Here is a 54062-nt window from a genome sequence, read left to right as displayed (position 1 = left end):
TCAATGAGGGAGAACCACTGTGACGATCTTGTCTCCGGGGAATGCGATCGGCCGTCTGCGTGCCGATCGGGACATCCTCCTCGCCCGCGTCACCGGCCTGACCGAGGAGCAGCTCGACGCCGACTACCTGGTGGATTCGGGCCCGCTCGGCGACTTCTGCCGCTCCCTGCATGACCTCATCGCCCATGTCCTGATGTGGGATGAGATCAACCTGGCGGTGCTGACGGAAGCCGCCGCCGGCCGGCAACACTGGAGCCTCGACCCCCGCTGGGAGGACCCCGCCGTCGGGCGGGCGCTGAACATCGGCGGCGTCGAAGCGGGCCGGCACCTTCCGGCCTCGCTGCTCCTGCACCGGTCCGCGTCGGTGCACGACGCGATCGTGGCGGACCTGAGCCGGTTCGGCGAGGAGTCCTGGGATTCACCCGGGCTCGGAGCGGTGACGCAGAGGGTGTGGACCGTGCCCGGGAATCCGGCGTACTGGCACGCCGCCATCCACCTCGGCCAGGTGCCGTCGATCCCGCCTGCCGCCGGTCGCCGGCCGTAGGCGTCCAGGTCCCAGCTGCACATCCGCCCTTACGGCGCGATCTGAGCGCCCGGTTGGGTATCGGTGCTCTTGGCTCGCTCGGAGGCGCATGACGGATGGGCGGCGGGCCGTCGAAGTGGGTGGCGGTCAGACCGCCCAGGACGCTCCCGGCTCCCTGGATGGCCATCAGCACCCGAAGAACGCGGCGTCCATCCCCGGCCCTTTGTCCACGAGAACGTTTCGATTCTCCTGTGTTGCAGGCTGACCGGGTGGGCTCAGGCGTCCCAGCGCGCCATCGATGAGTTCCCACCCGTCGATTTCGATTGTTTGGGCAGTCGCGAAGTCGTGGACGCGCTCCAGGGCTTCGTCCAGCAACGCACGGGCGACCCCTGGGCGGTGCAGGTTGAGGTAGGCGCGGGGTCGCTGGTTCGTAGCGCTCCGCCGTTGTGGAGGAACATGCCGTCGTTGACCAGACGGCCGGGCCCTCCATGGAAGATGACGACCAACTGGCCCGGAGCCCCCACCTGCCGGAGAGTCAGGACCTCCCGGCAGTCGTCGTGTCGTGGGAGATCTGCCTCGACCGGGTCGTGCTCGTGATGGTGACCTGCTCTCCAGTGGTAGGTGAGCGATCCGACGACCAGACGGCGGGGAGGACGGCTTCGACCCATGTCGGATCAACGTAGTCGGCGTTCGACTACACCTCAAAGCGTTCATGGGCGCCGAGCTGACCGCCTGCCTACGTGCGGCTGGCGAGGGTGTGGGCGACCAGGGCGTTGGCGTGGCCGTGGCCCAGACCGTGCTCGGTCTTGAGCCAGGCGACCAGTTCCATGTGCTTGGTCAGGGGCGAGGTGTTGATGAGGTCGATCCAGTCCTGGACGGGACGCCCGTACCGGGTCTCGATCGAGGGGAAGTAGCTGGCGGGGTTGCCCTTGGCGGGTGCGGTCATGTTTTGAAGCTCCGTTTCTGCTGATGAGGGTCAGGCCAGTGTCGTGCGGATGAGTTGGGTGTGGATGATGTCGGCGCTGGTGAAAGGGTCCATCGCCAGGCCCTGATGGTCTCCGGGGAACGCCAGCGGCACAGTGCCGAGCAGCTCGGCCACCGCCTCGGCCGACAGGGCGGGGACGCCGTCGCCGGAGGCGGCCCCGACGCCGACGGAGATCGGAACGGAACCGGAGCGCAGCGCGGTGACGTCCGGCTCGTAGCGCAGCACGGGCAGCAGGACGTGGCCCAGGAAGTAGTCGAGGTTGCCCTGGATACGGCCCATCATCTCCAGCGCTTCGGGCGGCATCTGGGAAGGATCGGGCATCGCGGGCGGCGGGGCGTCCGGTCCGTCGACGGTGGCGATGAACTTGCCCATCGCCGCGCCGGCGCCGTGGTCGCGGTAGGTGTCGTGAACGTCCTGGAACGCCGCCCGCCACTGGTCGCGGTCGGGCAGCAGTTCCGGGAGCGGCGGCTCGTGCACGACGAGGGCGCGTACCTGCTCGGGGTGGCGGGCCGCCAGTTCCAGGGCGGTGAGCGCGCCGCCGCTGTTGCCCAGTACGTAGGCGGGTTCGTCGGTCAGGGCGGCCAGCAGCCGGGAGGCGTCGGCGGCGAAGACCGTGACGTCGGTGTCGGAGGGTGGCCCGGTCAGGGGGCTGCGGGACAGGCCACGCTGGTCGTAGGTGACCACGGTGTAGCGGTCGGCCAGCATGGTTGCCAGTGCGGTGAGCGTCCCGGCGTCGGCGGGGGCCCCGGGGATCATCAGCAGGAGCGGTCCGGACCCCCGCACCTCGTAGTGCAGACGCGCACCGGGTACCTGGAGCGTCTTGGTCTCGGCCTTGATCTGGTCGTCGTTCATGGGGTTCCGTTCTCGGTCGGTGAGGGTGGATCAGAAGGGGATCAGGCGGGCCGGTAGGTCAGGTCGAGGACGCCGTTGGTGAAGGTGGCCGACCGGGTCAGTTCCAGCGGGACCGGCGGGGTGCCCTCAGGGAACAGGCGCATGCCGGTGCCGACGACCAGTGGGTGGACCAGGAGCCGCAGTTCGTCCAGCAGAGCGGCTGCCAGCAGGGTGCGGACCAGGCTGATGCTGCCCGAAAGCGTGATCGTGCCGCCGGGCCGGCCCTTGAGTTCCTTGACCGACGCGACCGGGTCCCCCTCGATCAGCGTGGAGTTGTTCCAGGTGACCTGGGTCAGGGTGGTGGAGGCCACGACCTTGGCGATGCCGTTGATCGCCTCGGCCAGCTCCCCGTTCTGGTGTGGCCACACCGCGGCGAACGCCTCGTAGGTGACCCGGCCCATCAGCAGCGTGTCGGCCTCGGCGTACATGCCGCCCACCGCCGCGCCCATCTCCTCGCTCAGGTACGGGAAGTGCCACCGTTCCGGTGCCTCCACCACGCCGTCCAGGGAGACGAACAGCCCAGCTACGATCTTCCGGCTCATTTCACGAACTCCTGACCAGGCAAAACAATATGTGGACGGCATCCACATCTAGATGCGAGAGGAGTATGCCATACTTTTGTGGACGCCGTCCACATGAGAGGTTCCGGTCATGCCCGAGCGCCCCGGCAAACCCACCCGCGACACCTATCGCCACGGCAACCTGCATCAGGCGCTCCTGGAGGTGGGCACCGAACTGGCCCGCGCCGGAGGCCCGGACGCGATCACCCTGCGCGAGGTCACCCGGCAGGCCGGGGTCGCCCCCAACGCCGCCTACCGGCACTTCCCCAACCGCGACGCCCTGGTGCAGGCGGTCTCACTCCATGCCATGGCCGAACTCGCCCACGCCATGGAGGAGGACCTCGCCGCCCTCGATCCGACCGACGATCCGGCCCGGACCGCCCTGGCCCGCTTCCGCGCCGTCGGCACCGGCTACCTGCGCTTCGCCCGCACCGAACCCGGCCTGTTCCGCGTCACCTTCTACGTCCCCGACGACATGACCCAGGCCCAGGTCGCCGCCTCCGCCGGACAAGGCGGCCTGACCCCGTTCCAACTGCTCGGCGCCGCCCTGGACGACCTGGTCTCCTGCGGCCTGATGTCCCCCGAACGCCGCCCAGGAGCCGAGTTCCTGGTCTGGTCATGCGTCCACGGCCTGGCGGTCCTGCTCATCGACGGCCCCCTGCGCGGACTCCCCGACGAACTCGCCGATCCAGCCGTGCACGACCTGATCGACCTCATCGAAAAGGGCCTGCGACAGTAGTGCTGTGTCAGGTCTGCCGGTGACGACTGCGGCGCAGCGCTGGTCCAGGGCTCGTCGTTGACGAGTTGCTCCCTACATGGCCAAGCCCCGGTCAGCCTTGACGCGGTGAGTGCAGCAGTAGACGTCGTGGGGAGAGGCGGTTCCTTACATGGCCGTTCGTTCCTGAGCTCGATCTCACACTCGATGGACGCCTGCGTCCAGGCAAGCAGGGCATGAGCCCATGCCTGGTGCGCTGCAAGGAGACTATGCCCGGAGAGATGTCCTTCCGAGGCCGAGTGCCGGGCCCGGGCGTAGAAGTTCTGAGCTGGACGAAGCCCCTGACGTCGAGCCTCACGATGAGCTCGAGCCTGCGCACCGCGCCACATGTTCCTGACTGATTACACAGGAGTCCGTCCAGGGGCTGAACACCTGCATAATGACGCCCAACGCCGCGTCTGCGCCATCCCGGGGAGAGCAGGTGCAGAGATCCTCCGGCCGGTCCAGCTGGAAATCGGCGTTGAGGCCACAGACCGGCTGAGCATCTGGTACGGCAGGCTTCCCGCCGCGACGTGAGCATCTCGGCTCTCCCTCCTGAGCGCGAAGCAGCACAAAGGTTCTTCGGGCGGTACGTCGTTCTGCTCAGCCCTGTCCAAGGCCGGCGAGCAAGTGACCGGCCTCGGTGCGTCGATAGACCACGCGCCGGCCGGCCCGCGTGCCGACGACGAGGTCCGCATCACGCATGACGGCCAGGTGGCCGCCGACGGTGCCAAGTGACAGGCCAAGGTGCGCGGCGAGTTCGCTGCTGGTCGCAGGGTGTTCGAGTTCGTGCAGGATGGCCGCTCGACCGACGCCGATGAGCCGCTCCAGCGACCGGGCGCGCGGGGAACGCGTCGCACCGTCGGCGGATCCGCGGGCCGGATAGACCAATGCGTACGACGTCGGCGGCGCCTCGCACAGCCACGTGCCGCTGCTCAGCACACTGACCGGGACGAACAGCATTCCCTCGTCGCCGACGACCCGGTCAGGGGAGGCCTGGTCGCTGAAGCGGATGGCGTCATCGCCGACCCAGGCGCTGCGGCGGCTCATGTGCTGCAACGCGCGCGGCCACCCGTAGGCGGCCAGCAGCCCTGCCCGGTAGGTGACGTCGCGTTCCAGCAGCGCCCGCCGGCGCGGCCAGTCGGGGGCGACATGAGCCTCCCACACGTACGTGAGCAGGTCGGCGGTACGGGCCGCCCAGCCGCGTCCGGTCAGCCAGGCCAGATCGTGCTGCTTCCAGCTGTGCGCCACCGACTCCTCCAGCTCGGCTCGCACCTCTTCGTCGGACACCTGCGCGACCGACGCGAGTTCGCTCTCCAGAGTGGTGCGCATGCCACCTGCGGGCGGGATCACCACGTGGCTCGGCAGCCACTTGGTCGAGCTCAGCAATCTGACCAGGCCCTTGGCGAAGGGATCCGCCTCCAGGGCGGCGCGGAACGCGCCGCCCTGGAGGCGATGCCAGGAGGCCAGCCACGGATCGGTGCAGGGCTTGTCGAGCACCATCAGCGATCCCAGCGTCTCGGCGAGCGGGGACAGCGCGAACCGGGACCGCGAGAGAGCCAGAGTGCTCAACCGCAGCAGTGTCATCTTTCGCCTCCTGCCGAAACGATAGTGTCCGATCCGGTACGTCTGCAGACTCCTGCCCATGCTCTCAGCCCTCCTGCGACAGACAGATTTCCGCTGGTTCCTCTCCGCGCAGGCCGTGTCGCTGCTGGGCAGTTCGATGGCGCCGGTGGCGCTGGCGTTCGGGGTTCTGGACGCCTCGGGCAACACCGGCGACCTCGGCGTCGTCCTGACCGCCTACATGGTGCCGCTGCTCGCCTTTCTCCTGGTGGGCGGGGCCGTGGCCGATCGCCTCCCGCGCCGGACGGTTCTGGTGGCAGCCCACCTGGGCTCAGCCCTCACCCAGGGCGGCGTCGCCGCCCTGCTGCTCACCGGGAGGTACGCGCTGCTGCCGGCGGCCGCGCTGGGGTTCCTCAACGGCGCTCTCGCCGCGTTCATCACGCCGGCCCTGCGCGGCATCGTGCCCCAGCTTGTCCCCAGGGACCGGATACGGCAGGCGAACGCCCTGCTGGGATCGGTGCGAAACGCCACGAAGATCCTCGGACCGAGCCTGTCCGGGATCGCGGTCGCCGTCGTCGGCGGCGGCCCCGCCATCGCCTTCGACGCACTGACCTACCTCCTCGCCGCGGGATGCCTTGCCCGCCTGTCCCTCACCGCGGCGCCGACCTCGCCGCGGCCCGCCTCCGGGATGCTGGCCGACATCCGTGACGGCTGGACCGAGTTCCGCCGCATCCGCTGGGTGTGGACGGTGTCCGTGTGCTTCTGCGTGGTCAACCTGGTTCAGGTCGGCACCTGGCAGATCCTGGGGCCCGTACTGACCAGGCAGCTCAGCGGCGAGGAGACGTGGGGGTTCGTGCTCAGCGCCCGCGGCGTCGGCATGCTGGTCATGAGCGCGCTGATCTACCGGCTGGTGGTCAGGCACCTGCTGCGGCTGGGCCAGCTGATGAGCGCGCTCGGCGCGATCCCCCTGCTCGCACTCGGCGCGCACCTGGACGCCCTCTGGCTGATCGCGATCGCCTTCGTCGCCGGACTGGGCTCCTCGCTCGCGGCCGTCAGCTGGGAGACCTCACTGCAGGAGCACGTCCCCGCACACGTGCTCTCGCGCGTCTCGTCCTACGACGACCTGCTGTCCTACATCGCGATCCCCATCGGCCAGCTGGGCGTGGGACTGCTCGCCGACAGGTTCGACGGCTACCAGGTGGCCGCGACCGCCGGCATCGTCTACGCCGCGGCGGCCGTCCTCCCGCTGGCCTCCGCCACCGTGCGCCGGCTCCCGCACGCCCAGGACGACCATGCTCGTAGCGGCCTTTAGAACACTGCTGGTGGCTCGGTGTGCTGGCAGAACAAATTCGTGCCGGACCGTGCCGGGCTGAGTATGGGAGAAGTCCGCTGCGATCCATGCTGATTTCGCCGCGCGCGAGTCGCGCGGTGTGGCGCCCACGTACGAGCGGCGGGCGTGAGCCGCTCGGACACGGTCCCGGCGCCGATGTCGGTGGATCATTCGGTCACCTGCCCCTTCTGCCAAGGCCCGACAGAGCATCGGTGGGCGGGTAGCGCCAGCAGGCGGGCGGCCTCGAGGGTGCCGACCCGCGCTGCGCTCGCCACGGAGTGCGAGGCCAGGTCCCAGCGCAGCCACCGGTCGGGAAGCGGATCGGGCAGCGGCCGACCCTTGTGACGCAAGTCGGCGGGAGTCACCTCGGCAAGCAGCAGGCGTGGGGACAGGCCCTCGCACACGGTCAGCGACAGCAGCGCGCGACGGCGATGCATCCCGGCATCGGTGATGAGCTCACCATCCAGGTCCGCCGGCACCAGCATCATGCTGAACGCTGCTACGTGCGTTGAGCCCTCGCAAGGAGTTGTCCCGGTTCCGGAACGACATCTACGCCCATCTCAAGGCGAGGGCCGAGGCACTGTTCGAGCTCATCCCAGGCAGCGCTGTTCGCGAGCAGCCACCCACGCGATGCAGATCCCGCCGCTCAGTAGCCCTTCAGGGACTTGCGCCGGTGCAGGGCCTGCCCACTCACGTAGTGGCACGGCGGGCCGTGTTCTCGCTCACCTGGCGGCTCCGGCTCCGCGTACCCGGCCTGACCTTGACGGGATCTTGGTGCTGCGGCAGGCCCGCTGCGTCCGCCGGATCAGCAATCGCCGCTCTCCCGGCACATCTCGGGCTGCTCCGCCATGGTGACGGCGGTGATCGTCCGGGCGGCGTCGCCGAGTGCGGCGAGTTGTTCGGGCGTCAGCGCGTCGACCACGAGACGACGTGCTTCTCGGACGTGACCAGGGACGATCTCCTCAAGCTTGGCGAAGCCGGCGTCGGTGAGTCGTGCCTCCGTGTGGCGGCCACCGCGGTTGGGCAGGCTACGCCGCTCGACCCAGCCGGCCCGCTCCAGCCGGGTGATCGCGTGAGAGACCCGCGAGAGCGACCCCTGCGCCAATGTGGCCAGGTTGCTGAGCACCAGGGTGCGGTGGGGCGCCTCGGAGAGGGCCGCGAGCACGTGGTACTCGAAACCGTTCAGGCCGCCATCGCGCTTGAGCTGTGCGTCCAGCGCGGGCGGCAGAGTCATGATCAGGGCGATCAGCGCTCGCCAGTCGCGCTGCTGGCCGGGCGACAGCCACGGCACGTCGTGCTCGGGGGTGGTTCCGCGGGGGGTGTCGTTGCTCACATACCAACTCTACCAGTCAATTTGAACATTCAAGTGGTGCGGCATACTCTCAACTTGAACATTCAAGTAGCACTCAATGTCAGGGAGACCCCCATGTCCGTGCTCCGTGTCGACGCCACCATCCAGGGCGACCGCTCCGCCAGCAGCGCGCTCGCCGACCTCGTCATCGACGAGTTCGGGACTGTCCGCCCCGGGGTGCCGGTGGTACGGCGTCACCTCGGCCAGAACCCACTGCCCGCGCACGTCTGGGAGACCGCGATCTCCAGCCGCCACATTCCGGAGGAAGGCCGCACCGCCGCGCAGCGCGAGGCGCTCGCCACAGCCGAGCGGGTCGCCACCGAGCTACGGCAGGCGACGAGCGCCGTGCTCGCGATGCCGCTCTACAACTTCGGCATCTCGCAGCACGCGAAGACCTGGATCGACCTTGCGATCGCCGGCGCGCCGCAGGGTGTCCGCCTGCTCGAAGGCACGCCGACCGTCCTGGTCACAACTCGCGGCGGCGCCTACGGCCCCGGGACCCCGCGCGAGGGCTGGGACCACAACATCGACTACCTGCGCCGGATCCTCGTCGACATCTGGGGAGCCGACCTCACGGTGGTCGAGCGCGAGTTCACGCTCGTCGGCGTGAACCCGGCCCTCGACGAGTTCACCGAGATGGCGGCGATCATGCACAAGACCGCCGAGGAGGCCGCGGGCGAAGCCGGAAGAGCGCTCGCCGCCCGGTACACCGCCCGGTACGCCGCCTGACCCACTTCCTCGCCCGTTCATCCTCAGTCGATCCGCCATCAGGAGTCCCCGGCGGCTCCCGCACCTGCTTGGACAGCTCAGCGTTCTGCTCCAGTCACCCTCGGATGAGGTCGGTCAGGCGGGCGCCATGAGCCGCCGGGGAGCCGTCACGGGGTGCGGTCGGATGGATGCGACGAGAACCCTTGTGCTGATGACGTCCTGTGATGATGCGCCAGAGGGAGTGAGAGCCGCCTTCATGTTCTCGATGGCTTTGGCCGCCCGGCCCGCGTGGTCCCCGATCGTCATGGCTGCGTGAGCGTACTGGGCGACATCGGACAAAGCGGCGGACCGGATCAAAGTGATGGCACCCGCGGACATGTGAACCGGTATTCCTCAAGCAGCCGCCGACGACCTACGCGGGCGAGGTCGTCGCCTGCCGTAGGGCGGTGACGGCCGCCGTTGGGACGTAGTTCTCGGGCACGCCGTCGACCAGGATGAGGTCGGTCTCGATGTGCCGTGAGCGCAGCGGTGCGATCTCCCGGTACGCGGGAGAATCCCACCACGCCTGCGCCTCGGCGATCCCTGGGAATCCGAGCATCACGACATGTCCGGGCCAGCTGCCCTCCTTCACCTCGTGCTGGGTGGCGTGGACGAGGTAACGTCCGCCGTACGGTTCGAAGGTGGCGGGGAGCCGTTCGATGTACTCGGCGATCTCCGGGTGCGGGGCTGCCTTCTGCAGGTGGGCGATGACGTAAGCCGTCATGGTGTCCTCCTGGTGTAGTCGTGTTCGGTGCGCTGCCGATCCTGACACGCCCTTCATAGGCGGGGCGATTACCTGACAGGTAGGCGATCTGACACCGTAGGCCGACTTGCGGTACTCGGTTGAGCCGGTTGTCGATGACCGCCTGATGGCGGCCAAGTCCTCCGCGAGGTACTGAACCGCGCGGGTGCGGTCGTGATCGCGCCGGGGGCGCTGCCACGCTCCTTGGCTGATCCTGGAGGTGAGCCGGCTGACCTTCGTGGACGACTTCGCGATCGAGACGCTGGTCCATCTCGCGAGATGGTGCGGGCGCAGGGCGGGGTGATGGCGGTGGCGGGTGCACCGGAACATCTGCGGCCCGCACCGGCGCAGCCGAGGCTCCTGCGACTGCTGATGCTGTTCGGCGCCGCATCGGAGATGATCGTGTATCCGAGCGACGATCCTGCTTCTGGCGAAGCGCCCGAGCAGGGAGGTCGAGGCGGCTTTGCCGCGCCCTTCGGCCGTTCGCCGATGCTCGGCGAGCCGGGCGCTCGTCACCGGATGTTCTCGACCAGGGCAGGGGGAGAGCGACCGGCGGCTGCTCAGCACCACCCGGAAGGCCGCCGCCATCGACCACTGCCCGGCATCATGCTGACCCGCAACAGCGGGAGGTGCCCCGCGCCGGCCACGGCGGTCTCGGCGTCGAGGCGTATGCGGGCGGCGTCGTGACGGCCGGGGTGCTCGCCGGCCAGTGAGAACCGGGTGACCGGCGTCGCGCCGGCTCGTACCATGCGCGGCGCAGCACGTCGATCGTCGAGGAGGTCTACCCGCTGGAGGACCTCGGCCAGGCCCACAAGCTGACCGGGATCGGACACAGGCACCCGACCATGGAATACCACGCCACATTCCACGTCGAACGGCATTACAGGCCGTAGTGACAACTACCCGGGGCTGCTTGGGGCGAATCGCGGCTTCCCGAATGGAGGGCCTGAACGACCATGATCGTTGTCGGCGCCGACGGCTGGACCGATCCCAAGGCCGATGTCGAGGTGAGTGCCGACGCGCTTGACGTTCTGGACGATCGGAGCAGTCTCGACGTGGGTGATCGCGGGCAGGGCGGCGACGCGTTCGGTGAGGTAGCGGTAGAGATCGCGGGAGCTGCGGCAGGCGACTTGGACCGCCAGGTTGGTCGGGCCGGTGGTCGCGGCGGCGAATACCACCTCGCGGTGCTCGGCCAGGGCCTGCCCGGTGGCCACCAGTTCGGCCGGCGGCACAGTGATCCACAGCCGGGCGACGCTGCGCAGGCCGACGTAGGCGATGTCGAACTCGGCGTAGTAGTGCAGGACGCCGGTCGCGCGCAGGTGCTCCAGACGCCGAGCGACGGTGGACTGCGACCAGCGGGTGGCGGCCGCGAGCTCGGCCAGGCCCGCTCTCCCGTCGCGTGCCAGGACGTCCATCCGACGCTGGTCGCCAGGGTCGAGGGAGTCGATCTCGCCGGTGTCCGGCGCGGGCGCGGGGCGCAGCCGTTCGACTTCGTCCGGGGACAGCGCGTCGAGGCCGCGGATCACATGCGGTGAGCCGTAGTAGGTGTGCAGGACCGCATGCGCGGCGATCGAGACGACTCGGGCGCCGCGCGGAAACCGGTCCAGCAGGAGCTGCTCGCTGTCGGCCTCGCTCCGGGCGCGGACGACGCAGAGGATCTCCGTACCGCCCGAGACGAGCTGCACCCAGGTGGTGTCGGGACGGCGCGCCAGCGCGGCGGCGACGTTCCGGGCGGCGCCCGGAACGCACCGCAGGCGCAGGATCCACCGACCCTCCGCGACGTAGCTGACAGGCGGGACGCCCACGACGCGCAGGATGTCGCGTGAACGCAGCCGACGGTACCGGCGGGCGATGGTCTGGTCGGAGACGCCGAGGACCTCAGCGATGCGGCTGAACGGGGCGCGGCCGTCCATCTGGAGTGCCTGGATCAGGCGGCGGTCAAGTTCGTCGGCAACGTCGGATTTCACCATGTGATCCTATCCAGTGTCGAAATTAAGGAAGATAACGGCTTCCAAGTGGCTTTCCCGCATATTTGCTCTGATCGTTGAGGCGTCTTCGCATAACGATCGGAAGGATCATCATGGGCAAGTGGGGGCCGTTGACCGCCGTCAGCCTGGGAACGTTCATGCTGCTGGTGGACGTCAACATCGTGACGGTGGCGATGCCGGACATGGCGGCGTCGCTGAAGGCGTCGTTCTCGTCTCTCCAATGGGTGATGGACATCTATGCGCTGGCGCTCGCGGCTCTGCTGCTGGGCGCGGGTGGGCTGGCCGACCTGCTCGGTCGCCGCCGTGTGTACGTGATGGGCCTGGTCACCTTCGCCGCGGCGTCGCTGGCGAGCGGACTGGCCCCGGACGTGGGCTCCCTCATCGCTGCACGGGCCATCCAGGGCGCGGGCGCCGCGATGATGTTCGCCACGACGGTGGCGCTCATCGGTGCCTCCTATGCGGGACGTGACCGGGGCGTGGCGTTCGGCGTATGGGGCGCGGTCAACGGCGCCGCGTCCGGGATCGGGCCGATCCTGGGCGGGCTGCTGACCGAGCAGCTGGGCTGGAGATCGACGTTCCTGGTCAACCTGCCCGTCAGCGTGGCCGCCGTGGCGCTGACCCTGCGCGTGGTGGACGAGTCCCGCAACCCGGACGCGCGGCGGATCGACCTGCCGGGCATCGCGCTGTTCGCCACCGCGGCGGGCGCGTTGGTCTACGCGCTGACCCGGGCCGGCGAGGACGGCTGGGGATCGCCCGTCATCGTCGGGACGTTCGCCGCCGCGGCGATCGCGCTGGCCGCCTTCGTCGCGGTCGGCTCCCGCAGCCCGTCCCCCATCCTGGACCTTCGCCTGTTCCGCAGCCCGTCCTTCACCGGAATCATGATCGCCTCCCTGGCGATGTCGGGGGCGGCGTTCGCGTACCTGATGTACGCCTCAATGTGGCTGCAGTCCGTCCAGGGACTCGGCGCGCTCCAGGCCGGGCTGGTGATCCTGCCGATCCCCGCGGTGTCGTTGGTGGTCTCTGTGCTGTCCGGCCGCTTCCTGCACGCCGTCTCGCCGCGCTGGACGATCGGCCTCGGGATGCTGCTCGTCGGCGCCGGCGTGGCAGGCCAGGCGGTGCTGACCGGGGACTCGGGCTGGGCCGCCCTCGTCCCCGGAGCCGCCGTCGTCGGGGTCGGGGTCGGGGTGGCCGTACCGAACGTGACGGCCGCGACGATGGCCTCGGTGCCGCCGGAACGCGTCGGCATGGCGGCCGGGGCGGTCAGCACCTTCCGCCAGCTCGGGTTCGCGGTCAGCGTCGCCGTCCTCGGCACCGTCTTCCGCGCGAAGCTGCAAGACGCCCTGGACCACACCGTCTCCGAGGCCGCCGCGTACGCCTCCGGCCTGAACGCCACCTTCCTGACCGTGGCGGGGCCGGTCGTGCGCTGCTGGTTCGCGCGGGGGCCGCGCAGGCCGGCCCGCCCCCTGGTCGAACGGCGCAGGCGGCGCTGGGACGACGCCCCCGCGCCTACGCAGTCGGCTGACCGTGCCCGGGATCCGTGTCCCGGCGATCGTCACGTACAACTCCTCAAAGAAGGGGGCGGCCGTCTGCTCCGGGTGACCTCGGGCAGCCTCAGCCGACGGGGCAGGCCGTCGGACAGCTCCTCGATCGTCATGTCCTCGCATTCGGCGCGGTCGCTGTCGTCGAGCCCGTCCCACTCCGGATCGCCGCGGTGGTCGGGTCAGGGCGATCAGGGATGTTCGGAGGATCAGCCTCCCGGCACGGAGCGGGGATCGGAAGAGGTGCGGATGTCGAACCTCGCCTGGAGCAGCCGGCCGCCCGCGACACCGCGGCCCTCGATGAGGTCGACGAGCATCCCGACCGCGATGTCGGCCGTCTCGACCGGCAGGAAGCTGAGCGTGCTGACGGGCGGATCCGTGAACGGCGCCGTGGGGTCCTCCGTCGCGCAGACCAGCAGCAGGTCGCCGGGCACCGACCTGCCGAGCTTGCGGATCCTTTCCAGGAGCAGGGACGGGCTGACCTCGACGAGCACGACCAGCGCGTCCGGCGGCTCGGGATCGCTCAGCAACCTCTCCACCGCGGCCAGCGTCGGCTCGAACCCGGGCCCGCCGAGCTGGGCCAGCAACGGGACGCGGCCCCTCTCCGCACTCCAGTCGAGGTAGGCCTGGACGGAATCCCGGTGGTAGCAGGCCGTGGTCGGGGCGCCGACCGCGGCGATCCGCCGGGCGCCCGCCGCGGCCAGGTGGTCGAGCACACCGCGCAGGGCCGCGCCGTAGTCGAAGTCGACCCATGGCCACGGTGTCCCCGCCACGGCTCTGCGGTCGGAGACCACGGCCACTCCCGCGGCGAGAAAGTCTCCGACCAGGGGGTCTCCCTCGACCGGATCCACCACGAACACGCCGTCGAGAGGCAGGTCCGTCCAGTAGTCGTCGGGGCCGGTGGTGGGCAGCAGCACCACGCCGTATCCGTGAGTCATGCCCGCGCGGGTCGTGGCGGCGGTCAGCCGGGCGAAGTAGGCGAGCTCGGTGTAGAACCACGGATGCTCGACGAACTCGCGAGCGGCGAGGCCGAGCAGGCGTGAGCGCCCGGCGCGCAGCCGCCGCGCCGTGGCGTTCGGCCGGTATCCGAGCCGGCGCGCCACCTGCCGGACGTGCTCGCGGGTGGCGTCGGGGAGGCGGCCCGCGCCGTTGAGCGCGTCCGAGACGGTGGTCTTGGACACCCCCGCCGCGCGGGCGACGTCGACCAGGCGCACGCGCGCGCCGACCTTACGCTCTGGCTCTTCCATGGGTCCGATCTTTGCAGGATGTCAGGCAATTCGCCACCTCGCTGACCGTTGCTGAATCGTTCCTTCAGCGTCTTGTGCAGGAACGTTCCTTCACCAATACTCGTGGCACTTTCCCGCACGAGGAAGAGGTGGTCCGATGCGTACCGCTCGTCTCGCCGCCGCGGCGCTGACCGTACTGGCGGCCGCTGCCTGCGGAGGCGGCACGGCCGCTCCGAAGGCGTCCGGAGCCGGCGCCTTCACCGTCACGGCGGACCTCCCGCCGGCCAAGGGCCCGGTGGACGCCGTGACCTGGGCGCTCTACGCGGAGCCGCAGTCGCTCGACTACGCCTACGCCTTCGATTACCCGCCCAACACCGTGCTGGCCAACGTGTGCGAGCAGCTCATGCGGATCACGCCCGACTTCCGGGTCGAGCCGGGGCTCGCGAGCAAGGCCGAATCCCCCGACCCCGGGCGCTGGGTGTACACGATCCGCGAGGGCGTGCGCTTCCACGACGGCTCGCCGCTCACCGCCGACGACGTGGTCGCCAGCATGCGCCGTCACATGGATCCGAAGGTGGGGTCGTACTGGGTCTCGTCCTACCAGAACGTCAAATCGGTGGAGAAGACGGGCCCCATGGAGGTCACCGTCCACATGAAGAAGCCCGACCAGCTGTTCAACGAGCAGATGGGCACGTCGGCCGGGACCATCGAGAGCGCCGCGTTCCTGGCCCGCGAGGGCACCGGGTACGGCACCCCGGACAAGGGCGTGAACTGCACCGGGCCGTACTCCCTCGACAAGTGGGACAAAGGCCAGGCGATCAACCTGAAGCGCTTCGACGGCTACTGGGACGCCGCGCTCAAGGCCAGGGCCGCGACCGTGCGGAACGTCTTCATCTCCGACCCGGCGGCCCGCGTCAACGCCCTGCTCTCGGGCGAGGCGGACGGCAGCTACCTGGTCCCCACCACCGGCTTCACCCGCCTGGGCGCCGCCTCCAGCGGCAAGTTGTACTTCGGCCCCAACACCGCCGCCGTCAGCCTCATCCCGCTCGACCTCAAGGGCACGCTCGGCGACCTGAGGCTGCGCAAGGCGCTGTCCATGGCGCTCGACCGCAAGGACATCCTCAAGGCCAGCGTGGCCGGGGTCGCCACACCGGCCAAGGCGCCTGCGGCGATCGGCGCGTGGGGCATCGCCCCCGAGGCCGCCAAGCAGTACTACGCCAAGCTCCCCGAGCTGAACACCGACCTCGAAGCGGCCAAGAAGCTGGTCAAGGAGGCCGGCGGCACGGGCAGGAAGATCGTGATCGCCACGAGCACGATGGCTCCCGACATCGGCGTCATCGCGAACGCCGTCCAGGCCGCGGGCCAGGCCATCGGACTCCAGGTCGAGCAGAAGGCGGTGGCCCCCGACGCCTACTCCGCGCTGTTCTCCGACCCCAAGGCCCGCGAGGGCATCGACCTGGTCATGACCATCTGGTACGACTCGACCCCCGACCCGCTGGAGTTCTACGGGATCCTGCAGACCGGCAACTTCGCCAACTACGGCGGCTACTCCAACCCCGACTACGACAAGCTCGTCGACCGGGCGAGCGCCGGGGCCGACCCCGCGGCCCGCGCCGCCGTGGTCGCCGAGCTGCAGGAGATCGCCGTCCGGGACATGGTGTGGATCCCGCTGTACGAGGTGCCGCACAGCATGTTCCTCAACAAGCGGCTCACCGGCGCACCCACCGGCATCACCCAGCTCGTCTATCCCTGGGCCGCGGTGCTCGGGTCGGCCGACTGATGGGCGCCTTCCTGGCCCGCAGGCTCGCCGGGCTGGTCGCGACCCTGCTGGGGGCCTCGTTCGCGGTGTTCTCCGCCGTGTACCTGGCTCCCGGCGACCCGGCCTCGTTCCTCACCCAAGGGCGTTCGGCGTCCCCGGAGGCGATCGCGGCGATCAGGGCGCAGTACCACCTGGACGATCCGTTCCTCACGCAGTACCTCAAATGGGTCGGCGGCGCGGTGACCGGGGACTTCGGCCGGTCGGTGCAGTTCCGGCAGGACGTGACCGGCCTGCTCCTGGCCAGGTTGCCCACGACGCTCTTCCTGGTCGGCTACGCCGGGCTGCTCATCGTGGCCGCGGGGCTGATCCTCGGCGCCCTGGCCGCGCTGCGGCCGGGCCCGCTCGACCGGGTGGTCCTCATCGGCACCGGGGTGGCCACCGCGACCCCCTCGTTCGTCGCGGCGATCGGCCTGATCTCGCTGTTCTCCGTCCAGCTCGGCTGGTTCCCCGCCTTCGGCAACGGTGAGGGGCTGGTCGACCGGCTCTGGCATCTGACCCTGCCCGCGGCCGCGCTCGCCCTGACGTTCGCCGGGCTGCTGGCCCGGGTCACCCGCGCGTCCATGCTGGAGGAGCTGGCCCGCGAGCACGTCGAGGTGGCACGCTCGCGCGGCGTCCAGGAGAACGCGGTGATCCGGCGCCACGTCCTGCGCAACTCGCTCGGCCCGATCAGCACGGTCACCGGCACGGTGATCGCCGGGCTGCTCGTCGCCACCTCGATCGTGGAGACCGCCTTCGGCCTGTCCGGGATCGGGCAGCTGCTGGTCAGCTCGGTCACCGTCAAGGACTTCCCGGTCGTGCAGGCCGTCACCACCTTGATCGTCGTCGTCTTCGTGGGCGCCAACCTGCTGGTCGACCTGGTCCAACCGGCCATTGATCCGCGCCTGCGCAGGGCGTAGCGAAGGAGTCCCCTTGACAGCCGTGACTCTCCACCGCCGATACCGGCTCCCGGCCGACAGGACGACCGTCGCCGGCGTCGCCGTCCTGGCCGTCCTGGTGGCGGTGGCGATCCTCGCCCCGGTCGTTGCGCCGCACGACCCGCTCGCCATCGACTTCTCGGCCGCGCTGAGCGGCCCGAGCGCCGATCACCTGCTCGGGGCCGACCAGTCCGGCCGCGACGTCCTGTCCCGCCTGATCTTCGGCGCGCGGGCGGGACTGCTCGGCCCTCTCCTGGTGGTGACCCTGTCGACGGTGGCGGGCACCCTGCTCGGCGTCCTCGCCGCCTGGACCGGCGGGGTCGCCGACGCGGTCCTGTCGCGCGCGATGGACTTCGTCTTCGCCTTCCCCGCGCTGCTGCTGGCGATCAGCCTGGTGGCCATGTTCGGGCCCGGTCTGACCGCGCCCGTCGTGGCGATGAGCATCGCGTACACCCCCTACGTCGGACGGCTGGCGCGCGGCGTCGCCCTGCGGGAGATGTCCCGTCCCTACATCCACGCCTACCGGGTGCAGGGCTGGTCCGGCTGGGTCATCTGCCTGAGACACCTGGTCCCGAACGTCGTGCCGCTGATCCTCGCGCAGTCGGCGATCAACTTCGGCTACGCGCTCATGGACCTCGCGGCGCTCTCCTTCCTCGGGTTCGGCACGCAGCCGCCCGTCCCGGACTGGGGCGCCATGATCAACGAGGGCGCGTCCGCGCTGCTCCAGGGCGCCATGCTGCCCGCGCGGGCCCCCGGCGCCGCCGTCGTGGTCACGGTGGTGGCCTTCAGCATCGTCGGCGAGGGCATCGCCGACCGCGTCTCCGGGAGGGAGCGTTGATGCTCCAGATCGACGACCTGACCGTACGGCTGGCGCCCGGCCAGGCCGCACGGCCCATCCTGGACGCGGTGTCGCTGCGCGTCGCCCAGGGCGAGGCCGTCGGGCTCGTCGGCGAGTCCGGGTCGGGCAAGTCCGTCACCTGCCGGGCCGTGCTCGGCCTGCTGCCCCGGCAGACCGCCGTGAGCGGGCGCGTCCTGGTCGACGGCCAGGACGTGTTGTCGCAGACCGCCGCGGGACTGCGTGACCTGCGCCGCCGCCGAGTGGCGATGATCTTCCAGGATCCGCGGGCGTCGATCAATCCCGTCCGGCGGATCGGCGACTTCGTCACCGAGGGGCTGCGGGCGGGCGGCCTGCCGTACCGGCAGGCCCTCGATCGTGCGGAGGGGCTGCTGGAGGCGGTGGGCATCGAGGACCCGCGAGCCGCGCTGCGCCGCCACCCGCACGAGTTCTCCGGCGGGATGCTGCAACGGGTGATGATCGCCGGGGCGCTCGCCGCCGAGCCCGACCTGCTGCTCGCCGACGAGCCGACGACCGCGCTGGACGTCACCACACAGGCCGAGGTCATCGCGATCCTGTCACACTTGAGAACCGCGCGCGGGATGGGAATGTTGTTCGTCACCCACGACCTGGAACTGGCCGCGGCCATCTGCGATCGCATCTACGTGATGTACGCGGGCCGGATCGTCGAGGAGCAGGCCACCGGCGAGCTCTTCGCCCGGCCCCGCCACCCGTACACGGCCGGGCTGCTGGCGGCCACGCCCCGGCTGGAGTCGCACGAGCCCCCGCACGGCGTGCCGGGCAGGCCCCTGTCGCTCGCGGAGTCGCCGGACGGCTGCGCGTTCGCGGCCCGCTGCCACCTGGCCGTCGAGAGGTGCCGGGAGCAGCGGCCCGCGCTGGAGACCCTGGAGCACGCCCAGGTGGCGTGCCTGAGAGCGGGAGAGCCTGTCCATGACTGAGAACGTGCTGGAGGTCGAGGGGCTGCGCAAGGCGTTCAGCGGCAAGACCGCCGTGGACGGCGTCTCCTTCTCGCTGCGGGCGGGCGGCTCGCTCGCCGTGGTGGGCGAGTCGGGATCGGGCAAGACGACGACCGCGCGCATGCTCGTCGGCCTGGAGATCCCGGACGCGGGACGGATCGGCGTCGAGGGCCGCGACCGCTCGCGCGTCCCGCGCGGCCGCCGGGCCAGGCTCGCGCGGGCACGGGAGATCCAGATGGTCTTCCAGGACCCCTACCTCTCCCTGGATCCGCGCATCAGCGTGAGCGAATGCGTGGAGGAGTCGCTGCGGCTGCATTTCGCCATGGACCGGCAGGCCCGGCGGGCCCGGCGCGATGAGCTGCTGGAACGCGTCGGGCTCGGCGAACGCGAGGCCGCCGCGCTGCCCAGGCGGCTGTCCGGCGGGCAGCGCCAGCGGGTCGCCATCGCCCGCGCGCTCGCCACCGAACCGAAGGTGCTCATCCTGGACGAGGCCACCTCGGCGCTCGACGTGTCCATCCAGGCGCAGATCCTCGACCTGCTGGCGCGGATCCGCCGCACCCTCGACATCGCCTACCTGTTCATCACCCACGATCTGGCCCTGGTCCGGCACGCGGCCGACGACATCGTCGTGCTGTACCGCGGCAAGGTCGTCGAGGCCGGGCCGACCGAGCAGGTCCTGGCCGCCCCCCAGCACCCCTACACCCGCCTGCTGCTGCATTCCGTGCCGCGGCCTGGCTGGGACCCCGTACAGATCGCCGCCGACCGGCGCGCCCTTCAGGAGATCATGTGAGTGACCTCGCGCATCTGCCCGCCACGCAAGCCCTGAAGCTGTTCAGGACCCGGGCCCTGTCGCCCGTCGAGCTCATGACCGCGGTCGTCGAGCGGGCCGAGGCCGTCGAGCCCCGGGTCAACGCGCTCAGCGAGACGATGTTCGAGCAGGCGCTCGACCAGGCCAGGAAGGCCGAGCACGCCTACGTCCACGGGTCGCCGCGACCGCTCGAAGGGCTCCCGGTCGCCACCAAGGACGAGCAGCCGATCGCGGGAAGGCGGGCCAGCGACGGCTCCCTGGCCTACGCCGGCCACGTCGCCGACGTCACCCACCCGGTCGTGGAGCGCGTCATCGCCGCCGGCGGGATCGTCCACGCCCGCACCACCACGCCGGAGTTCTGCTGCGCCGCCTACACGCACTCCCGGCTGTGGGGCCTCACCCGTAACCCCTGGAACCTGGACTACTCGCCCGGCGGTTCCTCCGGCGGCGCGGGCGCGGCCCTGGCGTCGGGGACGGCGACGCTCGCCACGGGGTCCGACATCGGCGGCTCGATCCGCCTGCCCGCCGCGGCCACCGGCACGGTCGGATACAAGCCGCCTTACGGGCGGGTGCCCGCGATGTCGCCGTACAACCTGGACCACTACTGCCATGACGGGCCGATGGCCCGCACCGTCGCCGACTGCGCGCTCCTGCAGAACGTCATCGTCGGGCCGCACCCGGCCGACGTCGTCTCCATCCGCCCCGCCGTACACGTCCCCGAACGCCTCGGCGACGTCGCGGGGTTGCGCATCGCCTATTCCCCCGACCTGGGGAACTGGGAGATCGAGCCGGACGTCGCGGCCAACACCCGCGCGGTCGCCGACGCGCTGGCCACGGCCGGGGCCGTCGTGGAGCAGGTGGAGGTGCCGTTGCGGCGCGCCGACGTCATGCGCGCGGCCTTCATCCACTTCGGCGCCATCTTCGGCCCCATGGTCGCCGGCGTGGCGGACGCGCACCGCGACGAGCTCACGCCCTACGCCCTCGCCTTCGCCGAGGACTCTCGCGCCGCGCTGGCGCGCGACGGCTTCCTGGCCGGGCTGGAGCTGGAGGGCCGCATCTACGCCGTGATCGGTGACCTGCTCGACCGGTACGACGCGCTGATCTGCCCCACCGCCGGCGCCGCCGCGCTGCCCGCGGGCGAGGACTACGTGGACACCAAGCTGACGGTCAACGGCGTCCGGCTCGACCACTACCTGGAGTATTCGCTGACGCCCGTGTTCAACATCGCCAGCCGCTGCCCCGTGCTCAACGTCCCGTCGGGCCTGTCGTCGTACGGCGTGCCGACCGGGGTGCAGATCGTCGGCCGCAGCTACGACGACGCGACCGTCTTCCGCATCGGCGCCGCCGTCGAACGCGTCCTGCCGTGGCCCACCCGCCCGCAGCTCTGAGGAGAGTTTCATGACTTCTGCCGACATCCTGTTCGTCAACGGCCGAGTACGCCCCATGGCCGGCGCTCCGAGCCGTGCGGTGGCCGTAGGCGAGGGGCGGATCCTCGCGCTCGGCGACGACGAGAAGATGCGCGACCTCGCGGGCCCGCGGACCGAGGTCGTCGACCTGGCCGGCCGGACCCTGCTTCCCGGATTCCAGGACGCCCACGTGCACCCGGTGCTGGCCGGGCTCTCCATGACCCGGTGCGACCTGCACGAGGCGCGGGACGCCGCCGACGCCCTCGCCGTTGTCCGCGCGTACGCCGCGGCCAATCCCGAGACGCGCTGGATCTCCGGCGGTGGATGGTCCATGGAATGGTTCCCCGGCGGCACGCCGAGCCGGGCCGCCCTCGACGAGGTCGTCCCTGACCGGCCGGTCTACCTGATCAACAGGGACGGGCACGGCGCATGGGTCAACACCGAGGCCCTGCGGCTGTGCGGCGTCGACGACGGCACCCCCGACCCGGCCGACGGGCGCATCGAGCGCGAGCCGGACGGAACCCCCCAAGGAACCCTGCACGAGGGCGCCGCCTCGCTCGTGGGCAGGCACGTGCCAGAACCCACGGACGAGGACCTGCTCCGCGGCCTCCAGGCGGGCCAGCGACGCCTGCACCAGGCCGGAGTGACGGCATGGCAGGACGCGATGGTCAGCCCGGAGGTCCAGCGCGCCTACGAAGCCGCCGCCGACGCCTCGATACTCACCGGTCGCGTGGTCGGGGCCCTGTGGTGGGACCGGGACCGGGGCGAGGAGCAGATCCCCGACCTGCTCGCCCGCCGTACCACCACCGGACGGTTCAGGGCCGCCAGCGTGAAGATCATGCAGGACGGTGTGGCGGAGAACTACACCGCCGCCATGACCTCCCCCTACCTGGACGGCTGTGGATGCCGGACCGGCAACAGCGGCATCAGCTTCATCGGTCCCGCGGACCTGCGCGCCCACATCACCCGGCTGGACGCCGTCGGGGTCCAGGTCCACGTGCACGCGGTCGGCGACAGGGCCGCCCAGGAGGCGCTGGACGCGTTCGAGGCGGCGCTCAAGGTCAACGGGCGCAAGGGCAACCGGCATCACATCGCCCACCTCCAGGTCGTCCATCCCGACGACGTGCCGCGGTTCGCGGCCCTGGAGGTCACCGCCAACATCCAGCCGTTGTGGGCGGCGCACGAGCCGCAGATGGACGAGCTGACCATTCCCTTCCTCGGCGACCGGCGCGCCGCCTGGCAGTACCCCTTCGGCGACCTCCTGCGCGCGGTCGCCGCCCTCGCCGCGGGCAGCGACTGGCCGGTGAGCAGCCCGGATCCGTTCCTCGGCATCCACGTCGCCGTCAACCGGATGCTCCCCGACGGATCGGGGCGGCCGTTCCTGCCCGCGCAGCGCCTCCCGGTGGCGGCGGCCCTGTCGGCGTACACGATCGGCACCGCCCGGATCAACCACCTCGACACCCGGACGGGGACCATCGAGCCCGGCAAGCTCGCCGACTTCATCGTCACCGACGCGGACCCGTTCGCCGTCCCTCCCGGTGACCTGGGCGGTATCACCGTCCTCGCCACCTACGTGGAGGGACGACGGGTGCACACGCATCCGTCCTTCTGACCGCGCGCCGCCCGACCAGCCGCAGAAGCGGCACCCTCCTCGCCTTCGCCGCAGGTTCACTGGCCTGCGCGCTGGCGCCGTCCATGCCCGTCCTGATCGCCGCGAGGGCCGTCCAGGGCGTCGGCGGGGGCGGACTGGTGGTCACCGCGATCAGCGCCCTGGCGCAGATGTTCACCCGCGAGGAACTGGTGAGACGCCAGGGTCACCTCACCGGTGTCTTCGCGCTCTCCTCGCCGGCCAGGCCGCGGCTGGGCGGCCTGCTGGCCGCCGGACCCGGCTGGCGCTGGATCTTCCTGGTCAACCTGCCGCTGTGCGCCGCGGCCGCGCCCTGTCGCTGCGGGGGCTGCCCGGCCGGGCACAGGACCGTGGCCCCGGCTCGTTCGACACGCGGGGCGCCGTCCTCGTCACCGTCATCGGTGGCAGTGTGGTCGCGCTCGGTTCCGTTCAGTCGCTGGCCCGCAACCCGTGGGGCACCGCGGTCGTGCTCGCCGTCGTGGCCGTCTGCGCGCTGCTCTTCGTCAGGGCCGAACGTCGCGCGGCCGAGCCGCTGATTCCACCCGCCCTGTTCCGCGATCGCGCGGTCTCCCGCAGCATCGCCTCGACGGCCCTGACCGGCGTCGCGCTCTTCGGTACGTTCGCCTTCATCCCGCTGGCCATCCAGGAGGGGACCGGCGCCGGCAGCGACGAAACGGGGCTGCTTCTGCTGGCGCTGACCACCGGCCAGCCGGCGGCCACCACCACGTTCTCCGTCATCGCCCAGGGACGCGCCCGGCCCGACCTGATCGGCTCCACCATGGGCGCGCTCACCTTCGCCCGGCAGCTCGGCCGCCGCGATCTGCCTGGCCGCCGCCCTGGCCGCCGCGCCCCGCGCCAAGGACGACGCGGCCGAGCCCGAGGGCCGGGACGCCGTGACCATCCGCCGCCCGGGACCGGGATCACAGCGGATCGGAGACCAGTGACGGCCCTTGACCTGCGTGTCCCCGCTCAGGACGGAACTGGATGACGATCATGGGCCCGGCGGGATGAACTGGCTCCGACCGCCAGAAGTACCACGATCAAGATTGTCTGGTGTGGCGAATCCGGGTTCCGGACAATCCATCAGCCACCAAGACTGGGGCACCTGCCCGCCGGCACCTGCCCGGCGGGCCGACCTTTGACGACCTGGGCCTGCCCGGGCAACGAATGAGGAGAGATCCCATGCTGAGAAGGTTCATCCCGGCTGCCGTCGCCGCACTCTCTCTGGCAGGGCTGGCGTTCACGTCGCCTGCAAGCGCGGACAGCCTTTCCTCCTCCACCGCGTACGGCTGCGCGAGCGGAGACTTCTGCATGTACACGACAGAGGTGATCTCCGCCGGAACGAAGATCAGCATCGGCCGCGGCGAAGACTGGCCGGCGACGGGGGAGTCCAGCGAGACCACCAGCCCGTACTACAACGTGCGATCCTTCTTCAACAACGGCACGCCCCAGAACGAGGACCACGTGGTGGTCACCTACATCCGGGGGGACACCGGCTCCAGGCGTTCGACGTGTGTTCACTTCGCCGAGAACGGCAACCTCGCGTCGGGGCACGAGTGGCCCGACGGACGCGTCTACGTGACCGTCATCAAGATCGACTGGGTCAACGCCTGGACGGCGCCGTGCAACGGGTAGCCCGCATCCGCCGCTGATCCGGCGGAACACCGGTCCGGCCCACCTTGAACCGCGAGGGGGCCGGGGGGATCGGTTACGACAGGTGGGCGTAGATGGTGTAGTCCGCGCCGGAGTAGGTGCCGCGGAAGGTCAGCTCCTGGTACGGGTCCGTGCCGACGGTGAAGGTCTCGCTGAGGATGATGTCGTCGGGGGAGGTGATGTCATCCTCCACGATCTTGATGGTCCAGGTGTCGCCGGGCACGAAGATGATGGGGAGCGTCCCCTGCCGGCCCACCGACTTGTTGTTGTAACCGTTGGGGCAGCCGCGTACGAGGTTGATGTACCAGCAGTCGCGGGCGTTGACGTTCATCCAGTCGCGGTCGTCCGGCCAGACGCGTCCCTCCTTGCCCACCGGGCCGATGAGTGTGATCGCGACCTCGTCGTTGCCGCTCTCGTTCTGGTCGTCGACGATCATCAGTTCGAGGGGGAGCCGTAAGCTGTCGCTCGCCGAGGCGGGTCGTGGTAGGGCTGGCCCCACCTGTTCCGGTCAGTACGCACGCCTATGAATACGCAGGTCAGCGGCATCGTGTGGGGCTATGGGCCCGTCGTACGGTTCTTGGCGTCAAGCAGGAGCGACACCGAGGAGCACGTGACATGACCGTTGGCCGGAAGCTTGCCGCCCTCGCGGTGGGCCTGACCATCGTGCCCGTCCTGGCCCAGGCGGCCTTCGCGGCCGAGCCCGCCGAGCCCGCCGCCCCCGTGCGCGCATTGGAGGCGGCGGCGTACGAACTGCGCTCGACCGAGCCGGGCGCGAAGGACGGCGACCTGACGGCCTTCGGCCGGATGGTCGGCGATGCCCAGGTGGTCGGCATGGGGGAGGCGACCCACGGGTCGCATGAGTTCTTCACGGTGAAGGAGCGGGTCTTCCGCCATCTCGTGGAGAAGAAGGGTTTCACCACGTTCGCCCTGGAGGCCAGCTGGTCGGGAGGGGTGCGGCTCGACGAGTACCTGCGGACGGGCAAGGGCGACCTGCGAGCCATCGCCAAGGAGGTGCTCCGGGCTTCGCCGTGGGAGCGTGAGGAACTCGTCGGGATGCTGGAGTGGATGCGCGAGCACAACCGCCGCGACCCCGGCCGCCCGCTGCACGTCATGGGCGACGACATCGGCGCGCCGAAGGTCGGTGAGGAGGTCTTCGCCCGCGTCGCGCAGTTCGTACGCGGCGCCCACCCCGACTCCACCGCCCCCTTGGCCGCGCTGTACGAGGGGTTGCGCCCGCTCGACGACGTCTTCGCCTACCTCAACCGGCCGCTCGACGAACGCCGGCAGCTCGCCGGCAAGGCCCAGCAGGCGCTCGACCTGCTCGTCAGCCTGGGAGGACCGCGGGCGTCCGCCGCGTACGACAGCGCCGTCCAGGACGCCCGGTTCATCGCCCAGACCGCCAAGTTCGCCGGCTACGACCTGGCCGGGAAGTCCTGGCTGAGCGTCGTGCAGCGCTACCGCGACCAGGTCATGGCCGACAACACCGTCTGGTGGCTGCGGCACCACGGCGGCAAGATCCTCATGTCCGCGCAGAACACCCACGCCGGCTACGTCGCCGGAGACCCGGCGCTCTACCCGAAGACGCAGGGTGCCTACCTGCGCGACATCCTGGGCAAGAAGTACGTCGCCGTCGGTTTCACCTTCGACCGCGGATCGTTCCTGTCGAAGGACGCCGCGCTCGGCGGCGACTGGAAGCAGTTCACCGCCGGTCCCGCCGAGCCCGGCAGCAACGAGCACACCCTGGACCGGGTCCGCTACGACGACTTCTACCTCGACATGCGTACCGCGCCCGCCGCGGCGCGCGACTGGCTCGCGGTGGCTCGCCCGACCCGCAACATCGGCACGCAGTACCCCTACCCGCTGCTCGACACCGCCCTGTCCCGCGCCTTCGACGTGCTGGTCCACCTGCACGAGGTGCGAACGGCGAAGGTGCTCTAGTAGCGCACGAGGGAGGAACGGTTCACCGTGCGTCGTCCGGGGGCGAGGAAGGCGCCGGAGCCGGTGAACCAGTACAGGCTGACCGTGGTGAGCAGCTGGTCGCGGTCGATCGGCAGGTCGGTCCAGTCGTGGAACTTCTCGGCGATCCAGGCGAGCTGCAGCAGCGGTGAGTCGGTCAGACCGTAGCCGATGGTCTGCGGGCGGCTGTTCTGGATCGCCAGGTACCCGGAACCTTCCCTGGTGAACGCGTCCATCCGGTCCAGGATCAGCTTGTCGACCGGGTCGTCCTCGTTCAGCCGGTCGGCGGTTCCGGGCATGAAGGTGGCGACGTTCGCGGCGGTCAGCGGATCGGTCACCACGTGCATGCCGATGACATGCTCGCCGTCGAAACCTCGCCCCGTCCCTGCCCGGGTACGCCTTCTCGACCCCGCTGGGCGGGACGGGCTGGGCGATGGGCCGCACCGCACGCGCCTGGGCCGAGCTGATGCGCCGGCTCGGCTACGAGCGGTACGGCGTGCACGGCGGCGACGTCGGCGCCGGCGTGTCCGGCATGGTCGCCGCTGGGCTATCCGGTCGACGCGCGGCCCGGCGTGGCCGGCGGCTACCGGCTCGGCACGGGCGGTGCCCTACCGCCGCTGCTGCTGGACGACGAGGAGGCGGTCGCGGTTGGTCTGCGTACCGCGGCGAACGGCTCGGTCGCGGGCATCGAGGAGACCTCGGTGCGCGCGCTGGCGAAGTTGCAGCAGGTGCTTCCCTCGCGGCTGCGCCGCCAGGTCAGCGCCCTCCAGTCGTACGCGCTGCCGATGCCGTCGCGTGGCCCGCAGGTGGATCCGGACGTGCTGACCGTGATCGCGAGCGCGTGCCGGGACCACGAACGGCTCCGGTTCGACTATCGGGCGTTTTCCGGCGCGGACAGCCGGCGTTCGGTCGAGCCGTACCGGCTGGTCAACGACCGGCGGCGCTGGTACCTGGTGGCCTGGGACCTGGACCGGGACGCCTGGCGTACCTTCCGGGTCGACCGGATCGAGCCGCGGACGCCGACGGGGCCGCGTTTCACACCCCGTGCGCTGCCGCCCGACCCGGAGATCGCGGCGCAGGTGGAACGCGGAGTCGGCGAGGCGACCTGGCGGTACCGGGCCCGGGTGATCGTGCACGCGCCCGCCGCGTACGTGCGGGGCCGGTTGCCGATCGCCATGGAGGTGGAGTCGCTGGGGGAAGACCGGTGCGCGTTCGAGCCGGGCTCGGACCATCCCGAGATGCTCGCCCTCTACCTGGGGCTGCTGGACGCGGACTTCACGATCGTGGACTCGCCCGAACTGGTCGACGCGCTGCACAACCTGACGAAACGCTACCAGCGGGCGATCGACGCCAGCCGGCAGAACCAGCACCAGCCTCCGCCGGAACCGGAACCGGAACCGAGTTGATCTTGTTCACCTCCCGGACCGATCGACGGCCCGTCACGGCGCAAGGGTTCCTCCGACGCCCAAGATGATCAGATCGAGCCCGGCGTGGAAGGCACGGTCCCGGTCTTCCCTGGGCCAGCCGCCGGTTCCGGTCTTACGGTTCTGTTCCTCGATCGTGTAGCCGTTGACGTAGGCCAGGGCGGTGTCCACGGCGACGGTGGCGAGCTCGGCGGGGATCCCCGCGGCGACCAGGGCGACGATGAGCCGCTCGAACGTGCGGACGGCCTCCTCGCCCGGGTGCTGAAAGCCTGAGATCAGGCGGGCGCCGTCGCGGTGGGCCAGCATGGTCTCGCGCATGCCGGACGCCACACCGCGCAACAACTCGTCCCAAGGGACCTCGGCTGGCGGTACGACGTCGTCCGCCGGGCCGACCAGGTGCGCGACCATGGCGTCCAGCAGGGCCTGCTTGCTGGGGTAGTGCCGGTACAGCGCACTCGCCCGCACCCCGAGCCGGCTCGCCAGCAGCCGCATGGTGAGCGCGTCGAGGCCCACCTCGTCGAGCAGTTCGATCGCCGCCCGCAGCACCTCGGTACGCCGCTGCCCCATCGTGTCCTCCTGGAATCCGGCTTGACAGCCCTGCCCGAGCTACGTGAACAATGTACACGTGAACGTTGTTCACCTGCGAACGGAGGATCATGATGACACGTGTCCTGGTGATCGGGGCGGGGCTCGGCGGGCTGACCCTCGCGCACGCCCTCGTACGAGCCGGCCTCGACGTCGCCGTGTACGAGGCCGACGACGGCACCGGCGAGCGGGCCCAGGGCTACCGGATCGGACTCGCGCCACCGGCACTGGAAGCCTTACGGACCGGCCTGCCGCCTCGGCTCTACGAACTGGCCAAAGCCACCAGCGGCAGCCTGACCGGGCCGGGGCTGCTGTTCGACGAGCGGCTCACGCTGCTCAGCAGCGACCTGCCGGGACCGGAGGAGGCCAGGGCGTTCGACCGGCAGGTGCTGCGGCAGATCCTGCTCGGCGACCTGGACGGCCGGGTCGCCTTCGGCAAACGGCTGACGAGCTGCACGGAAGCCGCGGACGGGACCGTCACCGCGTTCTTCTCCGACGGCACGCAGGCCACGGGCGACGTGCTGGTCGGAGCCGACGGCGGGAACTCGGCGGTACGGCGCCGGCTGGTGCCCGAGGTCGAGCTCGTCGACGCCGGCCTGTGCGGGGCGATGGGCCGCACCCCCGCCACCGACCGTTTCCTGGCGCTCGTGCCAGGTCGCGGCACGATGGTCAAGGGACCGGGGATCACGCTGATGCTGGGACGCATGCAGTTCGACAGGGAGCCCTCGGAAGCCGCCGCCGAACTCGTACCCGGCCTGCCCATGCCCCGCAGGGAAAGCTACGTGCGGTGGGTGCTGCTCCTCCCGCCGGAGCATCCGGCGGCCACCACGCCGGGCCGGGAGGACGCCCGCGAACCGGTGCTGGAGCTCATCGACGGCTGGCATCCCGACCTGCGCGACCTGGTGCGCGGCGCCGACATGAGCGCCATGGGCCGCTCCAAGGTCTTCGAGCGGCCGATGCCGCCGTGGCCGGTGGGCCGTATCACGCTGCTCGGTGACGCCGCGCACCTGACACCGGCCAGCGGCGGCAACGGCGCCACCACCGCGATGCGGGACGCGGTACAGCTGAGCGCGCGGCTGGCCGAGGTCGATCAGGGCCGGCGGGACCTGCTCCCGGCTCTGGCCGAATACCAGCACGACCTGCTGGAACGCGGGAACGCGGCAGTGGAGGCCGGCAAGCGGGCGGTGCCCAGGTTCGTCCCGGCCGGGGGCGAGGCACGATGAGGAATGAGCCGCGCACCCCACACGAACAGGTTCTCTCCGCCGACGGAACCACGATCGGCTACCGCCGCCGTGGCCGCGGACCCGGGCTGATCCTCGTCCACGGCGGGATGCAGGCGTCGCAGCACTTCGCGAAGCTCGCCGCCGCCCTGTCGACAGACTTCACCGTCTATGTGCCCGACCGGCGCGGACGCGGGCTGAGCGGCCCTCACGGCGCCGACTTCGGCGTCATGCGGGAGGTCGAAGACATACAGGCGCTCGTCACGGCGACCGGCGCGTCGCAGATCTTCGGTCTGAGCACCGGTGCGCTCGTCGTCCTGCGTACGGCCCTGAGCACGCCCGCCCTTGACCGGATCGCCCTGTACGAGCCCCCACTGTCGATCGACGGCTCGGCGCCGATGGACTGGGTGCCGCGCTACGACCACGAGGTGGCCATGGGAAAGAGCGCATCAGCGCTGGTCACCGCACTGAAGGGGCTGGACGCCGAACCGTCGCTGTTCAGCAGGATCCCCCGCTTCGCCCTCGTGCCGCTCCTGGCGATCGGCGCGCGGTTGCAGGGCGCCGGGCCCGCAGACGAGGTGCCGGTCAAAGCGCTCATCCCGACGCAGCACTTCGACATGCAGGTGGTCAGGGAGATGGCCGACACGGTCATGGACTACGCGGCGCTCGACGCGCGGGTGCTGCTCCTCGGCGGTACGAAGAGCGCGGACTACCTGCGTCTGGCCCTCCGGAAACTGTCCGAGGTGCTTCCCCGCGCGCGAAGCGTCGACCTGCCCGGAATCGGGCATTCAGGACCGGAGGACGACGGAGCCCCGCTGGTCGTGGCCGAAGCCCTGCGGGAGTTCTTCAAGGGCCGGTGACGATGGGGTGCCGCTAGGAGTTCCTCCTGGTGATGCGCAAGGCGAAGTCCGCGTAGGTGTCCGCCACTTCGTTCGGTTCGTACGGCAGGGCGGAGTCGTACCAGTTCGCCACGCGCATCCCCATCCCGCTGATCGCGGTCACCGCGAGAAAGGCGTCGGGCACGTCGAAGACGCCCGCGGCGATGCCCTCGTTGATGGTGTCGATGAGCAATTGCCGACCGGCCGCGCGCAGCATGAGCGCGGGGCCGGCCAGCTCGGGGGAGAGGGCGTGCAGTTCGTTGTTGGCCACGACGGCGAGCATGGGGAACTCCGCGTGCGCCAGGACGTGCGCGCGGACCACCCGCCGCAGGCGCGACGCGGGATCCGCCGGGCCGGCGGCGGCCGCCTCGGTCAGCCGCCGGTGGTGCTCCTCGTGACCGATCCGCACCAGCTCGGCCAGGACGTTCTCCTTGGTCGGGTAGTGGGAGTAGAGGGTCGCCGAGCGGATCTCGCAGGCCACCGCGAGGTCGCGGATGGAGGTCCCGTAGAAGCCCCGCTCGGCGAAGAGCTGCAGCGCCTCGCGCAGGATCCGGCCGGAGGTGCCTTCGAGCAGGATGTGCTCGGGCAGCCGGATGTCGGAGGCGGCGATCCTGCGCTGGGTCGCCAGAGCTGCCGATCGATCGTTCGTCACACGCTCATTCTGCCAAGATGTCGGTCCGGTTGGTCTCCTTGAGCGCCAGGGCACAGGCGAGGGAGACCAGCAGGGACGCGCAGACGTAGGCGGCCACGGCCTGGATGCCGACGGCGGTGAGCAGGGCGGTGGCGATCAGCGGGGCCAGGCCGCCGCCGAGGACCGCGGCGATCTGGCCGGCGACCGAGGCCCCGCTGAAGCGTACGGCGGTGGGGAACTGCTCGGCGATGAAGGTGATCAGCGGCGAGTACATGATGGTCATGAAGCCGAAGGCCAGCGCGTAGCCCAGGTGGATCAGGGCGGTGCTGCCGGTGCCGAGCAGGGCGAAGAACCCGAACGAGAACAGGGCGGACACCGCCGAGCCGGTGACGATCAGCGGACGGCGGCCGAAACGGTCGGACAGGCGTCCGCACAGCGGTCCGAGCACGATCACCACGACCGAGCCGATGGCGACCGCGATCAGCGGCACCTGGGCGGGCAGCTTGAGCTGGACGGTCAGGTACGAGCCGGCGAAGACGAGCAGCACGTAGAAGATGACGTAGAAGCCGAAGCCGGTGCCCACGCCGAGCAGGACGGTACGCGTGTGGCGGCGGAACACCTCCAGGACGGGCGCCGAGTGCCGGGTCCTGGCCCCGACGAACGCCGGGCTCTCCGGGGCGGTGGCGCGGACGGCCAGCCCGACGAGCACGAGCACGGCCGAGAGCAGGAACGGGATGCGCCAGCCGTAGGAGAGGAAGTCGGCCCTGTCCATGCCGGCGACGGCCATGATGGCGACCGTCGCCAGGAGCAGTCCGGCGGGTCCGGCGGTGGGGACGAAGCTGCCGACGTAGCCGCGGCGGTGGCGGGGCGCGAACTCGGTGGTCATGAGCACCGCGCCGGTGACCTCGCCGCCGTAGGAGAAGCCCTGGACGATCCGCAGGGTGATGAGCAGGACCGGCGCCCAGATGCCGATCGAGTCGTAGGTGGGCAGCAGGCCCATGGCGGTGGTGGCCAGGCCCGCGACCAGCAGGGTCATGACGAGCATGGACTTGCGGCCGATGCGGTCGCCGTAGTGGCCTGCGACGATCGCGCCGACGGGGCGGGCGACGAAGCCGATGGCGAAGCCGGCGAACGCGACCAGGGTGCTGACGGTCGGGTCGGAGCTGGGGAAGAAGAGGGTGTTGAAGACCAGGGCCGTCATGAAGCCGTAGAGGAGGAAGTCGTACTGCTCGATGACGGTGCCCGCGAAGCTGCCGATGGTCACCCGCAGGAGGGCGGGTCCGGGCCGGCTCTCGACGGTCATGGGGGGTTCCTTTCCGAGCGATCGATCGGTAGGCCGAGAGTAGCCGACCGATCGATCGGCAGGAAGACTCCGTTCTACTGCGGTACGAGCCCGTTGCGGCGTACGTCCGACCACGTGCCCCGGTCCACGCAGATGCCGCAGTTCGGGCCGTAGAACATGGCACGCGCCTCGGGGTCGTCCATGAGCTGGAAGCGCCACCAGGCGGTGGTGGGCGCGGCGAACGGCCCGGGGTCGCCGACGACGGTGAAGTGGTCGGCGCCGCGCACCTCGCCGTAGATCGCCGGGATGTGGTCCGCGTCGTCGTAGAAGGCCTTGACCAGCCACGGCCAGACGATGGAGTCGTACTGACCGGCCATGAGGAAGGCGGGGACGCGGACGGCGTCGATGTCGGCCAGCGGGCCGGGCTGGATCGGCAGGATGCTGTCGATCCGGGCGTCGGCGCCGACGCCGATGGCCGCCGCGCCGCCCTGGGAATGCCCGGAGGCGCCGATCCGCGTCAGATCGACCTTGCCGTGGAAGATGCTCGACGGGTCGGCGTCGCGGCGGGCGAGGGCGTCGATCCCGGCACGCATGGAGATGCCGAGGTTCGACATCGGGGTGTTGGCGGCGGAGACGATGAAGCCGTGGCTGGCCCACTGCAGGAGCAGGTCGCGGTAGACGAGCGGGGCGCCGCCCGTGCCGTTCCCCCAGACGATCACCGGGTGGCGGCGGCCGCTCTGGGCGATGTCGCGCGGGTAGTAGAGGGTGTTGACCGCGCCGATCTCCACGGCGGTCGCGTAGGGGCCGGGTGCGCCCCAGTCTGTGCTTGCGGCCCGGGCGGGGGTCGTGCCCAGGACGAACACGAGAAGCAGGGGGATGAGCAGGCGTCGGAACAAGGCGGCCTCCTGACTGGGGGTTTGAACGAATCCTGAACACGCCGGAGGCCGCCGTCTCTCCGCACTCGGGGCAAGAATTGACGCGCCGGTTTGGGCAATGTGACGATCGCGGGATGTCCGACCTGCACAGCCGGATGCAGCCGAGGGTGCGGGAGCTCACCGCCGCGGTGATCGCCCGGTGCGCCGCCGAAGTGCCGTTCTACCGGGAGTTGCCGCCCGAGACCCTGCACGGCGAGGTGACCCAGTCGGTCTCGGCGGTCCTCACGATCCTGCTGCGGACGCTCGGCCGTCCCGGCGCCATGGGCCAGGCCGACCTGACCCGCATCATCGAGTGGTCGGCGCGCCGGGCCGAGGACCGGCTGCCGCTGGAGGCGGCGGTGACCGCCTACCTCATCGGCGCGGAGGTCTGGTGGCAGGCGCTGACCGAGGTGGCCGCGCCGGACGAACTGGCCGCCGCGGGCAGAGGCATGCTCGACTGCCTGCGTACGGCGATGCCCGCCGTCGCCCTGGCGCACCAGCAGGCGCAGGAGGACATCAGGAGCGAGGACAAACGGGTACGACGCGCGCTGATCAGCGCGTTGCTGAGCGGTCACCCGTACGAGAGCCTGGCCGAGGCGGCGGGGGTCGAGGTGGGCCAGGCGCACGAGGTGCTGCTCCTCGACCTGGGACAGCCCGCGCCGCCGGTCCGGCTCGTGCAGTCCGCGCTGGACGCGCACACCAGCACGCTGGTGCTGATGGACCACGTCGACGGAGTCGCGCTGCTGCCCGGCGGCTGCGCTCTGGACTCGCTCGCGGGCAGACTCGCCAAGGCGGTGGGACGGCCCGTACTGGCCGCCGCGGCCTCCGCCGCCGCGCCCGCGGCGATCCCGGAGGCGGCGGCGGAGGCCCGCGAGGTGCTGGCGCTGGTACGCAGGCTCGCCCGGCCGCCCGGCCTCTACCGCCTGGACGACGTGCTGCTCGAACACCAGCTCGCCCGTCCCGGCGCGGGGCTGGTACGACTGGCCGCCAAGCTCGCCCCGCTCGACGGCCACCCGCACCTGCTGGAGACGTTGCGGGCCTTCGTCCACCGCGGGCACAACCGTCGCCAGACCGCGCTCGACCTGCACATCCACCGCAACACGCTGGACTACCGGCTGCAGCGGGTGAGCCTGCTGACCGGGCTGGACCTCGCGGCTCCCGAGCAGGCGCGGCTGCTGGCGGGGGCGGTCACCGCGCGCGATCTAGCCAGACCCTGAGCTCCTCGTCCCGCGGCGCGTGCACGACGCCGGAGCCGGGGGAGTCGAAGACCATGACGGGCCGGGAGGAGTCCCACGGCTCCCAGCCCGGATCACCGGTCGCCGCGAAGGCGATCCAGGCCCGGTGCATGATGTCGGCCAGCTCCTGCGGGGCCTCGTCACCGGCCATCTCGCGGCAGTGACGCAGGTTGTCGAAGACGAAGCCGATCTCCAGGCTGTGGCAGGCGCGGAGGTCCATGATCTTCGTCCGCCAGACGAACTCGTAGACATGGGCACGGTCCACGCTGTCGGCCAGGCGGTTGACCGGGGCACGCAGGAGCAGGTCGGTGGCCATCTCGCCGAGCAGTTCCCCGGGTGTGGCGCCGGGGCGGGCGGACCGGTAGAGGCGGACGGTCCGCCCCGGGATGCGCAGCTTCAGCAGGGCCAGGCGCAGCGTGAGCCGGCTGACCCGGTCCACCGCTCCGCTGGGGACGAACCAGAGGCGGTACTCCTCCCGGTTCGCGCCGATGAGGAGGTCGGCCTCGACCGGACCGGCGTCCGGCTCCGTCACGATGTGGAAGCCGGGCCCGCCGGTGATCGGGTCGGCCTTGCCGATCACCTCGACCTGGGCGTCGAGCAGGCGCTCCCGGTCGACCGCGGCGAACGCCCCGGCCGTGGCCGGCACCCCCAGCCGGGACGCCATCAGCTTCACCGTCCTGGCGGCCTCCTCGCGCGTCACCGTGTGCGGCGGACCGCTCTGCATGATCGCGCGGCGGAACAGGCCCTTGGCGCGTGGGCTGGTGAGCAGCGCGCCGATGCTGATCGCGCCCGCCGACTCGCCGAAGACGGTGACGTTGCCGGGGTCGCCGCCGAAGGCCGCGATATTGTCGCGTACCCACTCCAGGGCGGCGATCTGGTCGAGCAGGCCGCGGTTGTCGGGCGCGTCGGGGAAGACGCCGAAGCCCTCGACGCCGAGCCGGTAGTTGATCGAGACCAGGACGACGCCGTCCCTGGCGAAGGCGGATCCGTCGTACAGGGCCATGCTCGACGAGCCGTTGCGCAGGGAGCCGCCGTGGATCCACACCATCACGGGACGCGCGCCGTCGTCCGTGGCCGAGGTCCAGACGTTCAGGTTGAGGCACTCGTCGCCGGGGATCTGCTCCTCGGGGATGAGCCGGTCGAGCGGCGGCCGATAGGGCCGCTTGGGGGCGGTCGGCCCGAACTCCGCCGCGTCACGTACACCTTCCCAGGGCTGTACGGGCGCGGGGGCGCGGAAGCGGTGGGCGCCGAACGGGGGCGCCGCGTAGGGAATGCCGCGGAAGACGTGGATCCCGTTCTGGATTCGGCCGCGCACCTTGCCGTGCCGGGTGGCCGCGATGATGTCCATGAACCGGATCCTACCGATCGATCGGTCGGCGGCTATGGCGACTTGGCGCTGTTCGCGGGCGGCATGCTATCGTCCTCGTATCATTCAAGCCCTGAACGATTTGAGATGAGAATCGGCGCCCTGGGTGACCCGCGGCGACCGCAGACGTAACCCTTGCCCGCGGAGCCCTCTCTGCGTCCATGCCTCCGAAGGAAGTCCCATGAAACTCGCACCCCACCTGCACCGCCTCGGAAACGACCTGGTGGCGTGCTACCTCGTCGACACCGCCGAGGGCATCGCGCTCATCGACGCGGGACTACCCGGCCACTGGCGGGACCTGCAGCGCGAACTCCGCTCACTGGGCAAGTCCGTCGACGACATCCGCGGCCTGGTACTGACCCACGGCGACGCCGACCACCTCGGTTTCGCCGAACGCCTGCGAAGCGCCCACGGCGTACCGGTGTTCGTGCATGCCGCCGACGCCGTGCGCACCCGCACGGGGGATAAGCCCAAGGTCGCGGTCGGCCCGATGCGTCTCGGCCCGACGCTCGGGTTCTTCGGTTACTCCATCCGCAAGAACGGCCTGCGCACCCGCCACGTCCGCGAGGTGACCGAGGTCGGCGACGGTGACGTCCTGGACCTGCCTGGCAGCCCGGTGATCGTGGGCATGCCGGGGCACTCGCCGGGGAGCGTGGCGGTGCACGTCCCGCTCGCCGACGCCGTCTTCGTCGGGGACGCCCTGACCACGCGACACGTCCTCACCGGCCGCGGAGGCCCACAGCCGGCGCCGTTCACCGACGACCCGGCCGAAGCGCTGTCCTCCCTCGACCGGATCGCCGGACTGTCTGCATCCTGGGTGCTCCCCGGCCACGGCGCACCCTGGCGTACCTCACCGGCCCAGGTGAGCGAGGCGGTCCGGTCAGGATCGGCCGGCGCCCGCACCTGAACCCGCGGGACGCCGACCGTGAGCAGCGTGACCACGTCCCCAGTGGCGCGCGACGGGCCCTGATCATCCCCGCGCCCTCACCGGCGGTTCAGCCGCAGTGCACGTTGTCGAGCTTGACGCTCGTCCACGACGGCGAGATGCCCTCGACGTCGATGCACTGGCCGGCCGCCGAGACGTACACCGGGCCGGCGTAGTACGCGTAGTCTCCGGCGTCGCTGTCCTTCCCGCTGCCGTCGCCCCTGGAGATCACGACACCCTTCCATCTCGTGGTGTTGGCGTAGGGGCCGTCACCCTAGGTCAGGGCACAGTTCTTGCCGGTGCTGGAGCTGTAGTACACCTCCAGAATGCCCGTACGGTAGCCATACTTCTGAACGCCGATGTCGTAGACACCGACCCGGGAGTAGCCGCTGCCGCAAGGCCCGGCCGCGCCGGCGGGAGCGGCACCCGCCACCAGCGTGGTGGAGGTGGCAAGGGCCGCACCGGCCAGGAGAGTCGCCAGCTTACGTGTGCGCACGAATATCATTTCGAATGCCCAGTACTGTGATCATGAATATCACCGGCTCACGGCCGCCACGCGCGAGTCGTGATCAATGTGACAGTTCGCACATTCACCCCCTCGCTGCCCGTGTCGTAAGCACCCGGCAGCGCCCCCACGTCGAATCCGCCTCCTCCCAGGTGGCCTCCGCGCACAGGCCCCTGGCCGCCTCGTTGATGATCACCCTCGCTCGGCGGAGCATGACCCACCGCACTGACAATCCGCGGCTTGCTCTCCGTACGATCGGCGTGCTTGACCTCAAGTGCACTTGAGGTTCTATCGTTCATCGTCATGAGCACAACGAACATCGCCGACCAGACGAGCCGGACCGACGTTGAAGCGATCAAGCAGGTCGTGGCCGCGGTTGAGCACTCGCAGAACAACGAACTCCCCGACGAGTTCGTCGCTCTGTTCCGCGCCGACGCGATCTGGACGACCGGCCATGGCAGGCGCCTCTTCGGCCGTGATGCGATCTCGACGTTCACGCACCAGGTGCTTCCCGGAGGCACGCAGGGCGCGACGGTGACGTTCGAGGTCGAACACGTCCTGTTCATCCGTTCCGACGTCGCGGCCGTGAAGGTGGTCCAGACCTACCGGAACCCCGACGGGACGGAAGAGGTGGGTACGCCCCTGTTCGTCATGGCGAAGGAGGACGGGCAGTGGCGCCTGACCGCCTGTCAGAACACCAGCGTGTTCAGCGGCGACTGACCCCACACGACGCCACGCACCTCCGGCGACCGGACGCACGCCAAGTCGCCGTCCCGCGCGTCAACGACCCCGTCCGGCATGTCCGGCGGGGTCTTCTCGCGGTTGTGGCGGCTGGGCGCGCTGTTGTTCGGTGCGTACGGCTGGCAGCCCGCCCAGGCTGAGTTCCGTTCGCCGTACCTGGCCGCGACGGGGTCCCGGTACGCCGACACCCCGATGGCCCGCTTCCACTACATCAAGGCGGGATCCGGCGCTCCGCTGATCCTGATCTCGCCCGGTGGCAGCACTGTGATCGGCTGGAAGGAGCAGGCCGACGTACTGGCCCGCGAGCACACCGTCTACGCGGTCGACCTGCCCGGCCAGGGTTACATCCAGGTCAAGGACCCGGACTTCGGCTACGACCTCGACGCCATGACCACCGCCATCGGCTCCTTCATGGACTGCCCTAGGGTCAGACGTACGTCCTGGACGGCTGCGGCCACGCGCCCCGGCTCGATTGCCCGGACGCGGTCAACCGCCACCTCCAGACCTTCTTCGCCCCCGCACCCTGACCCGTTCGGTGAGCCGACCGGACAAGGGCCGCACCCGTGGACGTTCTACTGCGCCGATTGCGCCTGAACCTTGGCGGAGTCGAACTCGACGTACTCGATGACCGCGCCGCCGGGGTGGCGGATCGTCAGGTTGCGTCCGGTGGGGACTTCGTTCGGGCCGTCAAGGGTGTCGCCTCCCTCGCGTTCGACGATGGCGAAGACGTCATCGAGGTTGTCGACGATGACGGTGGCCTGCACGTCGCGGTAGGGCGCCAGCGCCTCAGGGGTGCCTGCGACGAGTAGGTAGTCGCCGATGCTCGCCAGTTCGAGGTCCCGGTAGGGGAAGCGTAGCCCCGGCCGGGCGGCGGTGAGGGCCTCGAAGGTGGGCAGGGCGGTGTCCAGGTCGTCGACATAGATACGGGCATAGGTGGTACGGGTCGCCATGCGCGAACACTCCTTGATCATTTCCATTTTCTCGAAATACGGAAATGATCCTATGCTGGTCGCATCTGGACATGTCAACTGAGACCGACGTCAGGAGAGCGGGATGCGATCGCCGGCCGAGCCCAAGGCGGCAGACCTGGATCTGGTCGCTGTGTTGCACGCGCTCGGCGATCCCGTCCGCCTGGGCCTGGTACGCCTGATGGCCGCGGACGGCGAGGTGTCCTGCAGCCCGCCACACCTGAACGTCCCGCGTTCCACGCTCTCCAATCACTGGCGCATCCTGCGTGAGGCGGGCATCACCTCGACGCGTGCCGAGGGCAAGGCCCGCTATATGACGCTGCGTCGTGACGACCTGGAGGCCCGCTTTCCAGGCGTGTTGGGGACGATCCTCACGGCCGCCGCACCCGACGCGGCCGTCGGCCAGGGTCAGTGACCGGGAGCCGTCAGGCAACCGCCGTCCTTGATGTAGCCCCCCACCTCCACCTTCGACTCACGCTCGTTGTAGAACCCGGTCACACATCCACCCCGCAGCTCGATCGCGAACACCACGGCGGAGCCGGCGCCTCCCGCCCTGATGATGACGTTCGTCCCCTGTGGGGCGACCGCCCGGACCGCCTTCGCGATGTGGGCCTCGCCGCGCAGTTCCCGTTCGCGCAGGTCGGCGAACTTGCCTCGCAACGCCTTGGCCACCGGCTCGGCCTCCGCGGCCACCTCCGGAGAAAGCGTGGCGCGCTGACGGTACGACTTGTTGTCCGCGTGCTTCTGCTCCCAGGACGGCATCGTCACGCAAGGGCTGGGCGTCGGCAGCTCAGCGGCTTCTGGGCAGGGCAACAGGGCCGACGGCGACGGCCCTGCTCCCTGCGTCCGCACCACACCGCAGCCGTTCAGGACGGCCGACAACAGGACGGCGACAAAGGCGGCCAAGACTTTCATGTCCCAACGGTCGGACACGACGAACCAGAACACAAATCACGGCTACGGTCGAAACGCTCCCCGGATGCGGGTTCGAGGGCGGCGGCGTATGGCAGCCGGGCTGGATTCCCGCCCAGACCTCGAAACGAGCCCGGCGCACCGAGGAGGCCCGGCGGCACGGCCGATCATACGCATTGACATCCCTCCTGACACTCTCTCCATCCAGCCGGCAGACGGAGACGTTGTCCGAGGTCATTCATCAATCTTGAGAGGTGCACCAACGAATTGCCGCGATCTGGATGCCCCACCGCCTTTGCCGCCGATAGTGAAAGCTACTTCGGTGCATGAAGATGGTGAGCGAAATGTGAGACGGGTGCGCCGCACTCAAGAGGCGCGGGGGCTTTCGTCCCATAATCCCTTGTGTCGGGCGAGGGGGCGCGGTGTTCATCGTCGGTGAGGTGTCGTCGATATTGGCGCCGGCGTTCCGCTGGTTCAACGCCTGGACTTTCTGGACGGTCATTACCTGTTTGGTGGCAATGGTCCTCGCGGCGGCTCTTCTGCCCTTGGTCCGACATTTCGACGACGCACGCGCACTCGGGCCGGTCGTCGATTGACCAGGAGTGTCAGGTGACCTCGAAACTGGCCGCGTGACCGCCGGCCGCTGCCCTCACGACGAGGTCGGTCCGGCAGGTCCGCGATGGCTGCCCTGAGCTGCCCTGAGCTGCCCGATCGTCCACGCCCGTCGCCCCGGGGAATCGGTGACGGTCCTCCACGGTGCGACGGTGGTGCGTGGCACGTCCTTGTCGCTGGTCATGACTCTCCTCGTTCGCCGAGCAGGTCGAAAACGTGGCTCCCACCCGATCTTCCCACCGCCGCCCACCCCAGGCCGGGCAGGGCCAGGCACAGGGCGTCCAGTGCGGCGGCGAACGCGTGCTCGGCCGGTGTGCCGTACCCGATGACCAGGCCGTCGCGGGCCGGCATGACGCTGTCCGGATGCCGGTAGGGGCCCAGGCCGGCGAGGGCGAGGTCGAGGCGGCGGGCGGCGCGCAGGGTGGCCTCCTCCGTGCCGGGGGGAAGATCGAGCACGGCGTGCAGCCCCGCGGCGATGCCGCTGACGGTGATGTGCGGGGCGCGCCCGGCGAGCGTGGCCGTGAGCAGGCTCCGGCGGCGCCGGTAGATCGCGCGCATACGGCGCAGCTGGCGGTCGTAGGCGCCGCACGTGATGAAGTCGGCCAGGGTGAGCTGGTCAGTGACGCCCGACCAGAACTCGCGCGCGCCCTTGGCGGCGAGTACGTCGTCCACCAGCCGGGTGGGCAGCGCCATCCAGCCGAGCCGCAGCGAGGGGGACAGGCTCTTGCTGGTCGAGCCGAAGTAGACGACCCGGTCGGGGTCGAGGCCCTGCACGGCGCCGACCGGTTCGCGGTCGTAGCGGAACTCGCCGTCGTAGTCGTCCTCCAGCACCAGGCCGCCCGTGGCGCGGGCCCAGTCGATGACCGCGGCCCGCCGCCGCGGGTGCAGGGCGCCTCCGGTCGGGTACTGGTGCGCCGGTGTCAGCAGGACCGCTCGCGCGTCCGTGGCGGGAAGGTGCTCGATCCGGGCGCCGTGGGCGTCCACGGTGAGCGGGACGGTCTCCAGCCCGGCTTCGGTCAGCAGAGAGCGGTGGAAGGCGAGCCCGTAGGCCTCGACGGCGACCGGGCCGCGCAGCACCTGGCACACCAGCCGCAACCCGTGCGCGTAGCCCGAGCAGATCACGATGTGCTCCGCCGTGGTGCGTACACCTCTGGTGCGCGCCAGATAGTCCACCAGCGCCTGCCGCAATTCGGGCCGGCCGCGGGGGTCACCGACGCCGAAGGCGTCGCTGGGCGCGGCGGTCAGCGCCCGGCGGGCCGAGGCGGACCAGGCCGAACGGGGGAAGGCGGCGGCGTCGGGGGAACTGGGCATCAGGTCGTGGACGATCCGCGGGCGGGACGGACGCGCGGGAGCCCGCCGCGGGTCCGGCTCCGCAGGCGCGGCGCGGTGCGCGACCTCGGTGCCCGAGCCCTGACGTGCGGTGAGCCAGCCTTCCTCGACGAGCTCGGCGTACGCGGCGGCCACTGTGTTGCGGGCGATGCCCAGGTCCAGGGCGAGGGCGCGATAGGGCGGCAGCCGGGTGCCGGGGAGCAGCCGTCCCGAGCCGATGGCCTCGCGCAGGGCCCGCATCAGCCGTACGCGCGCGCCGCCGCTGCCGGTGAGCTCCAGATGCAGGTCGCTGCCGCTCACGAATTGGCCCAGGAAAAGGTCATGGAAATGCACCATATCGTGGGTCGATCCCGCCCCTAGCGTGATGGCCATGACGAACGTTGCCATTGCCGAACGGATGAACCTCTCGCGTGTCGCACCGGCGACGCCCGCCGGGCGGGTGAGAGCGAGGCACGGATCTACCAGCTCAGCGCCTGGCAGGAGGCCGGCCTCTACACCGCGAAGGAGCGCGCCGCCCTGGCGCTGACGGAGGCGGTGACCCTGCTGCCCCAAGGAGTCGAGGACGAGGTGTACGCCGAGGCCGCGAGGGAGTTCGACGACAAGGAACTGGCCCAGCTCATCGCGCTGATCCTCACGGTCAACGCCTGGAACCGCATGAACGTGACCACGCGCAGGGCCCCCGGCACCGAGTAAGCCCGCCGTCTCCCCGCTTTCGGCCGCCATGGCCGCCGTCGCGATCGGCGGTCACGACGTCCGGTCCGCGGCCGTGGTCCTGGTCGTCTGGGGGCTGGCGTACGGCGCCGTGCCGGTCACCTTCCAGACCTGGATACTCGACGCCGCCCCCACCGCCACCGAGGCCGCGTCCTCCCTGTACGTCTCGGCGTTCAACCTGTCCATCGCCCTCGGCGCCTTCGCCGGCGGCCTGGCGGTCGACGCCCCCGGCCCGGTGAGCGTGTTGTGGATCGGGGGCGTCCTGACCGTCCTGGTGCCGCCGCTCGTCATGGCCGCACGCCGTTTCCGGGTATCCCGCGAAATCGATCTTGTCAAGAGTTGATCATTTAAGGCCAGTACCATACTTTTCGTTCATCCGACCCTGACGGGAGCGACGGATGAATCTGAATGCGGCTGTTGCGACCGGAGCCGCTGCTCAGGTCGTACTTATCGTGGTTTTCCTGATAGCGACACTGTCAAAGACCATAACCCACCGCGAACTCGGCCGGACCATTTCACAACTCGGTCCGGAGGCTCTGGGAAGGCATGCCGCGATCGCGGTGATCTCCGTCGAGACGCTGGCTGTGATCGGCCTGGCGGTGGCGCCGTCCGCCTTGTGGCCCCGAGTGCTCATCGTGCTGCTGGCGCTGGCGTTCGCCGGGGCCGGGATCCGCGCGCTGAGCCGCGGCGAGAAGATCAAGTGCGGTTGTTTCGGGAACGGCGGCGCGGTGCTCGGCTGGCGCCAGGTGTTGTACCTCCCGCTGTGGTTGGCGCTTGCCGTGCTGGCCGAGGCGAACCCGCCGACCTGGACCGGACAGGAGGGCCTGCTCGGCCTGGCCGTGGCGCTGCTCGCCATGGTCGCCTGGAAACTGAGGGCCGAACTGAGCCTGTTGCGCCCGCTGCGGGAGGACCGGATGGTGCTTCCCGACCCCACCCAACCCGAAGCGGAGGTGCACGCCGCATGACGACGGTGCTGCTCATCGTGATCTGCCTGCTGGCCGTGGTGCTGTTCGTCCAGATCGGCGCGCAGGTGGAGCTCTTCCAGCAGGTCAAACAGATCCGGGCCTACCTCGACATGGAGGACAAGCCCACCCCGGTGGAGCTGGGAACCCTGGAGGGTGCCCCGCCGAGCCGCTTCGGCCTGCCGGCGGCCCTCGACGAGGCCGAGCGGGCCATGGTGCTGTTCCTCTCCAACAAGTGCGAGACCTGCCACAACCTGGCGTCAGCGCTGCGTGGGGGAGCGGTGCCGCCTTCGATGTGGGTCGTGGTCGTCCCGGTGTCCGGGGATGGCAACGAGTTCATCGCCGAGTTCGGGCTGTACAGCGAGCGCGTCATCCTCGACGAGGACGAGAGCATCGTCGGCAGCATCGGGCTCGACATCACACCCGCCGCACTCCACGTCACCGAAGGGAAGTTGACACGGGCCCACACGGTGCCGACGGTCAGGCAGATGTACGCGGCCGCCCCTGTTCCCTACAAGCACAACCTGGCCGGCAAGCCCTCCGTACGGCACTGATCCGATTTCACCCCACGGCCAGAGAGGCCAACCATGGATCACCTCCACAAGATGTCGGACGGACCGGATGGGAACCGGCGAGGATTCCTCGGCTGGATGGGCAGGGTCGGTGTCGCGGCGATCGGCGCGGTCGCGGGCGTGACCGTGATGACCAAGCCGGCGGCGGCGGCGAACTGGCGTTGCTGCAACCTCGCCCTCCCCAACAATTTCTGCAGCACCAACAGCAGCGGGCAGTACGTCTGCCCCTCCGGTTACAGCATGAAGGTGTGGCAGTGCTGCAGCGGCTCGGCGCCGTACCAGCGCAAGTACGCCTGTGGTGAGTGCACCAAGGGCGGGGACTGCAGCTCCGGCCCGTTCATCTGCTCGGCCGGCTGGACCGTGAACGCCAACGGCTGCTGACAGCGACCGGGTGGCCGGCCGGGCGTGATGGCCTCGGCCGGCCACTCCGGATGGAGGATGTCGTGTCCTTTGACACCTGGCTGACCTTCGCGCTGGTCCTGCTCATCGCGAGCGCGGGCTTCGCGCAGTTGTTCAGCTTTTGAGGCCTTTCCTTCGTCGGATACCTCCGCCCCCTGGTTCAGGGGAGAGTTCCCGGGGAGAAGCCCATGTACCGGCCGATCCTCATGCTCATGCTCGGTTTCAGCATCTCCGCGCTGACCGCGTACGGGTTGGTGCACCTGCTCGGCTCCGGCCTGCTCGGCTTCGGTCTGTTCGGCGGAGTTTCGGGGACGGGTGCCAAGCTCGCCGCGGCGACGGTGATGCTCGCCTGCCTGGTCATCGACTCCGGCCTGTTCGGGCTGCGTACGCCCATGTGGCGGCGTCAGACTCCGCAGCAGCATTTCTACCGGTTCGGCGCGGCCAGGGGAGCGCTCCTGTGGGGGCTGGACACCGGTCTGGTCCTGACCACGTTCAGGGTCACCTCGCTCACCTGGGCGGCGCTCGGCGTCACCCTGTTCGGGCTGGTGCCGTGGTGGGCGGGACTGGCGTACGCGATCGGCTTCACCTGGCCGGGTTTCGTAGTGGTCGCGGTCGTGCCACCGTCGAAGGACCTGGTGGAGATCCCTGAGCCGATGTGGCTGATCGACTGGCTCATGGAGAAGGAGAAGCTGGTCAGACGGCTGGCGCTGGGCCTGCTCACGGTCACGTTCGTCGGCGTCGTCGCCTCGGCGTTCCTGGGCTGACGCGCCGCCCGCCACTCGCGCGGGCGGCGCGTCACAGGTCAGCAGGCGCCGTTGAAGAAGGAGACCTCACGCCGAACGACAGGCTCGCCCGGCACCCGGAACTCCAGCGGGACGCACCTGGGCTCCTTCACATAGAAGCCGCCGACGAAAATCGTGTCATGGTCGGAGCACGCGGTGAAGGACACCGAGTGATCGGCCTCGGCCGGGGTACGGGCGTTCCTGGACGGCTCGGAGTAGAGCAGGCCCGCGCTGTCGTGGAACTTCGCCGGGATAGACACCGTGACCGTCTTGCCCTTCCTGACCAGCGCGCCGACCTTGAACTTGTGATCGCTCCCGTACTGCTCGGCCCGGGCCTCGCCCCACGCGAGCAGCCCGGGGATGAGCAACGGCCCCACCACGAGGTCGTCCGGCGCGGCGGCGCGGCTCGCCGTCTTCTCTCCCGCGAACTCCCCGTTGCGGTTCGCGCAGTTCAGCACCCGCGGATTCTCCAGGCTTCCCGGACGTCCGGAGGTCTGCGCCGCCGTTCGCGCGTCGGCCTCCCCGGCGGCACAAGCGGTCAAGGACGGCAGCAGCGCCACCAGCGCCGCCCAGATCGATCCCCTGCGTACACCTTTGAAGATCATTATCCAGTTGTACACCCCGTCCCCGGAGGTGGCCAGACGTCAGTGGATCACCACGGCGTGGTCTCCGCGGGGGATCAGCTCACCGATCACCGGGGCCCCCGGGACCTCCCCGGCGACCAGCAGTCCGCCGGAGGTCTGCGCGTCGGCGAGCAGCAGGAGCGTCTCCTCGGCCACCGTCCCGGTGTCGGTGTGCGGGGCCACCCAGTCCAGGTTGCGGCGCGAGCCGCCCGGCACGTAGCCGTCGCGTACGGCCTCACGGGCACCCTCGATGAGCGGAACGGCCGCCGCGTCGATCACCGCGGTGACGCCGGAGGCCCGGGCGAGCTTGTACAGGTGGCCCAGCAGGCCGAAGCCGGTGACGTCGGTGACGCAGCGGATGCCGGCTTCCAGCGCGGCCTCGCCGGCGTCGGCGTTGAGCCGGGTCATGACCTCGATCGCCTGCGGGAACACCTCGCCCGTGGCCTTGTGCCGGTTGTTCAGCGCGCCGGAGCCGATGGGCTTGGTCAGCGAGAGCGGCACTCCGGGGCGGCCCGCGTCGTTGCGCATCAACCGCGCGGGGTCGGCCAGCCCGGTGACCGCCATGCCGTACATGGGCTCCGGCCCGTTCACGCTGTGCCCGCCCGCCACGTGGCACCCGGCCTGCCGCGCGACGTCCGCGCCGCCCCGCAGCACCTCCCTGGCGATCTCGTACGGCAGGCCGTCCCGGGGCCAGCACAGTACGTTGAGGGCGACGAGCGGCCGGCCGCCCATGGCGTAGACGTCCGAGAGCGCGTTGGCGGCGGCGATCCGCCCCCAGTCGTAGGGGTCGTCGACGACCGGCGTGAAGAAGTCCGCGGTGCTCACGATCGCGGTGCCGCCCTCGATCCGGACGACCGCCGCGTCGTCACCGGTCTCGGTGCCGACCAGCAGTTCGCCCAGCGGATCGCCGGGCGGCTCCGAGCCGAAGCCGGCCAGCACGCTCTCCAGTTCGCCCGCCGGGATCTTGCAGGCACAACCGCCGCCCTGCGCGTAGTGCGTCAATCGCTGCATGATCATAATGTACCGATATGTTGATCATGGTGTAAGTCCGGCCGTCATGACCGGTCCGCGGCGCCTCTTCCCGCGCGCCCGTACTCGGCGACCGCCCCGGGCACCGTCTGCGAGTGAGCGGTTCGGCGTAAGAAGGATCTTCAATTGGAGCGCCGGAGAAGGCTAAGATCATCAACGGAGGCGTCCGGGTGCCTGGTGGCCCTCTCGGTCTTCAAAACCGATGGCGCCGAGCAACTCGGCGCGGCGGGTTCGATTCCCGTCCGCCTCCGCCAGACCTCACCCCTGGAGTCCCTTGAGCATCGACGCGTTACTGGCCCGGGCACGTGCCGGGCTGCGCCGCCTGCCACCGGCCGAAGCATTCGACGCGGCGAGCCGTGGAGAGGCCTTCATCGTGGACACCCGGCCGGAATCCCAGCGGCGCGACGGCGGCGAGGTGCCCGGCGCCATCGTCATCGAACGCAACCAGCTGGAGTGGCGGCTCGATCCCCGATGCGACGCGCGGATCCCCGAGGCCACCTCGGCGCACATCCGCTGGATCGTCCTGTGCGACGAGGGATACTCCTCCAGCCTCGCCGCCTCGTCCCTCAGGCAGATCGGGCTGGCGAACGCCACCGACGTGATCGGCGGCTTCCAGGCATGGACCGCGGCCGGGCTGCGGGTGAGCCGCCCCACCGCCCTCACCCGGCCGCGCGGTCCGGGCGAACCCGGCACGGACACGAGGAGAACGGCCGCCGAGCGCGCATGTGGGTGATCGCCACCGCCGGGCACGTGGATCACGGCAAGTCGGCCCTGGTACGCGCGCTCACCGGGATGGAACCTGACCGCTGGGCCGAGGAACGCCGCCGGGGTATGACCATCGACCTCGGCTTCGCCTGGACCACGCTCGGCTCGGGACGGCAGCTGGCGTTCGTCGACGTTCCCGGGCACGAACGGTTCGTCACCAACATGCTCGCCGGCGTCGGCCCGTGCCCCGCGGTCATGTTCGTGGTGGCGGCCGACGAGGGGTGGCGGGCCCAGTCCGCCGAGCACCTGGCCGCCCTGCACGCCCTGGACGTACGGCACGGCCTGCTGGTGGTCACCCGCACCGACCTCGCCGACCCCGGACCGGCACTGGAGGAGGCCCGCCTCCACCTGGAGGGGACGAGCCTGTCGGGGATCGACGCCGTCCCCGTCAGCGCCCGTACCGGGCAGGGCCTGCCCGAGCTGTCCGCCGCGCTCGACCGGCTCGCGGCCGGGCTCCCGGAACCGCGCCGGGACGGTCCGGTGCGGTTGTGGATCGACCGGACGTTCACCGTCACCGGGGCCGGAACCGTCGTCACCGGCACGCTCACGCACGGCACCCTGCGGGTGGGCGACGAACTGCTCGCCGGGTCCGACCGGCTCCAGGTCCGCGGCCTCCAGACGCTCAACCAGCGGCGGGAGGCGGTGTCGGCGACAGCTCGCGTCGCCGTCAACATCAGGGGCGCCGATCGCGACACGCTGTCCCGGGGCACCCCGCTGCTGACCCCGGACGCCTGGATCACCACCCGGTCCGCGGACGTGCGGCTGGTGTCGGGCGCGGACGTCGGCCGGGAACTCGTCTTCCACCTGGGCTCCGCCGCCGTTCCGGTTCGGCTGCGCCCTCTGGGCGCGGACACGGCCCGCCTCACCCTGGCCCGGCCCATGCCGCTCAGGGCCGGTGACCACGGCCTGCTCCGCGATCCCGGCCGCCGGACGATCGCGGCGGGGGTACGCGTCCTCGACGTACGGCCGGCACCCCTGCGGCGACGGGGAGCCGCGACGGTCAGGGGAGCCGCGCTCGCCGGCGTGACCGTGCCCACCGCGGCGGACCTGCTGCGCTGGCACGGACTGCTGAGCCGGGCCGAGCTGACCGCGATGGGCGCTGCCCCAGATGGGTCGCCGCTCGCGGGTGACTGGTTCGCCGACCCCGATCACTGGTCCGAGCTCGGCCGCAGCCTGACGGAACAGGTATCGCAGCGCGACCAGGGGATCACCGTGGAGGCCGCCGCCCGGCTGCTCGGCCTGCCCGACCGGCGGCTGGCACGGGCGCTCGTCACCGAGCCCCTGACGATCCGAGCAGGGGTGATCGTCGATGGCGACCGGGCGCGGGCGCCGATGCCGTCGCAGGTCGAGCAGGCCGTCGCCCGGCTGCGTACCGACCTCGACGGCCGTCCCTTCGACGCCCCCACCGCCGAACGCCTGGCCGAGCTCAAGCTGACCGGCGCCGCCCTCACGGCGGCCGTACGGGCGGCGGCGTTGCTGCCCATCGGGAGGAACGTCGTCCTCCTGCCGGACGCGCCGGAGCTGGCGGTGGCCGTCCTGAGCACGCTGCCCGCGCCTTTCACCGTCAGCCAGGCCCGCACGGCCCTGGGAACGAGCCGCCGCGTCGCCGTACCGCTCCTGGAGTACCTCGACGCCCAGGGCCACACCCGGCGGGTCGACAACGAGTCCCGGATCTGCGTTCCGGCGATTCCGGCAGGGCCGCCGGCTCGGGCCCTACCGGATGCCTTCCATCAGTTGCAGGGGCTTGAGGACCAGGTGACGTAGCCGCTGAGCCTGCCCCAGGTCGAGACTGAACGATCGCAGAACTCCGTCCTGACGCCCACCAGGTTGGTGCGCGCGGAGTCGGAGAAGTACTGGGTGTTGCACAGGTAGCCGACCGGGCACGCAGGGAGGGCCTGCGCGGCGGCCGGGATGACGGCGAGCGTGGCGGTGGCCAGGACCGCGACGGCCAGTACGCGACGGATCATGGATCGTCCTTCCTGATTCGCAGGGAAACGGGGGGAATCAGCTGCGGGGAGTTTCGGACCAGCCCTTGTGTACGGTGCGCACGTCCCATTCGGAGAAGGAGCCGTCTGACTAGTACGCGGTGGTGCAGTGGAAAGCGCGAAGCAGCACAAAGGTCCCTTGGCTTCGTGAGCGGCCCAGCCGATGATCGAAATGATCCGTCCCATGGGATAAAAACGCAAGAGGGGCTTATATCCCACCGAGAGCCCCGCAGAGAACCCATCACATTTGTCGAATACCTCGCGAAATAGCAGGCACCAGTCCGACGCGCGAGATCATGGTCGCCCTCCGCAGCAGCGCCGATCTGGTCCCACGGCCGGCGATCTCGGCGCCCCTCCCCGGCCCTGGTTCTTCCATCGGGCCCGGGCGCGGTGCGCACATCGGGTGTGGATGGCCTCCAACCGGCTTCCGGCGTCCGGCGTTCATTAGGGCGGAAGGAGTCGCATGGACAGATATGAGGGATTCCGGGAGTTCGTCAGCGCCCGTCAGCAGACTTTGATGCGCACCGCGTACCTGCTCACGGGAGACGCGCACCGGGCTGAGGACCTCCTGCAGACCGTGCTGACCCGGATCGCCAGACACTGGCCCAAGCTGGCCAGGGACGGCAATCCGGAGGCATACGCCCGGCGGGCCCTGATCAATGAGCACGTGTCCTGGCTGCGGCGCAGGCGTACGGACATCCTGACCAGCAGTCCGCCGGAACCCTCCTACGATCCGGAGTCCGCCGGGCTGCACCGGATGGTCCTCCAGGAGGCGCTCCTCCGGCTGACTCCGCGGCAGCGCGCCGTCCTCGTGTTGCGTTTCTACGAGGACCTCAGCGTCGAGGAGACCGCCGAAGCGCTGGGCTGCTCACCCGGCACGGTCAAGAGCCAGACCCACTACGCCCTGGGCCGCTTACGTGTCCTCGCGCCCGAACTGGCCGATCTGTTGTCCGAAGTCGATCCGGTGGAGGTGCCGTGATGACGAGGTTCCGTGACGAACTCGACTCGATCGCCCGACAAGCACCCGACGTCGATCTCGCCGAGGTCGCGCTGCGGGGCGCGCGGCGTACGCGAACGGCTCTGATCGGCGGCTCCGCGGTCGCGGCCGTCGCCGCGCTGACGCTGGCCGTCACTCTTGTCATCGATCCCGGCGGGCACGCCGACGTCGCCACCGTCACGAGCGGTACGCCCTCGTCCGGGCCGGCCTTCAGCGGCATCCCCGAGCGGCCCACGCCGTCGCCGGAGGACCTGGTCCCCGTCCGCGCGGTCCTGCCCGCGTCCGGGGTGGGGCCGGTGCGCTACGCCTACTACGACTTCTGCCAGGACGCGTGGAAGCCCGGCGAGGACAACGCGCCGGTGGCCGACGAGACATGCCTGCAGTGGAAGGTGGTCCTGCAGGACGGAACCCGGTACCGGGCCGCCGATGCGCTGAGCGTCTACACCGACCAGACCAAGAAGAACTACATGAACACCGCCGCCCCGCTGGCGATCTCCCGCGACGGACGCCGCATCGCCTACTACGTCCCCGAGCGCGAGCGCTTCACCGTCCGCGAGCTCGACACCGGCCAGGTCTGGGAGATCCCGCAGGTCGTCAGGCGCAAGGCCATGGTCGAGGGCGGCGGGCTGATCACCTTCTCGCCGGACGGGCGCCGGCTCGGCCTGAACGTGGTCGGCGTCCCACGGGTCGTCGTGGACGTGGAGAGCGGGCGGGTCGTCGAGGAGGTGCCCAAGGGCTGGTTCTTCCTCTCTCCCGCCGACGAGGGCGTACCCACGGTCGTGGAGCACGAGCGCGGCCGGCTCGGCGTGCTCTCGGACGGCAAGGTGACGGTCTTCGCCGAGCCGAAGACCTGGACGCTGACGGGAGCCGTCGGCCCGGACGGCACGACCGTGGCCATGCTGACCGGCCCGACGGCGCGGGAGGAGAAGATGACGAACGGTGAACCGTACGACAAGATCGTCACCGTGGACCGGACGAGCGGCCAGGTCAGGTCCGAGGCCAGGCTCGACCCGCCGGGGCAGCTTCGTCCCTACCGGCTCGGGTACTGGCTCAACGAGCGTGAGGTCCTGGCCTTGGGCGGGGTCGAACGCGATCCGAACTCCGGCCGGTCACCGGATCTGGGCGACACGGCCTACGCCATCGACGTGACCACCGGCAAGATCCGGAAGCTCGGCACCTACCGGCTGCCACCGTGGGGCGGCAGCGTCTCGGCGCCTGGCTTCCCCAGCGGCTGACGAACCAGGACGACAGCGCCCGGTCCGGGAGCGGCCGTTGATCAGTTGATCGGCACGACGATCTCGCCCCCGTGGTCACCCGACTCGGCCTCGTCCAGCATGAGCGCGGCCACGGTGGCGCGGGACATCCTGGGCGGCAGCAGCGGGCGCCGCAGGCCGGCGAGCGGTACGAGGCGGCGTCCGGGGCTGAGGGGGCCGTCCTTGAGATCCGGAGCATGGAACACCGTGGCGCCGGCGTCCAGGGCGATCTGGTCGGCCTCGGCCTTCTCGGCCAGTTCCGCGCCGACTGCCATCCGCATCACCGCCTGGTAGATCAGCCCGCCCGCGCGTTCCGACCGACCCGAGCCCAGGGCGCCGAGCCACACGGTGCGGACGCGTGCCGCCGCGAGCAACCTGGCCCCGGCGACCAGCGCGCCCGGACCGCCCTTGCCGATGCCGATGGCCGAGACGGCCACATCGACGTCGTCCAGGGCGGGGAAGGTCTGAGGCGAGAAGACATCCGCCTGCCGTACGTCGAGCCGCCGCGACGCGGGGACGGTGATCCGCTCCGGGGCGCGGACGAGGGCCACGACCTGGTGTCCCCGCTCAAGTGCCTGGTCGACGAGGAGGCGGCCGACGCGCCCGGACGCGCCGAGTACTGCCATGCGCATGATGATCCGTTCTCTGGCTGTACAGGTGCGAGTGGGCTGAGCGATCCGGACATGTCGCTCATGTCAGCGGTTCGTGGTTCGCCCACACGACCCTGTACGGGTGCCGCGACCGCCAGTACTCGATGACCTCATGCAGGCCGGGCGCGCTGAACGCCTTCGTCAGCGCATCGGTGCCGGGCAGGGCGATCCGTACGATCGCGGTCGCGACCAGCGCGGCGACGGCCTCCTCTCCGGGGACGGGAACATGGCGCCGGGCCGCGAACGTCTGCACGAGACCGGTGTCAAGCATGACCTGTTCGATGTCCGAGAGGTATCGGTCGAGCTCGGTGTCAGGTATGGGCTGATCGAAGGAAACGATCATCGTGTGCTCAATCATGTGTCGATTCTCAAGGCCACGGGTCGCCGACGTCCAAGGCCGGTTCATTCATCGGCGATAACCTGGAGGCATGGTTGAGCTGGAGACCCGCGAGCTCGAGTACTTCATCGCCGTCGCCGACGAGCTGCACTTCGGCCGAGCCGCCGTCCGGCTCTCGATCGCCCAGCCGGCGCTGTCGAAGGCGATCCGACGCATCGAGATCCGGCTCGGCGTCGTGCTGTTCATCCGTTCCAGCCGGCACGTCGAGCTCACCCCGGCCGGGGAGGCGTTGCGGGAACACGGGCGGCACGCGCTCAACGCGGTGAGTGTCGCCGTCCAGCGCGCCCGGCGAGCCGCCGACGTCCAGGCGCGCCTGCGGCTCGTGCTCAAGCCCGGCGGCGACGCCGGCCTGCTGTCCGGGATTCTGGCCGAGTACGCCCGGCAGCCCGCCGCCCGCCAGGTGGACATCCTGTTCAGCGGCCCCGCCGACCGCTCCGACTTCCTGCGCGACGGACGAGCCGACGTCGGCCTGCTCTACGTACCGTTCGACGACCTCGACGGATTGGCCCACGAGACGCTGCACACCGAGGACCGCGTCGCCGTCGTCCCGGCCGGGCACCGGCTGGCCGGGCACGCTTCGGTGCGCATGTCCGATCTGCACGGTGAGACACTGCCACGCTGGAAGGGTGTGCCGGGCGGCGAGGGCACCGGTCCCGAGGTCGCCGACGTCGTCCAGCTGCTTCACATGATCACGGTGAGCCGGATGATCGGGGTGCTGCCCCGCTCTCTGGTCGAACCGGCTCCGCCCGGACTGGTGCGCATCCCGGTTGCCGACGCGCCTCCCAGCCGCCTCGTACTCGCCTGGAACGAGCAGGACCGCCGGCCACTGGTCGCCTCGTTCGTGTCCGCCGCGCTCGCCCGTACGTGCGGATCGTCTCGCTGATCCAGTTCGCGTATGCGGGCACGCGGGTGTGGAATTCGAGGTCTTCCAGGACGAGGCCTGGTTCCGGGGCATCCTGCGAACCCACGGCCCGCACCCGGCACAGCCGGAATGGTGACTGCCCTTGCTCTCGTTGCTCCCCTTGCTCTCCTTGCGATCAGGCCGCATCTCTCGCAGGTGGGGGATTCTCTGAGAGGAGGTGGCCGTGCCTATCGAGGTTGAAAGCGTGAAGTCGTCAGGGCGGGTGGGGGACGAGTCCGGTGCCGGCCAGGCAGCCGTCGAGAACGTCGTGGCGGTACTGGAGTCGGCGTAGGCCTTGGCGGACGGCGGTGATCAG

At 70.5% G+C, this 54062-nt stretch carries 61 protein-coding genes, 1 tRNA gene and 3 pseudogenes; 38 read left to right on the top strand and 27 right to left on the bottom strand.

From position 1 onward, the window contains the following. Positions 1-19 precede the first annotated feature (19 nt). Positions 20-544, top strand: a complete 525-nt coding sequence (locus DMB42_RS44660; protein WP_221762645.1) for a DinB family protein — start codon at positions 20-22, stop codon at positions 542-544. Between the two features lie 715 nt (positions 545-1259). On the opposite strand, the gene DMB42_RS44655 is transcribed toward DMB42_RS44660, so the two are convergent. From DMB42_RS44655 to DMB42_RS44645, 3 genes are read right to left on the bottom strand one after another with little or no spacing between them, the layout of a single operon-like run. Continuing rightward, positions 1260-1469: a DUF4287 domain-containing protein gene (locus tag DMB42_RS44655; RefSeq protein WP_125645876.1), complete on the bottom strand. Its 210-nt coding sequence runs from the start codon at positions 1467-1469 to the stop codon at positions 1260-1262. Positions 1470-1499: 30 nt separating this feature from the next. Beyond that, positions 1500-2360, bottom strand: coding sequence for an alpha/beta fold hydrolase (locus DMB42_RS44650; protein ID WP_125645874.1), 861 nt, complete (start codon positions 2358-2360; stop codon positions 1500-1502). Between the two features lie 41 nt (positions 2361-2401). Beyond that, a complete protein-coding gene (locus tag DMB42_RS44645; RefSeq protein ID WP_125645872.1) occupies positions 2402-2941 on the bottom strand; it encodes a dihydrofolate reductase family protein in 540 nt (179 codons plus the stop codon). Positions 2942-3050: 109 nt separating this feature from the next. On the opposite strand from DMB42_RS44645, the gene DMB42_RS44640 reads away from it, so the two are divergent. After that, positions 3051-3698 (top strand): TetR/AcrR family transcriptional regulator, encoded by a 648-nt coding sequence (locus tag DMB42_RS44640; RefSeq protein ID WP_125645870.1) that lies wholly within the window; start codon positions 3051-3053, stop codon positions 3696-3698. 618 nt (positions 3699-4316) lie between these two features. Here DMB42_RS44640 and DMB42_RS44635 read toward each other — a convergent pair. Beyond that, positions 4317-5285 carry a winged helix-turn-helix domain-containing protein gene (locus DMB42_RS44635; protein ID WP_221762644.1) on the bottom strand — a complete coding sequence of 323 codons (969 nt, stop codon included), beginning with the start codon at positions 5283-5285 and terminating at the stop codon, positions 4317-4319. A gap of 73 nt (positions 5286-5358) precedes the next feature. On the opposite strand from DMB42_RS44635, the gene DMB42_RS44630 reads away from it, so the two are divergent. Beyond that, positions 5359-6588, top strand: coding sequence for an MFS transporter (locus tag DMB42_RS44630; protein ID WP_125645866.1), 1230 nt, complete (start codon positions 5359-5361; stop codon positions 6586-6588). Positions 6589-6773: 185 nt separating this feature from the next. On the opposite strand, the gene DMB42_RS44625 is transcribed toward DMB42_RS44630, so the two are convergent. Both DMB42_RS44625 and DMB42_RS44620 read right to left on the bottom strand, forming a co-directional pair. Beyond that, positions 6774-7094 carry a hypothetical protein gene (locus DMB42_RS44625; protein ID WP_125645864.1) on the bottom strand — a complete coding sequence of 107 codons (321 nt, stop codon included), beginning with the start codon at positions 7092-7094 and terminating at the stop codon, positions 6774-6776. 317 nt (positions 7095-7411) lie between these two features. Next, complete coding sequence (locus DMB42_RS44620) at positions 7412-7939, bottom strand: MarR family winged helix-turn-helix transcriptional regulator (protein ID WP_221762643.1); 528 nt, start codon at positions 7937-7939, stop codon at positions 7412-7414. A 93-nt stretch (positions 7940-8032) separates the two neighbouring features. Here DMB42_RS44620 and DMB42_RS44615 point away from each other — a divergent pair, with 93 nt between their 5' ends. Further along, on the top strand, positions 8033-8686 hold the full coding sequence (locus DMB42_RS44615) for an FMN-dependent NADH-azoreductase (protein WP_125645862.1): 654 nt from the start codon (positions 8033-8035) through the stop codon (positions 8684-8686). A gap of 391 nt (positions 8687-9077) precedes the next feature. Here the strand turns inward: DMB42_RS44615 and DMB42_RS44605 are convergent, their stop codons facing one another. From DMB42_RS44605 to DMB42_RS44595, 3 genes are all read right to left on the bottom strand, one after another. Beyond that, positions 9078-9428 carry a DUF1330 domain-containing protein gene (locus DMB42_RS44605; RefSeq protein ID WP_125645860.1) on the bottom strand — a complete coding sequence of 117 codons (351 nt, stop codon included), beginning with the start codon at positions 9426-9428 and terminating at the stop codon, positions 9078-9080. Positions 9429-10006: 578 nt separating this feature from the next. Next, positions 10007-10285 (bottom strand): hypothetical protein, encoded by a 279-nt coding sequence (locus DMB42_RS44600; protein WP_125645858.1) that lies wholly within the window; start codon positions 10283-10285, stop codon positions 10007-10009. Positions 10286-10345: 60 nt separating this feature from the next. After that, positions 10346-11413, bottom strand: a complete 1068-nt coding sequence (locus tag DMB42_RS44595; RefSeq protein ID WP_221762642.1) for an Lrp/AsnC family transcriptional regulator — start codon at positions 11411-11413, stop codon at positions 10346-10348. 113 nt (positions 11414-11526) lie between these two features. On the opposite strand from DMB42_RS44595, the pseudogene DMB42_RS55650 reads away from it, so the two are divergent. Further along, positions 11527-12756, top strand: a pseudogene (locus tag DMB42_RS55650) (MFS transporter); the annotation flags it as partial. Positions 12757-13181: 425 nt separating this feature from the next. Here the strand turns inward: DMB42_RS55650 and DMB42_RS44585 are convergent. Then, a complete protein-coding gene (locus tag DMB42_RS44585) occupies positions 13182-14219 on the bottom strand; it encodes a LacI family DNA-binding transcriptional regulator (protein WP_125645854.1) in 1038 nt (345 codons plus the stop codon). Positions 14220-14355: 136 nt separating this feature from the next. Here DMB42_RS44585 and DMB42_RS44580 point away from each other — a divergent pair, with 136 nt between their 5' ends. From DMB42_RS44580 to DMB42_RS44540, 10 genes and pseudogenes are all read left to right on the top strand, one after another. Then, a complete protein-coding gene (locus DMB42_RS44580; protein ID WP_125645852.1) occupies positions 14356-15978 on the top strand; it encodes an ABC transporter substrate-binding protein in 1623 nt (540 codons plus the stop codon). Next, on the top strand, positions 15978-16913 hold the full coding sequence (locus DMB42_RS44575; RefSeq protein ID WP_125645850.1) for an ABC transporter permease: 936 nt from the start codon (positions 15978-15980) through the stop codon (positions 16911-16913). Before DMB42_RS44580 ends, DMB42_RS44575 begins: the two co-directional genes overlap by 1 nt. Positions 16914-16935: 22 nt before the next feature. After that, the gene (locus DMB42_RS44570) at positions 16936-17769 is read left to right on the top strand and encodes an ABC transporter permease (protein ID WP_260478323.1); all 834 of its coding nucleotides are present in this window, start codon (positions 16936-16938) and stop codon (positions 17767-17769) included. Then, positions 17769-18725, top strand: a complete 957-nt coding sequence (locus DMB42_RS44565) for an ABC transporter ATP-binding protein (protein WP_125645846.1) — start codon at positions 17769-17771, stop codon at positions 18723-18725. The genes DMB42_RS44570 and DMB42_RS44565 overlap by 1 nt, the downstream gene beginning before the upstream one ends. Then, positions 18718-19533, top strand: coding sequence for an ABC transporter ATP-binding protein (locus tag DMB42_RS44560; protein WP_125645844.1), 816 nt, complete (start codon positions 18718-18720; stop codon positions 19531-19533). Before DMB42_RS44565 ends, DMB42_RS44560 begins: the two co-directional genes overlap by 8 nt. After that, the gene (locus tag DMB42_RS44555; protein WP_125645842.1) at positions 19530-20939 is read left to right on the top strand and encodes an amidase; all 1410 of its coding nucleotides are present in this window, start codon (positions 19530-19532) and stop codon (positions 20937-20939) included. Before DMB42_RS44560 ends, DMB42_RS44555 begins: the two co-directional genes overlap by 4 nt. A gap of 10 nt (positions 20940-20949) precedes the next feature. Next, positions 20950-22569: an amidohydrolase gene (locus DMB42_RS44550; RefSeq protein WP_125645840.1), complete on the top strand. Its 1620-nt coding sequence runs from the start codon at positions 20950-20952 to the stop codon at positions 22567-22569. An 83-nt stretch (positions 22570-22652) separates the two neighbouring features. Continuing rightward, positions 22653-22841, top strand: a pseudogene (locus DMB42_RS56525) (MFS transporter); the annotation flags it as partial. 38 nt (positions 22842-22879) lie between these two features. After that, the gene (locus tag DMB42_RS55645; protein ID WP_260478313.1) at positions 22880-23572 is read left to right on the top strand and encodes a hypothetical protein; all 693 of its coding nucleotides are present in this window, start codon (positions 22880-22882) and stop codon (positions 23570-23572) included. A 323-nt stretch (positions 23573-23895) separates the two neighbouring features. Next, positions 23896-24219: a hypothetical protein gene (locus DMB42_RS44540; protein WP_125645838.1), complete on the top strand. Its 324-nt coding sequence runs from the start codon at positions 23896-23898 to the stop codon at positions 24217-24219. A 73-nt stretch (positions 24220-24292) separates the two neighbouring features. Here DMB42_RS44540 and DMB42_RS44535 read toward each other — a convergent pair whose 3' ends face one another. After that, on the bottom strand, positions 24293-24673 hold the full coding sequence (locus DMB42_RS44535) for a hypothetical protein (protein ID WP_125645836.1): 381 nt from the start codon (positions 24671-24673) through the stop codon (positions 24293-24295). 179 nt (positions 24674-24852) lie between these two features. On the opposite strand from DMB42_RS44535, the gene DMB42_RS44530 reads away from it, so the two are divergent. Then, the gene (locus tag DMB42_RS44530; RefSeq protein WP_125645834.1) at positions 24853-26175 is read left to right on the top strand and encodes an erythromycin esterase family protein; all 1323 of its coding nucleotides are present in this window, start codon (positions 24853-24855) and stop codon (positions 26173-26175) included. On the opposite strand, the gene DMB42_RS56185 is transcribed toward DMB42_RS44530, so the two are convergent. Then, positions 26172-26540: a hypothetical protein gene (locus DMB42_RS56185; RefSeq protein WP_312024804.1), complete on the bottom strand. Its 369-nt coding sequence runs from the start codon at positions 26538-26540 to the stop codon at positions 26172-26174. The two genes, DMB42_RS44530 and DMB42_RS56185, sit on opposite strands and share 4 nt — an antisense overlap. A gap of 26 nt (positions 26541-26566) precedes the next feature. Between DMB42_RS56185 and DMB42_RS56520 the strand changes: the two are divergent. Continuing rightward, positions 26567-26731 (top strand): annotated as a pseudogene (locus DMB42_RS56520) (alpha/beta fold hydrolase); the annotation flags it as partial. A gap of 34 nt (positions 26732-26765) precedes the next feature. Then, positions 26766-27599, top strand: a complete 834-nt coding sequence (locus tag DMB42_RS44515) for a WYL domain-containing protein (protein ID WP_260478312.1) — start codon at positions 26766-26768, stop codon at positions 27597-27599. A gap of 33 nt (positions 27600-27632) precedes the next feature. Here the strand turns inward: DMB42_RS44515 and DMB42_RS44510 are convergent, their stop codons facing one another. Beyond that, positions 27633-28184, bottom strand: a complete 552-nt coding sequence (locus DMB42_RS44510) for a TetR/AcrR family transcriptional regulator C-terminal domain-containing protein (RefSeq protein WP_125645832.1) — start codon at positions 28182-28184, stop codon at positions 27633-27635. 89 nt (positions 28185-28273) lie between these two features. On the opposite strand from DMB42_RS44510, the gene DMB42_RS44505 reads away from it, so the two are divergent. Together DMB42_RS44505 and DMB42_RS44500 are read left to right on the top strand one after the other, a co-directional pair. Then, the gene (locus tag DMB42_RS44505; protein WP_125645830.1) at positions 28274-29425 is read left to right on the top strand and encodes an NAD(P)/FAD-dependent oxidoreductase; all 1152 of its coding nucleotides are present in this window, start codon (positions 28274-28276) and stop codon (positions 29423-29425) included. Continuing rightward, entirely contained in the window at positions 29422-30282 is an 861-nt protein-coding gene (locus tag DMB42_RS44500; protein ID WP_125645828.1) for an alpha/beta fold hydrolase, read from the top strand. The genes DMB42_RS44505 and DMB42_RS44500 overlap by 4 nt, the downstream gene beginning before the upstream one ends. Positions 30283-30295: 13 nt before the next feature. Here DMB42_RS44500 and DMB42_RS44495 read toward each other — a convergent pair whose 3' ends face one another. The 3 genes from DMB42_RS44495 to DMB42_RS44485 all read right to left on the bottom strand — a co-directional run bounded on the left by DMB42_RS44495 (position 30296) and on the right by DMB42_RS44485 (position 33109). Further along, positions 30296-30952 (bottom strand): TetR/AcrR family transcriptional regulator, encoded by a 657-nt coding sequence (locus DMB42_RS44495; RefSeq protein ID WP_125645826.1) that lies wholly within the window; start codon positions 30950-30952, stop codon positions 30296-30298. A 4-nt stretch (positions 30953-30956) separates the two neighbouring features. After that, positions 30957-32234: an MFS transporter gene (locus tag DMB42_RS44490; protein ID WP_125645824.1), complete on the bottom strand. Its 1278-nt coding sequence runs from the start codon at positions 32232-32234 to the stop codon at positions 30957-30959. Positions 32235-32308: 74 nt separating this feature from the next. Continuing rightward, on the bottom strand, positions 32309-33109 hold the full coding sequence (locus DMB42_RS44485; RefSeq protein ID WP_125645822.1) for an acetylxylan esterase: 801 nt from the start codon (positions 33107-33109) through the stop codon (positions 32309-32311). Positions 33110-33222: 113 nt separating this feature from the next. On the opposite strand from DMB42_RS44485, the gene DMB42_RS44480 reads away from it, so the two are divergent. Next, positions 33223-34344, top strand: coding sequence for a CdaR family transcriptional regulator (locus tag DMB42_RS44480; RefSeq protein WP_125645820.1), 1122 nt, complete (start codon positions 33223-33225; stop codon positions 34342-34344). Here the strand turns inward: DMB42_RS44480 and DMB42_RS44475 are convergent. After that, complete coding sequence (locus DMB42_RS44475) at positions 34316-35710, bottom strand: carboxylesterase/lipase family protein (RefSeq protein ID WP_125645818.1); 1395 nt, start codon at positions 35708-35710, stop codon at positions 34316-34318. The genes DMB42_RS44480 and DMB42_RS44475 overlap by 29 nt on opposite strands. 199 nt (positions 35711-35909) lie before the next feature. Between DMB42_RS44475 and DMB42_RS44470 the strand changes: the two genes are divergently transcribed. Continuing rightward, entirely contained in the window at positions 35910-36635 is a 726-nt protein-coding gene (locus tag DMB42_RS44470) for an MBL fold metallo-hydrolase (RefSeq protein ID WP_125645816.1), read from the top strand. An 88-nt stretch (positions 36636-36723) separates the two neighbouring features. On the opposite strand, the gene DMB42_RS53810 is transcribed toward DMB42_RS44470, so the two are convergent. Together DMB42_RS53810 and DMB42_RS44465 are read right to left on the bottom strand one after the other, a co-directional pair. Then, positions 36724-36885 carry a hypothetical protein gene (locus DMB42_RS53810; protein WP_185845186.1) on the bottom strand — a complete coding sequence of 54 codons (162 nt, stop codon included), beginning with the start codon at positions 36883-36885 and terminating at the stop codon, positions 36724-36726. A gap of 42 nt (positions 36886-36927) precedes the next feature. Beyond that, positions 36928-37149, bottom strand: coding sequence for a hypothetical protein (locus DMB42_RS44465; protein ID WP_125645814.1), 222 nt, complete (start codon positions 37147-37149; stop codon positions 36928-36930). A gap of 312 nt (positions 37150-37461) precedes the next feature. On the opposite strand from DMB42_RS44465, the gene DMB42_RS44460 reads away from it, so the two are divergent. Together DMB42_RS44460 and DMB42_RS44455 are read left to right on the top strand one after the other, a co-directional pair. Beyond that, complete coding sequence (locus DMB42_RS44460; RefSeq protein ID WP_125645812.1) at positions 37462-37878, top strand: SgcJ/EcaC family oxidoreductase; 417 nt, start codon at positions 37462-37464, stop codon at positions 37876-37878. A gap of 78 nt (positions 37879-37956) precedes the next feature. Further along, positions 37957-38493, top strand: coding sequence for an alpha/beta fold hydrolase (locus DMB42_RS44455; RefSeq protein ID WP_125645810.1), 537 nt, complete (start codon positions 37957-37959; stop codon positions 38491-38493). Here DMB42_RS44455 and DMB42_RS44450 read toward each other — a convergent pair. Continuing rightward, complete coding sequence (locus DMB42_RS44450; protein ID WP_125645808.1) at positions 38472-38849, bottom strand: VOC family protein; 378 nt, start codon at positions 38847-38849, stop codon at positions 38472-38474. The genes DMB42_RS44455 and DMB42_RS44450 overlap by 22 nt on opposite strands. A gap of 103 nt (positions 38850-38952) precedes the next feature. Between DMB42_RS44450 and DMB42_RS44445 the strand changes: the two genes are divergently transcribed. Continuing rightward, a complete protein-coding gene (locus DMB42_RS44445; RefSeq protein WP_125645806.1) occupies positions 38953-39282 on the top strand; it encodes a helix-turn-helix transcriptional regulator in 330 nt (109 codons plus the stop codon). On the opposite strand, the gene DMB42_RS44440 is transcribed toward DMB42_RS44445, so the two are convergent. Then, complete coding sequence (locus DMB42_RS44440; RefSeq protein ID WP_125645804.1) at positions 39276-39782, bottom strand: hypothetical protein; 507 nt, start codon at positions 39780-39782, stop codon at positions 39276-39278. The genes DMB42_RS44445 and DMB42_RS44440 overlap by 7 nt on opposite strands. A gap of 419 nt (positions 39783-40201) precedes the next feature. Between DMB42_RS44440 and DMB42_RS53805 the strand changes: the two genes are divergently transcribed. Next, the gene (locus tag DMB42_RS53805) at positions 40202-40375 is read left to right on the top strand and encodes a hypothetical protein (RefSeq protein ID WP_185845185.1); all 174 of its coding nucleotides are present in this window, start codon (positions 40202-40204) and stop codon (positions 40373-40375) included. A 196-nt stretch (positions 40376-40571) separates the two neighbouring features. Here DMB42_RS53805 and DMB42_RS44435 read toward each other — a convergent pair whose 3' ends face one another. Continuing rightward, a complete protein-coding gene (locus tag DMB42_RS44435) occupies positions 40572-42020 on the bottom strand; it encodes a PLP-dependent aminotransferase family protein (RefSeq protein ID WP_260478311.1) in 1449 nt (482 codons plus the stop codon). Between the two features lie 234 nt (positions 42021-42254). Here DMB42_RS44435 and DMB42_RS55630 point away from each other — a divergent pair, with 234 nt between their 5' ends. From DMB42_RS55630 to DMB42_RS44405, 6 genes are all read left to right on the top strand, one after another. Beyond that, on the top strand, positions 42255-42413 hold the full coding sequence (locus DMB42_RS55630) for a hypothetical protein (RefSeq protein WP_260478310.1): 159 nt from the start codon (positions 42255-42257) through the stop codon (positions 42411-42413). A 28-nt stretch (positions 42414-42441) separates the two neighbouring features. Next, positions 42442-42774, top strand: coding sequence for a hypothetical protein (locus DMB42_RS44425; RefSeq protein WP_221762641.1), 333 nt, complete (start codon positions 42442-42444; stop codon positions 42772-42774). 55 nt (positions 42775-42829) lie between these two features. Further along, complete coding sequence (locus tag DMB42_RS44420) at positions 42830-43396, top strand: MauE/DoxX family redox-associated membrane protein (protein ID WP_125645800.1); 567 nt, start codon at positions 42830-42832, stop codon at positions 43394-43396. Beyond that, the gene (locus DMB42_RS44415) at positions 43393-43947 is read left to right on the top strand and encodes a hypothetical protein (RefSeq protein ID WP_125645798.1); all 555 of its coding nucleotides are present in this window, start codon (positions 43393-43395) and stop codon (positions 43945-43947) included. The genes DMB42_RS44420 and DMB42_RS44415 overlap by 4 nt, the downstream gene beginning before the upstream one ends. A gap of 96 nt (positions 43948-44043) precedes the next feature. Then, the gene (locus tag DMB42_RS44410) at positions 44044-44346 is read left to right on the top strand and encodes a hypothetical protein (protein WP_125645796.1); all 303 of its coding nucleotides are present in this window, start codon (positions 44044-44046) and stop codon (positions 44344-44346) included. Positions 44347-44552: 206 nt separating this feature from the next. Further along, positions 44553-45128 carry a hypothetical protein gene (locus tag DMB42_RS44405; RefSeq protein WP_125645794.1) on the top strand — a complete coding sequence of 192 codons (576 nt, stop codon included), beginning with the start codon at positions 44553-44555 and terminating at the stop codon, positions 45126-45128. Positions 45129-45166: 38 nt separating this feature from the next. Here DMB42_RS44405 and DMB42_RS44400 read toward each other — a convergent pair whose 3' ends face one another. Together DMB42_RS44400 and selD are read right to left on the bottom strand one after the other, a co-directional pair. After that, positions 45167-45751 carry a hypothetical protein gene (locus DMB42_RS44400; RefSeq protein WP_125645792.1) on the bottom strand — a complete coding sequence of 195 codons (585 nt, stop codon included), beginning with the start codon at positions 45749-45751 and terminating at the stop codon, positions 45167-45169. Between the two features lie 39 nt (positions 45752-45790). Further along, positions 45791-46786 carry a selenide, water dikinase SelD gene (gene selD / locus DMB42_RS44395; protein ID WP_221762640.1) on the bottom strand — a complete coding sequence of 332 codons (996 nt, stop codon included), beginning with the start codon at positions 46784-46786 and terminating at the stop codon, positions 45791-45793. 170 nt (positions 46787-46956) lie between these two features. Between selD and DMB42_RS44390 the strand changes: the two genes are divergently transcribed. The 3 genes from DMB42_RS44390 (at position 46957) to selB (ending at position 49327) form a co-directional block, all read left to right on the top strand. Continuing rightward, positions 46957-47052, top strand: a tRNA-Sec gene (locus DMB42_RS44390). A 20-nt stretch (positions 47053-47072) separates the two neighbouring features. Next, positions 47073-47531, top strand: coding sequence for a rhodanese-like domain-containing protein (locus tag DMB42_RS44385; protein WP_125645790.1), 459 nt, complete (start codon positions 47073-47075; stop codon positions 47529-47531). Next, the gene (gene selB, locus DMB42_RS44380) at positions 47522-49327 is read left to right on the top strand and encodes a selenocysteine-specific translation elongation factor (RefSeq protein WP_125645788.1); all 1806 of its coding nucleotides are present in this window, start codon (positions 47522-47524) and stop codon (positions 49325-49327) included. Before DMB42_RS44385 ends, selB begins: the two co-directional genes overlap by 10 nt. On the opposite strand, the gene DMB42_RS44375 is transcribed toward selB, so the two are convergent. Next, a complete protein-coding gene (locus DMB42_RS44375; RefSeq protein WP_125645786.1) occupies positions 49294-49530 on the bottom strand; it encodes a DUF6289 family protein in 237 nt (78 codons plus the stop codon). The genes selB and DMB42_RS44375 overlap by 34 nt on opposite strands. Before the next feature lie 481 nt (positions 49531-50011). Here DMB42_RS44375 and DMB42_RS44370 point away from each other — a divergent pair, with 481 nt between their 5' ends. Beyond that, positions 50012-50527 (top strand): SigE family RNA polymerase sigma factor, encoded by a 516-nt coding sequence (locus DMB42_RS44370; protein WP_125645784.1) that lies wholly within the window; start codon positions 50012-50014, stop codon positions 50525-50527. Then, entirely contained in the window at positions 50527-51780 is a 1254-nt protein-coding gene (locus tag DMB42_RS44365) for a hypothetical protein (protein ID WP_125645782.1), read from the top strand. The genes DMB42_RS44370 and DMB42_RS44365 overlap by 1 nt, the downstream gene beginning before the upstream one ends. A gap of 41 nt (positions 51781-51821) precedes the next feature. Here the strand turns inward: DMB42_RS44365 and DMB42_RS44360 are convergent, their stop codons facing one another. Beyond that, on the bottom strand, positions 51822-52424 hold the full coding sequence (locus DMB42_RS44360; RefSeq protein ID WP_260478309.1) for an NAD(P)-dependent oxidoreductase: 603 nt from the start codon (positions 52422-52424) through the stop codon (positions 51822-51824). 64 nt (positions 52425-52488) lie between these two features. Beyond that, positions 52489-52806 carry a hypothetical protein gene (locus tag DMB42_RS44355; RefSeq protein WP_125645778.1) on the bottom strand — a complete coding sequence of 106 codons (318 nt, stop codon included), beginning with the start codon at positions 52804-52806 and terminating at the stop codon, positions 52489-52491. A gap of 70 nt (positions 52807-52876) precedes the next feature. Between DMB42_RS44355 and DMB42_RS44350 the strand changes: the two genes are divergently transcribed. Next, positions 52877-53728 (top strand): LysR family transcriptional regulator, encoded by an 852-nt coding sequence (locus DMB42_RS44350; protein WP_125645776.1) that lies wholly within the window; start codon positions 52877-52879, stop codon positions 53726-53728. Positions 53729-54062: the final 334 nt, after the last annotated feature.

The organism is Nonomuraea sp. WAC 01424 (genome assembly GCF_003947315.1).
Classification (GTDB): Bacteria; Actinomycetota; Actinomycetes; order Streptosporangiales; family Streptosporangiaceae; genus Nonomuraea; species Nonomuraea spiralis.
This window is presented reverse-complemented; position numbering and strand designations above follow the sequence as displayed.

Bases quoted from the DNA above. Each gene is read 5' to 3' on its own strand.
- DMB42_RS44655 (WP_125645876.1), bottom strand. From the start codon at position 1,469: ATGACCGCACCCGCCAAGGGCAACCCCGCCAGCTACTTCCCCTCGATC.
- DMB42_RS44650 (WP_125645874.1), bottom strand. From the start codon at position 2,360: ATGAACGACGACCAGATCAAGGCCGAGACCAAGACGCTCCAGGTACCC.
- DMB42_RS44645 (WP_125645872.1), bottom strand. From the start codon at position 2,941: ATGAGCCGGAAGATCGTAGCTGGGCTGTTCGTCTCCCTGGACGGCGTG.
- DMB42_RS44640 (WP_125645870.1), top strand. From the start codon at position 3,051: ATGCCCGAGCGCCCCGGCAAACCCACCCGCGACACCTATCGCCACGGC.
- DMB42_RS44630 (WP_125645866.1), top strand. From the start codon at position 5,359: ATGCTCTCAGCCCTCCTGCGACAGACAGATTTCCGCTGGTTCCTCTCC.
- DMB42_RS44625 (WP_125645864.1), bottom strand. From the start codon at position 7,094: ATGATGCTGGTGCCGGCGGACCTGGATGGTGAGCTCATCACCGATGCC.
- DMB42_RS44615 (WP_125645862.1), top strand. From the start codon at position 8,033: ATGTCCGTGCTCCGTGTCGACGCCACCATCCAGGGCGACCGCTCCGCC.
- DMB42_RS44605 (WP_125645860.1), bottom strand. From the start codon at position 9,428: ATGACGGCTTACGTCATCGCCCACCTGCAGAAGGCAGCCCCGCACCCG.
- DMB42_RS44585 (WP_125645854.1), bottom strand. From the start codon at position 14,219: ATGGAAGAGCCAGAGCGTAAGGTCGGCGCGCGCGTGCGCCTGGTCGAC.
- DMB42_RS44580 (WP_125645852.1), top strand. From the start codon at position 14,356: ATGCGTACCGCTCGTCTCGCCGCCGCGGCGCTGACCGTACTGGCGGCC.
- DMB42_RS44575 (WP_125645850.1), top strand. From the start codon at position 15,978: ATGGGCGCCTTCCTGGCCCGCAGGCTCGCCGGGCTGGTCGCGACCCTG.
- DMB42_RS44565 (WP_125645846.1), top strand. From the start codon at position 17,769: ATGCTCCAGATCGACGACCTGACCGTACGGCTGGCGCCCGGCCAGGCC.
- DMB42_RS44560 (WP_125645844.1), top strand. From the start codon at position 18,718: ATGACTGAGAACGTGCTGGAGGTCGAGGGGCTGCGCAAGGCGTTCAGC.
- DMB42_RS44550 (WP_125645840.1), top strand. From the start codon at position 20,950: ATGACTTCTGCCGACATCCTGTTCGTCAACGGCCGAGTACGCCCCATG.
- DMB42_RS44540 (WP_125645838.1), top strand. From the start codon at position 23,896: ATGTACACGACAGAGGTGATCTCCGCCGGAACGAAGATCAGCATCGGC.
- DMB42_RS44535 (WP_125645836.1), bottom strand. From the start codon at position 24,673: ATGATCGTCGACGACCAGAACGAGAGCGGCAACGACGAGGTCGCGATC.
- DMB42_RS44530 (WP_125645834.1), top strand. From the start codon at position 24,853: ATGACCGTTGGCCGGAAGCTTGCCGCCCTCGCGGTGGGCCTGACCATC.
- DMB42_RS56185 (WP_312024804.1), bottom strand. From the start codon at position 26,540: ATGCACGTGGTGACCGATCCGCTGACCGCCGCGAACGTCGCCACCTTC.
- DMB42_RS44510 (WP_125645832.1), bottom strand. From the start codon at position 28,184: ATGGGGCAGCGGCGTACCGAGGTGCTGCGGGCGGCGATCGAACTGCTC.
- DMB42_RS44505 (WP_125645830.1), top strand. From the start codon at position 28,274: ATGATGACACGTGTCCTGGTGATCGGGGCGGGGCTCGGCGGGCTGACC.
- DMB42_RS44500 (WP_125645828.1), top strand. From the start codon at position 29,422: ATGAGGAATGAGCCGCGCACCCCACACGAACAGGTTCTCTCCGCCGAC.
- DMB42_RS44490 (WP_125645824.1), bottom strand. From the start codon at position 32,234: ATGACCGTCGAGAGCCGGCCCGGACCCGCCCTCCTGCGGGTGACCATC.
- DMB42_RS44480 (WP_125645820.1), top strand. From the start codon at position 33,223: ATGTCCGACCTGCACAGCCGGATGCAGCCGAGGGTGCGGGAGCTCACC.
- DMB42_RS44475 (WP_125645818.1), bottom strand. From the start codon at position 35,710: ATGGACATCATCGCGGCCACCCGGCACGGCAAGGTGCGCGGCCGAATC.
- DMB42_RS44470 (WP_125645816.1), top strand. From the start codon at position 35,910: ATGAAACTCGCACCCCACCTGCACCGCCTCGGAAACGACCTGGTGGCG.
- DMB42_RS44460 (WP_125645812.1), top strand. From the start codon at position 37,462: ATGAGCACAACGAACATCGCCGACCAGACGAGCCGGACCGACGTTGAA.
- DMB42_RS44455 (WP_125645810.1), top strand. From the start codon at position 37,957: ATGTCCGGCGGGGTCTTCTCGCGGTTGTGGCGGCTGGGCGCGCTGTTG.
- DMB42_RS44450 (WP_125645808.1), bottom strand. From the start codon at position 38,849: ATGGCGACCCGTACCACCTATGCCCGTATCTATGTCGACGACCTGGAC.
- DMB42_RS44445 (WP_125645806.1), top strand. From the start codon at position 38,953: ATGCGATCGCCGGCCGAGCCCAAGGCGGCAGACCTGGATCTGGTCGCT.
- DMB42_RS44440 (WP_125645804.1), bottom strand. From the start codon at position 39,782: ATGAAAGTCTTGGCCGCCTTTGTCGCCGTCCTGTTGTCGGCCGTCCTG.
- DMB42_RS44425 (WP_221762641.1), top strand. From the start codon at position 42,442: ATGGCCGCCGTCGCGATCGGCGGTCACGACGTCCGGTCCGCGGCCGTG.
- DMB42_RS44420 (WP_125645800.1), top strand. From the start codon at position 42,830: ATGAATCTGAATGCGGCTGTTGCGACCGGAGCCGCTGCTCAGGTCGTA.
- DMB42_RS44415 (WP_125645798.1), top strand. From the start codon at position 43,393: ATGACGACGGTGCTGCTCATCGTGATCTGCCTGCTGGCCGTGGTGCTG.
- DMB42_RS44410 (WP_125645796.1), top strand. From the start codon at position 44,044: ATGGGCAGGGTCGGTGTCGCGGCGATCGGCGCGGTCGCGGGCGTGACC.
- DMB42_RS44405 (WP_125645794.1), top strand. From the start codon at position 44,553: ATGTACCGGCCGATCCTCATGCTCATGCTCGGTTTCAGCATCTCCGCG.
- DMB42_RS44400 (WP_125645792.1), bottom strand. From the start codon at position 45,751: ATGATCTTCAAAGGTGTACGCAGGGGATCGATCTGGGCGGCGCTGGTG.
- selD (WP_221762640.1), bottom strand. From the start codon at position 46,786: ATGATCATGCAGCGATTGACGCACTACGCGCAGGGCGGCGGTTGTGCC.
- selB (WP_125645788.1), top strand. From the start codon at position 47,522: ATGTGGGTGATCGCCACCGCCGGGCACGTGGATCACGGCAAGTCGGCC.
- DMB42_RS44375 (WP_125645786.1), bottom strand. From the start codon at position 49,530: ATGATCCGTCGCGTACTGGCCGTCGCGGTCCTGGCCACCGCCACGCTC.
- DMB42_RS44370 (WP_125645784.1), top strand. From the start codon at position 50,012: ATGGACAGATATGAGGGATTCCGGGAGTTCGTCAGCGCCCGTCAGCAG.
- DMB42_RS44365 (WP_125645782.1), top strand. From the start codon at position 50,527: ATGACGAGGTTCCGTGACGAACTCGACTCGATCGCCCGACAAGCACCC.
- DMB42_RS44360 (WP_260478309.1), bottom strand. From the start codon at position 52,424: ATGGCAGTACTCGGCGCGTCCGGGCGCGTCGGCCGCCTCCTCGTCGAC.
- DMB42_RS44355 (WP_125645778.1), bottom strand. From the start codon at position 52,806: ATGATTGAGCACACGATGATCGTTTCCTTCGATCAGCCCATACCTGAC.
- DMB42_RS44350 (WP_125645776.1), top strand. From the start codon at position 52,877: ATGGTTGAGCTGGAGACCCGCGAGCTCGAGTACTTCATCGCCGTCGCC.